The organism is Photobacterium sp. GB-210 (assembly GCF_003026075.1).
In the GTDB taxonomy this organism is placed as follows: Bacteria; Pseudomonadota; Gammaproteobacteria; order Enterobacterales; family Vibrionaceae; genus Photobacterium.
In genome coordinates, this window is record NZ_PYNU01000022.1 from 1 (window position 1) to 57671 (window position 57671).

Here is a 57671-nt window from a genome sequence, read left to right on the forward strand (position 1 = left end):
ATCAAAGAAGCAATGCCGCAACTCTTGGCATGAACCTGCTCTCGCTGCTTTGTAAGTTGCTGGGTGCCAATCGGTGCCTTAGTGGAGGCTTGAGCCGTATGCAGTGAAAGTTGCACGTACGGTTCTTCGAGGGACGGCACTCGGTAACGAGTGCCGCCTATCCGACAAAAATGAGTTAGCTCATGGATATATATAACTTCAGAGAATTGATGACATCTTCTGGTAACAACCAATAACGAAAAAACGGCTCGATGCAAAAGCAAAGAGCCGTCTTTCCGTTCCATATACTTTGGGGTTCCAAACCAAAGTATCGTCCGAGCCGTTCCACTCGGAAATCTAGTACGTCATTGTCACTTATGCGTGCAATAGCGCCATTGATTCTTTTGCAATTACCCACTCTTCATTGGTTGGGATAACCATTGCTAGTGGTGTATTTGGCTTAGTGATAATACCCTGTGCGCCAAAACGTGCAGCGGTATTACCTTCTATATCTTCTTGGTAACCAAAGATCTTCATTAAACGTAGAATTTCACTACGAATTGGCATTGCGTTTTCGCCGATACCACCAGTGAAAATGATGCCGTCTAGCTCATCAAGTGCCACCATGTATGATGCAATGTATTTTGCTACGCGGTACGTAAATAGCTCAAACGCGAGCTTAGCACCGTGGTGGTGAGGATGGCTTTCATCTTCCATTGCTTCAATAATGCCGCGACAGTCGCTTGTAAAGCCAGAAACACCAAGGAAACCAGAATTCGTAACGAGTTCTTTCTCTAGGCGCTCTTTACTCCAGCCTTTCTTTAATAAGTACTCAAGTATACTTGGGTCGATATCACCACAGCGTGTCCCCATCATTAAGCCGGCAAGTGGCGTGAAGCCCATTGATGTATCAATACTTTCACCGTTTTTAACCACACATACTGATGCGCCGTTACCTAGGTGAACAGAAATAAAGCTTGATGCGTCAACTGGCTTATTCACGACTTTCGCTGCTTCACGCGTTACAAAGTAGTGGCTTGTGCCGTGGAAGCCGTAACGACGGATGTTGTACTCTTTGCTAACTTCTTGAGAAATTGCGTAAGTATATGCTTTTTCAGGCATTGTTTGGTGGAATGCAGTATCGAAAATTGCATACTGAGACAATGTAGGGAATGCTTTGCTTGCTGCACGCATACCAATAACGTGTGCATGGTTATGTAGTGGTGCTAGATCGCTTAGCGACTCAATATCAGCGATAACTTTTTCATCAATCTTAACAGTATGATCAAATAAGTTACCACCTTGAACAACACGGTGACCCACAGCGACGATATTTTCTTTTAGACCAAGTTCGTCGACTAAATCGACAATACGATCAATCGCTTGTTGATGGTGATGATCTAAACCATCAAGCTTGTATTCGTGCTTTTCACCATTGACTTTCCAGCTAACCACTGCTTCAGGGAGGCCGAAGCACTCACCAAGGCCGCTTAACGTAGCTTCACCGTTGACAGTATCAATTAAAGCAAATTTAAGTGAAGAACTACCAGAATTGATTACAAGAACTAAAGAATTGCTCATGGTTATCTCATCAATATTTTTAAGGGCAAATTTCGGATATCACTATCCACCTTGAAGCTAGCTCACTGAAAATGTCGAAAAAGGTATCTGTCAACAAGCTGGCTCAACCATCTTACTCAATTTAATTTGAATATCTCAACTTTTGTTTTAAAAAAAACTTAAAAATTGAATTTTTACTGGTTCAGATCAATTTTTTAACTAAAAATCGATTTTTAAAGCATAAAAATTCATCTGAATTTCAAATTTAGTTGATCATTTACCGTAGAGTTAACCATAAAATACACATTTTCAGCATTGAATAATTGTAAATCAATGTAATTTTTTCAAATTAGACTGAAACTAATAACAAAAAGGCATATATAGAAAGGAAGCACATCAAAAAAGGAATGCTTTTATAAAGTAACTAAAAATAAGTTTTAAACTTACAATATTATTTTATGTTATCTAAATAATATTGATAGAGTTCATCGACCTGCGTACTACACATCAACGGCATTGCTGCTTTTAATGCAGATTTTGGCCAGTTCCACCACTGCATCTCTAGCAATAAAGCGATCTGTTGCTCTGTAAATCGTTTTTTAACACATCGCGATGGGTTACCCACCATAACAGAATAGGGTTCAACATCTTTTGTTACAACGGCACGAGTACCAATCACGGCACCATCAGCTATTTTTACGCCAGGTAAAATAACGCATTCAGCCCCGAACCAAACATCGTTACCAACAACCGTATCGCCCGCTCGTTGGATCCCAGTTTTGACGCCATCGCCAAATTCTTGGAAATCAAATGGGAATGTCGAGATCCAATCATGTCGGTGGCCTTGATTACCCGACAACATAAACACGACTCCTGTGGCAATAGAGCAATAACGGCCAATAATTAATTGATCAACATCACCAAAAATACCTGACTGCCAAGCTTCAATCGTGGATTTATCACCCAGTAGATAATGAACACATTGATCTTCAAAATGGTGCTGATGGTAGTAGCCAGAATAATAACTGTAATCTCCAACTTTAATATTAGGATTAGTGATATAACGGTTAATTTCATACCCTCCTAACCAAGAGGGAAAAATAGAGGATTCCATATCAAACCTTCTTTGTGTTTATTGGTGTAAAAAGCGTATTATTAATGTTGTATTAACCTTTTTGGATATAACCACAATGATTGCTCAACTCTATAACGCTTATTTAGGTGAACTTTATGGCATTGTTTTTTTTAAGACCTTTGCTGAAAAGTATAGTGACGATAGCCATAACAACAAATGGCAAACATTAATAAAGGTTGAGGAACTCACGGCGCAATGTTTAAAGGATGGACTGGAAACGTTAGGACACCCTTGCCCTGATTACGATCAAGATATGGAGAATAAAGGTCTTGCCGATGCTAATAAATGGCTTGCATTACCTTGGCAAGAGTTAGTCGATACCATGGTGCCATGGGTTGCTCCCTATCAGCAGCGCTACCAACAACAGGCTGATGAAGCCACAGAGCATCGCTATTTATTTACGTTAGTCGCTGATCATGAAAATGCGATTTATGATTATTTGCTGGCAGAACAACGAGGGGATAACAGCGCCCTTGATATATTGACAACATTTATTAATAAATACGCCTAATGATTTTATTAGAGCAAGATTCACCTTCCTCCTTGCTCTAATAACCTACTGATAATTAACAAATTCATTTTAATTCACATACTTTTTTCACAGCCAGATAACCAGACCCTTTCATTCCCCTGACATTTGAACGATGTTTTTAATTAACAATGAATAAAACACATTCAGTTGCTGAATACTCGCGATTAAACGAGGCTATTGTTTAACAAGGATTAGATTTTGAAAAGAAAGTACTCTTACTTTCTCTACTTACTGCAACATCATTCGTTGGCTGTAAATCATTACCTATTCGATCCAATGCAAACATGGCAAACCCTGCAGCAACGTATTGTGTTGATCATGGCGGTCAATGCTTAGACATGGACGGTTGTTCAACACACTAATTGATTGTCCAATTGCTCTATTATTAATATCGGAAGGTTAATGATGAAAAAATTACTACTTGTTGTTGGTTTACTGCTTTCAGGCTCTGTTTTTGCGTTTGGTAATCCAGCATCCGATTTCTGTGTACAACATGGTGGTCATGTTGAAATTCGTACTCCAATGGGTGGCGATGGTGAAAAAGGTTACTGTGTCTTTAACGACGGTAGCTCATGTGAAGAATACGCCTTTATGAAAGGCCAATGTAAACCTTCAGGTAAAACGCATAAACAAAAATTAGTCGACCACTGTGTTAAAAAAGGTGGATTTGCAACCGGTGATGTATGTAAATTTGCTAAATGGAATACAACATGTGATCTAGAAGACTTCTACAATCACAAATGTAACCGTAAAAAAGGTAATCGCGTTTACTAAGTAATTAATCTCTTCCCCCTGATTAATCACTTTTAAACAATGCAGCTTAGCAAATGTTAAGCTGTATTTTTTATCTTCAAGCTTTTCCTCTTATTTCCCCTTTCCTTATAACCGTACATTAGCCATTAATCATATATATTTATCGTCAATGAAGCATTTACTATCCGTCACCATTAAATAACCGGCAACCTTACTGAGAGTTATTTTTTGTCATTTCGCTGACATTCGAACAGTGTTTTAAATGCACAATACGCTCAAATCATTCATCACGTGAATGGATATAAAACGAAGCCATCGTTTACATAAGGATTAGATTATGAAAAAGACATTATTGCTACTTTCTCTTATTGCTTCAGCCTCATTGGTTGGTTGTAAAACACTACCTACTCAACCAACTGCAAACATGGCAAATCCAGCAGCAACATACTGTGTTGAACATGGTGGCAATTATCAAATCACAACGAATGAAGATGGTAGCCAAGCTGGCGTCTGTCATTTCAAGAACGGTAGCCAATGTGATGGATGGGAATATCTACGCGGTGAGTGTAAACCCGCTGCTGACAAACCAATTTTGTACTAATTTCAGTCATTATTAAAAAGAGAAAATTAACATGAAAAAGTTTTTATTACTGATTGGACTATTAATTTCAACGGCCGCTTGTGCTGGCGGTCCGCACGGAAATCCTGCTTCTATCTATTGTGAACACCATGGTGGTCAATCCGTTATTGTTGATGGCCAAGGTTACTGCCGCCTACCTAGCGGTCAAATGTGTGATGAGTGGGCTTACAAAGAAGGTAAATGTTCACAGCATGCACAAGACAAGAAACAAAAATGGGTGAACTATTGTGTAAAACACAAAGGGACTGCTATTGGTAATAAGTGCCACTTTAATAAACAAGGTACGCAATGTAGCTTGAAATCCTTTTATAATGGCTCTTGTAAAAAACACCACCATAAACACCCGAAAGTATATTAGTCCTCTGAATCATAATATTAAATAAAAACAGCTCAACAGTGGTTGAGCTGTTTTCGTTTTACTTCTTTGTTTCATCGCTAGTTATCGATGTTGTTTGAAGCATCATATCTGACGATGATCCCCATGATGTCGTCCAATCATCCACTTTCATTGCTGGCTTTTCGTTTGAATTATCCGTTTCTATCGCGTTAGCGTCTGTCATCGATATTGCTATCTCTTCTTTTATTGATGTTTCATGATCATCACTCATGTCATCGTGAGTCTCGCCCAATGATTCAATATCAGCAAGGGTTGGACGATACCCTTTTCGGCCATAGCAATTATCTAATAAAGTAATAATCGAATGAGGAGTAACAGGCTGTTTCTTTAGAATTTTATAGATTTCCTTCGCAATATTTTGAACATTGAGGATCGATTCAATACCAATGAGAGGCGCGGCTTCATCTCTTGCTACTCTTGCTTTTTTATAACCGCCAGCATATGCCATTGAAAACCAAATATAAGCAATCGCGGCATTATTTGCACATGCGCCTAAATACATTTTACCTGCAAGATATTGTGCTTCTGGATGATCATGTTCCGCTGCGCGCTCTAACCAGTATTTGACACGATCCACATCCTTTTCAACCCCCAATCCAACTTTATAACAAAATGCTGTTTTCATTAATCCATCAAGATCATTGTGTTTCGCCGCTTGTATCCGCCAATAAAAGGCTTGTTGAGGTAAGTAATGATCGGTTTCTTCAGCAACATACCAATCAGAAAGAAACAGTGCAGCAGGAAGAAACTCTTCAGTTGCTGCTTGCTGAATATAATCGATACCCAAAGTAGGATCAGCCTCTACCCCTTTGCCTTGGATCAGTAACAAGCCAAAATGAAACAGTGATTCAGGTGATTTTTGCTTTACATCAATAAACGCTTGCCAGTAATTGGCTTTTAGCATTGCTTGTTGATCCAAGGGATCTCGACGATACAAACGTGCCAAAGCATATTGCGCCATTTCATTATCTTGCGCTGCCGCTTTTTCGTACCACTCAATTGCCGCAACAGGATTCGTCACCTCACATTCTTTTGCTAAAGATAATTGACTCGGTATATGCCCTGTACTGGCTTTAAAAATTTTTTCTTCTCGTTCCGCCTTTTTGGCCTTCTCTAATACTTGTTTATATTTAATGTCTTTCAGTATTTGCTGCTGCTTTTCTTGCTGCTGCATATTTCTGGTAGCAAAGTAACGTGAAATTAACCAGCCTAAAACGATAATAGGAATAATAAACAGCCAAGTAACATCAAACATAATCACTAACTCAAGTCGCGGACGCATAGGAGTGATTATCGGCTAAGACACAATAAACTAAAGTCACTGTCTATAACCATTAGACCTTGATCATTGTTCCAGTATTTTCATTGCCAATATTGCGATTTAAACGACTATTCAATTATTTTATTACTCTATACACCACTAAACCTGACTCACCACCTACGAGCACGCCCTTTAAAGACAAAAGAATAATCTTAGGAGCACGTCAGGCTTTACCTCCACGGATCACCTAATAGGTCCTTGTCTGAATTTATTCTTTCTTGACTTAAGATCGCGGGAATTACAAGTGTTCCATGTCGGAATATTCCATGATCATGCTTCCATACCTCTCGACGCTCACTGAATTCATATTCATAAAATAGGTATTAAAAAGTCGCTGATTTCCTTTATTTTTGTCTGATTTACTCACAGGATCATCCTTGATCATCTTTCCAGTCCATTTGACACTGACCGTTAATTCAGCTCACATGATCATCGTTCCGTTATAAAAACAAAGAGTTAATTCATCTATGGTATGAAAGAATCTGTTGTGTATATTGTTCTTATCAAGCAGGTAGGGTAATCATTAACGAAATAAAACAATAGGGGCACTGATATGAACGAATTAAAACATATTCAACACTTTATTGCCGAGCACCATCTACTGACATTATGCGCTAGTTTTAACGATAATATTTGGAGTGCTAACTGCTACTATGTTTTCGATAGTGACCATATGATGCTGTATATCATGACTTCTCCAGAGACACGTCATGGAAACCTAATGCTAAAAAACCACCGTATTGCAGGTACTATCGCACCTGAACCTAGTGACGTTAGTGATATTCAAGGTATACAGTTTTCTGGTCAGATTAATTTGATCGATTCAAGCAATGAACAACAAGCATTAGCGTTATATTATGCAAAATTTCCGATAGCGAAAAATCTGCCATCTTCAATCTGGCAAATAGCATTAAATGAAATAAAAATGACAGATAATCGTATCAAATTTGGTTTTAAACTTAACTGGCAGAGACATCAGCTTTAAATGTGTCATAACGTTAGAAGATAGTTAGGAGAGTTAGAATTTTGTCAATAGGTGATTTCCCCCCTATTTTGTTAATAGAAGCTTAGTTATAGTTATGCTTGTTCGTTATTTAAGGTGATTTCACCTAGAAAACGAGCATTATCCAAAAGGATAAATCAGCGAAAACGATAATGTACCTCACTTCGTTTTTCTGATTATCTCTTCTACACGTCGTACAGAATTATGCTCCTAGAGCCAATTCTTGTTTTGCCGGCCATATTGGCCGGCTTTTTTTATATTTTTGTCTAATATATAAGCATCTTATTACCTATATATTTACAAATACGATAAAGTGACTAGAATGTTTTCGCTGACTGTATTTTTAGGCAATATATGAATAATAAAAACGCCTCATTTTCACCCGAAATTTTTGATCAGTTACCTGGCTGCTGGGGTTGCAAAGATATCAATTCAACATTTGTTTATGTAAATCCTGAGTATGGAAGAATGGTTGGATTTGATAATCATTTAGATTGTATAGGTAAAACGGATTATCAAATGCCTATAACATCGACAGATTACGCAGATAAATATGTTGAACAAGATCAAATTGTAATAGAAACAGAGAGAACAATTCGTGTGCTTGATATTCATCCTTATCATGATGGTAAGTGGCGCGCTCACCTTTTTACTAAAACACCATGGCGTGATCATAATAATCAAGTAATAGGGACTATTTTTTCAGGTATTGAGTTAACAGACACAGCTGTATTAGAAGTTGGACATTGGTTGTGCCGTGCTATAGGGATAACTCAACAGCAAAAAAATTCTTCTATGTTAAGAATCAACATCAAAAAGGAAGACATTGGATTAAATACTCGAGAATCTGAAGTATTATTTCTTCTATTGCATGGGAAGAAACCGCAATATATCGCGAATACATTAGGTGTTTCTGTCAAAACAATTGAGAATTATGTTTTGCGCTTACGAGAGAAGTTTAATGCCAATTCTAAAGGTGAGCTTTTAGATTTGGCATTAGAATTAGGTTATGGTTCAAACATTCCAGAAAGTATGTTGAAAACACAGTTGTCTATTGTTTTAAAAGATTAAATACTCCATACAATAAAAGAGTAGTTATCTGCTCTTTATTGTTATGGTGCTAATCGATCAATTGTCCATTCTTCATTATTATCGTGATATAAAAAACGATCATGTAAACGATGTTCGCCACCTTGCCAAAATTCAATCGAATTGAATTTAACGCGAAAGCCTCCCCAAAAGGTAGGTACAGGTACCTCTCCTGCTAGAAATTTTTGTTTCAATTCAAAATATTTCCCTTCCAATGCTTGTCTTGCTGTTAAGCGTTGGCTTTGTTTACTCGCCCATGCTGCAACTTGGCTTTCTTTTGGACGAGAAGAAAAATAGCTTAGCACTTCACGCTTTGATAACGCTTCAACATGTCCGGTAATATGTACTTGTCTTTCCAACATATGCCATGGGAAATGCAAGCTGATTTTATTATTAATGGCTAGTTGCTGAGCTTTACGACTACCAAGGTTGGTATAAAATACAAAGCCATGCTCATCAAAGTGTTTTAGTAAAACAATACGTTGAAAAGGTTGTCCAGAAGCATCGACGGTAGCAACCGTCATTGCAGTGGGATCAGGTAACTGTGCTTCTACTGCTTGCTTTAACCATCGTTCAAATAAGACGAGTGGATCACTCGGTAAATCATCTCGTCGTAGACCTCCTTTGGCATACTCCCTGCGAATATCGGACAACTCCATCTTTATCTCCATAAAGTATAAATAATTTATTCTCTACAATATTGTGACTTCCTTTTGGAAGCAAACACTATTTTCTTATGAATATTAGTCTTGTTTGCAAAAACAAATAGACACATCTATCGAATTTCAACAATAAATAACAAAGAGTACAGTTGCAAGATGCGACTTTTGATAAATTAGACTAATACAAAATCAATGATTTAGTCAGCATAAGATATCTCTCTTTTACTGTTTATGTTGGGCTAGTACTCTACTTTGGTGCTCAGACTATGACACTCTTTAAACGACAAATAATAAGTATTACAACACTCATGTGTTCTATACTTGGCATTTCTGCAGGTACGCAGTTGTATACTGGCTATCATGTAATTAGTGATCAGCATATAGCGACAGCTCATGAAGATATAAATCGTGCGCTTACTACATTACCGGATAAATTATCAATTATTGACAGTTTAATAATTTCACGACAGCAAGAAGAACAACTTGTTGATACGCTAAATTATTTATTTCCTGCACAACAATATAACCACGCATCGTTGTTACTTGCCGATTCAACACCTTTGATACGAATAGATAATAACCGTGATATCACTAATGTTCCACAATGGTTTCAATCTTTAATTAAGATCCCAGAACATATTGAAAAAAGAATAATAAATAATGACAATTTTGATGTCGGTATCCTAGCCCTGAGCGCGTCATCCCGCTGGGCATATACAAAATATTGGCAGTTATTTAGTAACACCCTTATTTCACATTTATTACTCATGCTTCTTGGTGGCTGCGCGATTTACTTTATTAGTAAAAAGCATTTCACATCGTTACGCACGCTAACCAACCGTGCGTATAACATAGATAATCTCAATCAAGCACCTTTAGCATTGCCTGATGAATCAGATATTAAAACAATAGTAAGAGCTTTTAATAAGCTTAGTTATCAATTAGATGTCAACTTTAAGAGTCAAGCAAACGAAGCCGTAAAACTGCGAGAACAAGCTTATCTTGATCCTATCTCTGGTTTAGGCAATCGAAGTTTCTTTATCCATCAAATTAGCTCTTGGTTGGATGAATCACATAAAGGTGGATTAGCACTAATCCAAACAACGCTAATCAGTGATTATTATGAGCAGGAAGGCTATCAAGCGGGTGATAAACTGATAAAGCAAATCGCAGCACGTTTGAATGATGTCATTAATTATAATTACACCACGATAGCACGCTTATCTCGTGATGAATTCGCCATTCTTATTCCTAACCTATCTTCTGAAAAGTTAGAATTGCTTGGAAAAATGGTGCTTAAAATATTTGATGATATCGTTAATAATTCAAATTTAGTTAGCCCATCAACCACAGATATTGGATTGGTTTATAACGAAGCGCAAATTACGCCAAGCCAATTATTAACCCAATTAGATAACGCATTAACACAAGCAAAGCTTACTCCTCATAAATCCATTGCTTTAATAAAAGATCCTAATAGCCATAACAGCTTAGGAAAACAACAGTGGAAACAATTACTGGAGCAAGCGATAAATGAAGATTTATTTCAATATAAATTTCAGCCTGCAACATTAGAAAATAAAAGTGTTTACCATTATGAGGTTTTCACCGCGATACAAAAAGATAAGAACTTTTATTCAGCTGGTCAGTTTTTAGGTGCTATAGAAGATTTGAAGATCGGCAGTTGGTTTGATCGACATGTCATCGTAACCATAGTTAACCGACTTAATGCCGATAGAACAATAGGTCCATTTGCAATAAACATCACTAACAGCAGTATTGGCGATCCGAGTTTTACTCGCTGGTTAGATAAACTATTGAGTAATAATACGCAGATAGCCTCTCGACTATTTTTTGAATTACAAGAAATCAGTTGTATCAGAAACACTGATGCGACAAGCCTGTTGTGCAGTATTATAAAACGCTACCACTTTGGCGTGGGAATAGATAACTATGGACGTCATTTTCAATCATTAAATTACTTAAAAGAAATTAATCCTGATTACGTCAAGATCGACTACGCATATACTTATCAATTAAATGACCAAACAAAATCAAATGTATTATCTTCCATATGTCGAACCGCACATAGTTTAGATATTAAGGCTATTGCAACTCGCGTTGAAACAGAAACACAGTTAGAACGGTTATCTGATTTATTCGTAAGTGGTTATCAAGGCTTTATTACTGAAAAATACACACAGTTAGAATCGGCGTAGGTCATTTACACTGTAAATATTATTTCCCCCGAAAACCAGTACCTTTGTACTGGTTTTTTTTAATTTCTATTTATTATCTAACTGATTCAACTTATAGGATGCAAATGGTTATCACAGCTTTTAATTTCAAGAAAGCAAGGTGAAGGTTCTACCTTATTTTAATCACTCTAATCACGGTTTGAATTGGACAACGGCAAATAGGTGCACTTTCAATTCCCAACCTATCAATGCTTTAATTGTTACCCCTTCTTTTATCGTCTTATCGATTTTCACAATATAATTCATTCTCGAAAAATAATACGAGTTAGAACTGGTTCTTCATTTACAGTGTAAATATAGCACTTCAACTTTAGCATCTAGCATCTAGCATCTAGCATCTAGCATCTAGCATCTAGCATCTAGCATCTAGCATCTAGAAAATATTAATAAACAATTAACCATCATTCATTATATTTACAGTGTAAATACTCGTCAGCAATTTAAATATTTACACTGTAAATTATATATACATTAGATTGCATATATAATTTACAGTAAGGACATACGTTATCACCCAACCTTTCAATTAAATAAGTGAGTACCAGCTACCTCTTCCAAACGCCACAAATTAATATAAAAATATTTTTCGACGGAAGAAATAAAAAGCACCATTCTACGGTAAAAATAAAATATACAAGGCAAGTTCTGTAGAGGCGCTTAGAAGTAAGAAGTAAGAAGTAAGAAGTAAGAAGTAAGAAGTAAGAAGTAAGAAGTAAGAAGTAAGAAAAGAATAAACGGGTAATTTACAGTGTAAAGTGAATATCCAATTTACACTGTAAATAAAAGAGAGAAACAATTTACACTGTAAACAGTACTCCCAAAATCGAAGCCATCACTAGATAAGATTCTCGCTGACAAATTGGCGAAGAATGCTTTCTGCTTGTTTTCGTCCAGTATATTTGAACGTAGAGATAACATCAGTCCAAGCTTGGCGCTGCATCACTTTTGCGATTACAAAAAACAATTCTTCATTTCGAGTACAATCATCACTTAGTAAATAAGATGATAACCTTGTTTCAATACTTGCAACCACATAATCATAGCCTAACGCCCCCAAACAAAAGCCTTTAAGTTGAGACTGAATAAAGGGTTCAGGAAGTTGATAATCAATTGATTGAGTCTTCCCATTTCTATATAAACGAAGAAATAATTCAGGTGCTAGTTGTTGGAACTGTTCTACTCTTTGAGCGCAAAAACTCGCAGAAAATAAAAGAGCAGCATCATTGAACCAAGAATCATAGCAGTAAGGATTGAATACCTTAACGCAGAGTAATGAATGAAGCCCACTGGCCGCATCTCTATTTATGCCTAAACGAATAGGAGTAAAACCTGCGTTATGCCAAAAATTTACTAGTTCATCAGAAGCACCAAAACTTGTACCAATATAGTCAACGCCGCACGACAAAGCGTACTTCTCAGCACGAGATAATAACTGATGACCGATCCCCTGACGATGAAGTGCCGGTAAAACAGCAATACGTAATATTCGATAACAAGACTGTTTCGCTGCCGCTTTTAAACCTAGGTGTGCTGCGATAGATTGCGCTAATAAATGCCCTTTGATTCTTCGCTGTCCAAGCATAACCGCTTGCGCTAAATCCTCATCAAACGCGCCTTCTTTGACGAGCAAACAACAACCAATCACGTGTTGTTCCGTACGGGCGACGAGTAGGTGTTGGCTAGCATCATCAAGAAGTTGTTGAACATCATTGGGAGAGGTTTGGTAGTGGGCATGAATTAATAAACCAACTATTTGAGACAATAAATTTTTATTGGCAACAAGCTCTGACTTAGTAACGCGTTCATAAGAAATGGTCGCATCAGATAATGTCTCTATTGTTGAGTACTCTGCATTAAGCAGTAATGCATTGAAAACCCACTGCTCTAACGGATCGTTGACTTGCCAACGAATAGGTTGCTCAATATGAAGCGCTTTCCACTGCGGCATTTTTTTATTGAGGGCTTGCTTAAATTTAATTTCAAAACCACGCCCTGTCCCTTCATAACCATGAATCGTCGTGGCAAAGACTAACCGATTATGTCGATTTAATAACGCGATCAAGGTATCACCAGGAATCGCTGCAGCTTCATCGACAAGAATAAAATCAAAATTATCTGCAACATCACAAATAACATCTTGCGCAATAAAATGTAGCTCACTCCCTTGGCATAATAAGCGATGAGGGTGAGTGGTATCAGCGTCAACCAAGCGTTGCTGGGCATGCGAAAAAACGGTAGATGCACAAGAAAAAGAAGGAGACGTCACCGCAATTTTCATTTTACGCGTTAGCATTAATTCAGCAGCAGCAATACCTAACGATGACGATTTACCTCGCCCTCTATCAGCCGATAAAACTAACGGGCGCTTCCTATGACCAACAGCAACTTTGATAATGGCATCTACCGCAAGCTCTTGTTGTTGCGATAAGCAAAACCGAGGAGCACTAGAGATAAAATCAACACTATTAGGTGACTGGTGAATCCAAGGTTTAAATATCGGAATAGGCGTATCTTGGCATAACGTAATCACATCAGGATCTGCACACAATAATGATAGCCGCTTCATAAATGGAGAAATATTAGCATCGCTTTTCCATCCAAGAGGTAAGAGTAATAACATTACCCCGCCCCCTTTTATTGTGCCGGACAACGCACCAATAACATTCGCATCAATACCGTGATGAGCGTTAATTGCAATACAATCTGTTTCTTGTCCCAACCACTTTTTCGCTGTTTTAAAAGGACAATGAAGCATAGAGTCAGGCGCATTATCACCCGCCCAAAGCATCGCTGAATAGTGTTCAGAAAATACTTGCGTGATCTGAGTTGACCAGCAAAGATCACCTTCAACAATAACAAGTCGACGGCAATTAGCTGCAAGAGAGTCCCCATGAAGCTTAGAAATAAACGTAGGAAGAAGTGATAACATACAATAACCTGAACAACATGATTGCTGAGATCATAACATGTGAAACAAAATTGAGATGAAAAAAAACCACGCTAGAGTGCGTGGTTTTAATAAGAATTGATTATTTCAGATAATCATTTAAATAATCAAGAATGTCACTGACTTGGCGATCGCTCATTTTTTTCAAACGTAACTGTAACTTATCACCATCGCGGGTATAACTTACTTTACCTTTAATAAGCTCTTGAGAACTTGGTTTTTCAACAACAGCTTTTGGCTGAAGTGCATCACCCATCTCTTCAAGTTTAACCGTCACTTCGCGAGTAATACGGCTGATCCCTTGTGCTTTGATTGTTTTCCAAAGTGCCGTATTTTCTGCACTTAGCTCTTCAATCATCTTTTTCTGTTGTTCAGCGTCTAAGCCAAAAAACACACGGTGAAGTTTAACTATCGTAGGACGGCCAAGTTCGCCAACGCTAGGATAAGCCATCAGCAATTCCATCGGTAAACTTGCCGCTTTTAAAGCGCCACTCACCAGGGCTTCACTGCATTGTAAATAACGCGCTAACTCTTTTTGATCCGCAACTTTTCCACTATCAAGGAGATGTTGCATCTCTTTACCACGCTCAAATAAACTTAACGGTTTATGAGCGTTAGCGACGTCAGATAAAAATTTAGCGTGTTCAGTATTAATGCCTTTAGCAACATAAATTAAGAAATCTTTATGAGCTAAAATACAAGACATTCGACGGCGGCTACCGTCTAAAACTTCAATACGACCATCATCTAACCAACGACCAACAGCGGGATATTGCTGTCCACGATCTTTCAATGTCGATAATATATCAGCGAGTGCATGCTCATTTAAAAATGCTTGTTCACGTGCATTCTCAGCAAAAACAGTGGTTTTAGTACTGACATCATCTGCATTAATTTTGATTAATTCAAACGCAACTGTTTCTTCACCCGCTACCGCTAATTCTATTACAGCAGCTTTATCGCGCGCAGCTGTTTGTGCTTCTGTTACATTAGTCGCGCGACGTTTGTCCGCTTTACCGAACAGACGAGCATTAAGATCAGTTGTTTTAATAGCCATCTGTTAGTTACTCCTCGTTAAGATTTGCCCAGTGGCTATGCATAACGCGTTCTAGTTCTAAACCAACGCGTTGAATAGCCTCTTGGGCGGTTGAAAGGGTCTTTTTACCCCCTTCAAACTCTGCTGCCGTTAAATCAAATACCGTACTATAGGTATCAGCACAAGTTTCAAATGCACGGCTACGTGGCACTGTTGCCATCATAACTTGATCACGAAGCAGGTAATTCATTTCAGTTAACACAGAAACTTGCTTCTTATTATCGTCTTCAAACATTGTCGGCATTAAACGAATAAATTCTAAACCATGCCAATCTTCAGGGAACATCTCGTAAACAGTCGGTAAATGCTGGAAAAAGTTAACAGTAGATGCCCAGTCAAGACGTTTTGCAGCACAAGGAATGATTAACGCATTAGATGCATACATTGCATTCCATACCAGTGGGTCAATGTGAGGACCCGTATCAATCATAATAATGTCGAACTCATCTGCAATTGGATCAATGACTTTTTCTTTGAGTAAACGAACAATATCAAGGTCTTGATTTACTGCAAGATCTTGCCATGCATCAGCATTAAACATCGCATCTTCAGGGAAGGCCGCTATCGTTTTAAGGTTAGGATATTGGGTTGGCATAACCACATTATCTTTTAAGAAATCTTTATCCATTTCAACGCCATCAGGTACGTTATCAAGCATAACGTCAACAGCGGAATAAATCGTTTCTTGTTTTCCCACACTTATAAGAGGGTTTAAAAACAGACGTAATGAACCCTGTGGATCAAGGTCGATAAGACAAATACGATAGCGTTTATCTAAATCTAATGCTAAACAAGCAGCGATATGAACCGCTGTCATTGATTTACCCGTACCACCTTTCTGATTCTGAACATTAACAACCCAAGGTTTACGGCCAGCTCCTTCTCTCTCATGAAAAGCCGGTTTTTTTGCAGCTTTCATCAGCTTATGGGCTTCTTCTAATGTAATAGAGTAGTGATTAGCATTATTTTTCGTAAATTGATGACCATCAGCCTCCATACGAGAAATTGCATCATCAAGTTTACGTCTTGTTAACCCTGAGCGTGTTTCCATTAAAGCCTTAGACATCGGAGGGAATAGCTCCTCACGACGCTCTTCTAAAACAATCTCAATTCGGTCCGCTTGTACTTGTTTTGTTTGCTCTGCAATGTTGAGCAAATTTTGGATCGTCTGTTCCCTATTCATTATCACTCTTCGCCATGATGATAGACTGAGCAATATTGTACAACAAACACAGAACATAACAATAAAAAGCTGAACAATCAGTGTGATATTAATCTAAAGTCAAAAAGCTTTATGTTTGATAAAAGCAGATATGAGATAAATATTTGAACATTTTATGACGTTAACTATGTGATTAACTACTCGAAATAAGAGACAGATTTAAAGTGTTACAACGTCACAACTTTACAATGTAAATTGATTTTAGCTAGCTATTTACAGAAGCATGAGAAAAACAAGCTAAGTTACGGGAGATGTTATTTCAATTTCAGATACAGCTAAAATTAGACAAATAACGATAAGATCTAACACTATGATGAAATTGAATAATTTCATAGCTATTTCATTAAAAAAATTATGAAATAGCAAATAAAGCCAGATCTCATCACCTAAAAGTCGAAATAGAGCGAACAAAATCTTGATCATTGTTCCGAGAAAATAGCTGCGATCACGAAACGATGATCAAGTGCTCTAACGGCAATATAAATCAGAACTTCAATCGATTATAAGATCAAATTTTCAGGAAAAATGATCAAGGTAAAAGGGAGGCGCTAGCGCCTTACAACAATAGTTACGGAAGCATGATCGAAAGGTGATAAGTTACGGTGAATGTAGGTTCAATAAGGGTTTAGCACACAAAACCTCCCTTAGAAGGTGTCCAAAAGGTCAATATTGAATAAATAGTACAGATATTTGAAATGCAGATTCATTTACTTGATCATTTTTCCTAATATTAAACGACAAAATAGGCACTTCTTTAGCAACATAACGAATCAATGTAATATGGATTAATCGTTATGGTCGCGGTAATTACTTTTTATCCGACTTTTAAAAGTGAATAGAATTTAAACAAAATGGTTCGAACGGCACTTACATGATCATTGTTCCGACTAAAAACGCCTTAATAAATGACTTTTACAGCGTGGAATTAAAGATCAATCAATACAGATAAAGGATTACTGTGGATAACCCTGTGAATAAGCATTGAATCTATTATGATCATGCTTTCAATTGAATGTTGATCATCGTTTCAGAATCCAGATGATCATGCTTCCTATGTTATGATGATCATGTTTTCAATCAACTGTTGATCACACTTCCGATAAAACCATGATCATTGTTCCGTAACGTCACTATTTTATCTTCTTTTAAAACAAAATGTTACATTGTAAAATAGAACCAGATCATTAGATCAGTTAATCAAATAGATCAGAATTAATCATAAAGATCAGTATTAAAAATCTTTAAATAAAAAACTTTATTTATTGATCTTTTTCTATTAATCTTTGCGGAAAGATGATGAATCTACGGCCAATGACAAATGAAACAACCTCGTAATAGTGAAAATGCCCCAATTGAAAAAATATTGATCGAAGCCCCTAGATCGCACAAAGATGGTCATTTATTTTTGATCCATTCAAATCTTGTCGATTGGCTTCCGCAATATCAACATTTCAAAGGGGTCACCAAAAGTATTATTGAATTGCTCAATATTATTTCGCTACGTGGTTTATCAAGCAAAGATGGTTATGTATCAACAACTGAACTTGTTGAAGCAACGGAAGGTCAATTAACGCGAGCGGCAATTCAGCAACGTTTACGTGCAGCTGTGAGTGTTGGTTTATTTAATCAGCAGCCTGTAAGGTTCGAAGAAGGCTTAGCCGGTAAAACCATGCTGCATCACTTCATCAATCCATCTTTGCTGATCTCTCAATTGGGCACGGGGAGTTTACAATCAGACCAATTTAAAGAAAAAGAAAAACAAAAACGTTCAAAAGCATTAGCACAAAATCATGTTAATCGACGCTTACTGACAGAACATGGTTTAGGCACCCCACCTAGTATGCCTGATGAAGCTGATCAAATTGTGGTTTCACCAACCAGCTGGGCAGGGATCATTGATCAAGCGTTAGCGCCACCGAGAACTAAAAAAAGTTATCAAAAATCAATGGTTGCGATCAGTGGTACGAAAGCGATCATTGAGACACGATCATCAAAGTCGATCATGACGGTGGATGATCTCATGACACTGTTTGCGTTGTTTACCCTAACGGTTCAGTACCATGATCACCATATCGCTGATTATGAAATTCAAGCGCGATCGATGGTAAATAAGACGCCAGTCTATATCACTGATATTTTGGCTCTACGAGGCAAAAAAGACAGTGGCCCGGCACGCGATTCTATTCGAGAAAGTATTGATCGTATTGAATTTACTGATTTTCAATTACACGAACTCACTGGTCGTTGGCTAAGTGAAAATATGCCTGAAGGGTTTAAGAGTGATCGTTTTCGTTTTATTGCTAGAACGATCACGGCTTCAGAAGAAGCGCCTCAAGAAGGGGAAGATGGTGAGATCAGGATCAAACCTAATTTGTATATTTTGGTGTGGGAACCGTCATTTTTTGATGAACTATTAACACGCGATTATTTTTTCTTGTTTCCACCTGAAATTTTACGTCAGCATACGCTTGTGTTTCAGTTGTATACTTTTTTCCGTAGTCGCATGTCTCGTCGTGTCAATGACTCTATGCTTTTAAGTGATTTAAATCAAAAGCTTGCTAGAAATATTGAATGGCGACGTTTTTCTTCTGATCTTATTCGAGAATTGAAAAAATTAGCTGAAGGAAAAGTAACAGAAACGATATTTGCGGTGAATTTATGGGGATACCATTTAACGATCAGTGCTGAAGAGCCTGATAAACGTTACACAGATTATCGTATTGATATTAAATGTGATGCTGATGAAGTGATCCGATATTCACGTGCTAAAACGACCAATGAAGGTAAGCGTACGATGGCACCAACAATGCCAAACCCGTTACGTAATGAGATCATGCCAAAGCAAGAATTAGAACAATTATCCGCCATTATTGATGGTGAGTTTGAACCGATTCAGCGAAAGGCACCGCGTCCGAAAGGCCGATTAGGGCGTCGTATTAAGTTGCGTAAGCATCTTGTTGAGATTAATGCAGATGAATTAACGATTGTGTTATCTAAATATACCTCACCAGAAGCGCTCCAGCGAAGCATAACGGCTTTATCTGCAATGACTGGTCATCCATCATCAGTTATTACTGAAGAGTGCCACGGATACTTAGAGAAGCTAGATTGGTTATATGTTTCTGGTCAAAAAGTCAGTTATGAAACTTTAAGTCGTACCGTTGAGTTATATAACAGTCGCCAAGACGAACGTCATTTATCGATTGAACGTTTAATTTCAGGCTTAGCTGTTAGACGAAAAGTCTGTCAACTTGTCCATGAAGGCCATATTAATGAGCAGGTTTTAAAAGCACTTGATGATGTCGCCAAAGGCATTTAAAGCTGTTGCGTTAGAAAGAAAAAGAGCGTTTTGTACGCTCTTTTTTCATTTTATTAACGGAATATTTAGTATTTAGTGTATTTTATTAAGCGATTCGTAGTTTTAGTGAATATTTTAACGATGAGAGGAACTCGTTGGTTAAAATATTTTCATTGTGATAGCGCTAAATGATTGGGAACTTCATGGTGTTGAAAAAGCATAGAATAATAAAAACCGTATTATTTATGGCACTCAGTGTACAGTCTCTTACAGTGTATGCGAGTGTAGATGAACGTCCCAAACTGAATCGAGAACGGATTGGACTTGTTCTTAGCGGTGGTGGTGCAAAAGGAGCTGCTCACATCGGCGTACTGGAAGTACTAGAAGAAAACCGCATTCCTGTTGATATCGTAACCGGTACCAGTATGGGCGCTTATGTTGGCGGTATGTACGCCATGGGGTTAAGTGCTAAAGAAGTAAAACGTCGTACCTTTGGTGTTAAATGGGAAGAAGGTTACCTCGATCGTGCTAGTCGTAACGATCTTACGTTACGTAGAAAGCAGCAAAGTGATAGATATCAATTACATACTGATATTGGTCTCGACCTGAATGGTGAATTTAAATCGCGTTCAGGCGCATTTCAAGGTCAAGGATTTGCTAAAATTCTACGAGATGTGACTGATAACCTTCCTGCTTTAAAATCTTTTGATCAGCTCGCAATCCCGTATCGAAGTGTAGCTACCGATATTGCTAAAGTGAAACCTGTTATATTAAGTTCAGGTCATTTAGCGACAGCAATGCAAGCATCAATGACAGTACCAGGGGCGTTAAAGCCGGTTCACTTAAATGGGAAACTATTGGTTGATGGTGGTGTTGTTAACAATATGCCTGTTAATGTGGCCAAAGTGCTTGGTGCTGATGCCATTATTGCGGTTGATTTACGTGATAATTTAATGCCAAGTAAAGATCTTGATAGTGCGTTAAATATCGTTGCTCAATTAACGACTTATATGACCAATGCGAGTGCTGATCTGCAAAAAAGTCTCATGGCCGAAGGTGATGTATATCTCCAGCCTGATGTGTCATTTATGACTGCCGCTGATTTTGATCAAATGAAAAAAGCATATTTAGCGGGAAGGAAAGTGGCAACGGCTTCGCTACCAAAATTACTTCGTTATCAATTATCAGATCACGATTATCAAGCTTATATTAAACAAAAACAAAATCGTCGAAGCCAATTAACCGCAGCTTCTGCTTATTACATTGATAAGATAAAAATAAAGAATAATACCCGTTTACCTGAAAAAACCTTATTGTCTCAGTTGGATTTAAAAACTGGTCGAGTAATTTCTAATGAAGAATTAGAGCAAGCAGTTAAACGACTACAAAGTGAAGATGTTTATGGTCGAATTACTTACCAAATTAAGCAAGAAAACGGCGAAAACGTGCTTGATATGGATATTAATGAAAAATCATGGGGACCGGGGTATTTAAACTTTACTTTGGCGTTCGAAGATGATTTTGTCAATCGTTCAAACTTCTCTTTTGGTGCTCAATATCTATATACCGATCTCACTGATAAAGGGGGAGAGTGGCTAACAGAGTTCTCATTAGGTAGTTGGAAAAATATCAATACTGAATTTTATTTCCCACTCGATTATAAACAGCAATTTTTTACAGAAATTGGTGCTGGTGCAAGTAACGAGGTAAGGAAATTCAATCGTCCTACTATTAATTATGTCGATGGGAATAGTGATGATCGGTTTAATATCGAAACTGAATATCGACATGTTAATGGTTATGCTGCTATTGGTTGGAATTTAAAATCATCAGCAGAAGCAGTTCTTGGATACAGTGTTCAAAAAGGCTCTATCACGGTCCTTTCAAAACGAGATAAAGAGAATTATTTCGTGCACGGCCCTTATATAAACTTAATTTATGATGACTTAGATAGTTTCTATTTTCCGTCAAAAGGTTTATATGCGAATGCAACCACGGGTTATAACCAAACAACCAGTGAGTATAAAGATAAGGGTGAAGTAAATGGCAATACCACTTTTTATAACTTATCGATTAAAAAACCGTTTACTTATGATCGACATACCTTGGTGTTAAATGCGAAAACGGCTGGATCTGATTCAGACGAAATATTACCGATATTTGTTCAGGCGTTAGGTGGCTTATTTAATTTATCTGGTTATCACCGTTACGAGTTAAATGGCCGTTACAGTGCATTTACTAGCATTGTCTATCGTTATCGTGTCATGGATAATAACTTTGGCGCATTTAAATTACCTGTTTATGTGGGAGGGTCTTTAGAGCATGGGGGAGTTTGGGCTAAATCTTCAGAAATGTCTTGGGGCTCAGCTGTGACTGCAGGCAGTGTTTATGTTGCTGTTGACTCTATTATAGGTCCTGTTTACTTGAGTTATGGTCAAGCAGAAGACGGCAATAACTCGTTCTACCTTTCTCTTGGCTCTTCGTGGTAATCAATAAAGCAAGGTTAAGTAAATTTACTTAACCTTGCTTATTTTAATTTTGAATATGTTGTGTATTTACATTGTTATGACAAATATATCTACGTATATGGCAAAATAATTACCGATATAACCTTTGTCTTATCGTACTAAGGATTAATTATTTAAGAAGGATCTTGAATTATAATCACTTTTGTATTGTATATTACGTTTGCGAGCATCTTGCTCGCTTTTTTTTTAACTAATATTTTATTTAATTACTTGTTATATTTATCCTATTTTTAATATTTCAATGGTACTTATTTATTAAGTATTTTCTTTCTTTTAAACAAGACAAATAAAAAATAAACCGTTTCTATAATCACAAAGTTAATTTGTATTCGCAAAGTAAACTGAGATAAATAGAGGCTTGCTCATGAAAATTATCCGAGTGTTTATATGGCTCGCAATGCTAATAAGTATTGTGAGTTGTAATGGTAGCAGTGAAGATACAGTAGCACCCAGTAGTGATAGTAAAACTGTAGTCATTGATTTTACTCCTGAATTCACTGCATTTCGTATGGCTATCCCCTCCACAAAAAATGAACAAATAGGAAAAAATACTTCATCACCAATCTTATTAGTGGGGACTTTACAAGCAACGAATACAGCTACGAATGCTGTCGATGAGTTCGATTGGAAAGCGTATCTACATCTTGATACGTTTAAAGTGGAATCGGAAACAACGGTTGGCTTAACACCGGGTAATTATGATCTTATGCTTGATATTGAGCATGATGGACAAAAATATCATGGTGAAGCGAACACCAATATTGTCGATGGTAATTCCCCTATTGCGATGAATTTAACCCCTGTATTAGGCAAACTTGATATTGACGTTTCTGTTAATCCTGAAATGGCTAAACTCTTTTTTAAAGTCGATCCTAACGAATTAAATTTATTAGGTTTAGGAACCCCTATTGTTGGTATTGGGCTTGATAATAATCAAGAAATGAAGTTTTTAATCAACAAAAATTCAGCGCAATCTGATCTTTTTTTTAATATCCAATATGGTAGCTATTTCGTTGATATTAATTTCTACAATGACACTGAAAAAGTGGGACATTTAGATATACCAAACCAAGTATTAAATATTGATCAAAATACTGCTATTGCGAATTATGATGTGGTTCCATTGATGGGGGTCAGCGTCATTACATTTAATGAGCAAGGAGAGACTACAGATATCACGGTTAAAATTCCTAACTCGATTATTACCCATGTTCAGCAATTATCAGATCTTAATACTGAGCTTAAGCTATTAGATCCTAACAATATGATAGTGTTTGATGATCAAGTGATATTTACCCAAGATCCAAATACACCTGATAGTTACATCGCAACGCTACCGATGAATTTGAATTTTGCTCAAACACAGATCCATGGTTTGTTTTTAACATTAAAATTTTTCGATACCGCGGATAATCCGACTGTTGCATTTGCAAGTTGTACTTCAGAGAGTTTTCATTTAGAGCACAATGATAAAACCTTAGGCTGTCAGGTGACGTTTAACGATACAACGATTGATGTTGTAACGGCACTTAATGCCCATTTTGTGGTGAATGTTTATGATGTCAACGGTAACCCTGTTAAAGATGCTCAAATCTTTATTGATGATGCAGCAACTCCTATTGGTGTAACTGGGGAAGATCCGTCGACCAGTGATGGTGCGCTGGTATTCAATACATCTATAGGTGAACACGATATTAAGGCTAAAGCGATTGGTTATGTCGCTGAAAAAGTCGTTAATGCTGCACCTCTAAGCATCAATAATGTTGATTTATATTTAATGATCCCTGAATCACCACCAGCAGATGCTGTTGAATCAAGAAACTATGATACGCGGGTATCTTTAACTGAAAATATCAATATTTTACCCAGTACAGAGCAAATAAACCTTGCTAATGACATGATGGTAAGAATACCGCCGGTGAAAATTGATTATGAAAAACGCACAGGTGTAGCGCGTGTTCTTTATAATCAGACAGGCTATTTGACTGATGCTGATCTAAGTAAAACCACAGAGCAAGTGGTGATGGATTTTCTTGAAGATAATCGACGATTATTACATTTATCACCTACCGATATTGCCAATGTAGAGCAACAAGTTTATGAAACTGCAGCGACAGGTGCGAAGCGTTTTTACTTACAACAAAAAATCCATGGGCGTGATGTCTTTAATGCTTTGCTACAAGTAAATGTGAATCGTGATGGTCGTATCTTAAGTGTGAATAACACCTTCTCACCACATATTGATCAAGTGATTTTGAGTAAGCAACCACCCACCATAACGATTAAGCAAGCGATCATTAATGCGGCTGAAAAAGTAGGGATCAAGGTTCGCCACCAGCCAACCATTGAAAATGAAGATCTTGGCGCAGATGATCAAGCAACAAAAGTTAATGCCGCCAGTGCTTCAAGAGAGCCGATTGACGCTAAATTAGTTTACATGCCAGTCAAAAATGATGAACTACGTTTGGCATGGTCTTTCTTACTCTTTACTCATGATCAACGTCATGTCTATCAAATGTTGGTTGATGCCAATAGTGGTGAACTTCTCGCTTACTTTGATCAGGTTGATGAGCACAGCTATGAAGTGTTTCAATATCCTGTTGAATCACCGAATCATGCAACACCTGTTAACGCTCGACAAATTGAAGTTAATCCGGCGGCAAGTCCCGGTTCACCATGGGGATGGCATGATATAAATGCCACCATTGGCAATGAATATACCATCATGCGAGGTAACAATGTTCATGCGTATAATGATTCAAATAATTCAGGTTCACCAACAGGAGTCGAGCCTGATTGTTTGGCGGGTATAAGTTGTGTCTTCCCACTGGATTTTACTCTACCACCACAAGACAACAGCGATGCGGCTGTAGCAAACTTATTCCACTGGAATAACATTATTCACGATATCACCTATTTATATGGCTTTGATCAAGCTTCAGGGAATTTCCAAGTCAATCAATATGGAGCACCCGGTGCTGGTGGCGATGATGTTAAAGCCGAAGCGCAAGATGGCGGGGGAATGAATAATGCTAACTTCTGGACGCCTGCTGATGGTACACGCCCTCGAATGCAAATGTACCTATGGTCATATACCACTCCACAGCGTGACGGTGATTTTGATAATGCGATTATTGTCCATGAGTATGCTCACGGTATTTCCAATCGTTTAGTCGGTGGCCCTGCCAATGTAAATTGTTTAAGTAATTACCAACGACCATCAGAAGGGATCAGTGATCTTTATGCCTTAATGATGACTCAACCAGCTGGGCTCACAGGGGCCGATCCTCGTGCGATGGGGACCTATGTATTAGGTCAACCAACCTCGGGGGCTGGTATACGTCCGCAACGTTACAGTACTGATTCAACGATAAATAATTATACTTATGAAAGTATTACCTCAGGTATGTCAGTACCTCATGGGGTCGGCTCTGTATGGGCACAAGCGGCATGGGAAGTGTACTGGGCATTGGTTGATGAACATGGTTTTGATATTAACTTGTATAATTCATTAGGGGGAAGCGGTAACCAACGTGCCATGTTGTATTTCACCGAAGGGTTGAAAAATACCATTTGTTCACCAAGCTTTATTGATACACGCGACGGTATTATCCAAGCTGCTATCGATAACTATTCGGGTGAAGATGTGTGCTTAATCTGGCGTACGTTTGCAGGCTTTGGACTTGGTGTTGATGCAATATCACCAAGTAGTAATAGTTTAAATGTTACTAATGGCTTTGGTATTCCAAGCTCATGTGACGAGACCGCTGATGTGTGGGTTGAAGATACCCATTATGATTACTTTGGTCCTGCACCTGATACGGGCAATGAGCCTGATGCCAATATGGTTGGTAAATCGATGTGGCGCAGTAAAGCGATTTGGAACCGTGTGGTTGCAGGTAGCCCTGGTCCGCATCAAAATCCAGAGTTTGGCCAGAAAAATGAAATTTACGTTAATGTGAAAAACCGTGGTGCAGCAACGGCCTTTAATACCACTGTTGAAGTGTATTGGGCACATGCATCTACTGGATTAACGTGGCCTGCGGATTGGACATTGCTGGGTACTGATACCATCGGCACTCTACCCGTGGGGGCTGATGTAGAAGCGACAGTTGCTTGGGAACCACCAACAACGGGACATTATTGTTTAGTGGCACGATTAATTAACCCACAAGATCCAATGAGCTTCCCTGAAACAGCGAGCATTAACTATAACACCCGTCAGAACAATAATATTGCATGGCGGAATATGAATGTGGTTGATTTATTGATTAATCAGCAGCAAAAAATATCGTTTATTGCTAGAGGGATCGAGACGAATAATCAACAGATTGTTTTGCAAATAGGTCATGATGAACAGCAACGCTTCTTAGTTGATGGTGGTAAATTAGCGATTAATTTGCTTGAGTTTACAGGCGTTGATGAATGGCAAGAGATCACTCAATTACCCTTTATTATTCGTAATTTACAAACCCCAACAGGTAATGCTAATGAAGCAAATGTGCAATTACGCTTTAGCGCCGATCCTATGCCTATTACAGACAAAGAAAGTGCACTTTACCATCTTGATGTGATGCAGTTAGGTACAACGGCTGCGGGTAATAATCAAGAAATTGGTGGTGTATCGTATGAAATTATTACGCGTACTCACTTAACTGATACGGATAACGATCAGAAACCTGATATCCAAGATGATGATGATGATGATGATCAAGTCCCTGATGAGTTAGATGCTTATCCACTCGATGAATTACGTCATTAATTGTTAATAAGTGACACATTTAAGCCTCGCTATTTAGCGGGGCTTTCTTTTGTTGGTTAAATCGTATGTTTACTCTTAGCGTCTATAATGACTCTTAAATTATCAAATACCTGTATCAAAACATGTCTAATGACGAGTAGATGGTAATTAACTGTAACAGTGAATAAATAGCGAAAAGGGAGTGCTTGCTGCGTCAATCGTATCTTAATACTATCGCGAAAATTCAAGTTACTGACAACGTGTGATGGCATTTTTTAAATTAAAAATTACGCATGGACTTTCTCATTACCCTGATATTATTACCACAACGCGGGATCCACAGCGCGCTTTACAATTTTTAAAGTACGATGTATCACCGTATTCGCGTGGTTTTACTAAAATCGTGATCGTGGATAACAAGCAATATGTGAAAAATTTAGCGAATAATGCCACTGCTGAATTTCAATCTGATTATATCCACGATGGTGAATGCAGTGTATTTACTCTACTGAGTAGTAAAATTCTATTTGCTCGTTGGAATCGTAAGTAATTTAATATCAGTAATATGGATGCGAGCAGTAACAATATAGACAATTATATTTTCGGTGGCATCGCCTCATCACCTAAGCGCTGACGATATTGATCGGGTGTACTGCCTGATTGCTTTTTAAACGCAGTAATAAAGGGAGATGCCTGATGATAGCCCAGTGTTAATGCAATCTCTTTTACTGATAAACCACTACGCAGTAAATGTAGTGAGTAGATAAACTTTCGTCGTTGTCTCCATTCGGTAAAGTTCATCCCAAGTTTATCTTTGAAGTGACGGGCAAGGGTACGCTCTGTCGTATGAAGCATTTTTGCCCATTCCGCTAAACTGCGATTATTGGTTGGGTTTTTTTCAAGTTCAATCAATATTGTTTGTAGGAGCTTATCATCACTTGTTGGTAAGTATTGATGGTGTTCTTTACTCATTAATACCTGATCAAACAACACTTTCACTAAGCGTTTATCTTGCGGGGTTTCAGGGCTAACAATCCGGCGCTCGCGTAAATCACTCACCATGGCTTGCATTAATGGGCTGACTTCCAATAAACAGGCATAATTCGGCAACGCATTAGCGAGTGGCTTGGTAATGTTCATTGAACAATAATTTAAACTACGACGAATATAACTTTGATGCTCCATTGCTGGTGGTACCCATAATGCAAACTGGGGAGGGGCAAGAAAGTGTTTACTCTCCGCTTTTAATTCAATGATCCCTCCACTGATTAGTTGCAATTGTCCCCACGGATGAGCATGTTTCATTGTTCCTGTATTTGGCAGAAAAATCGTATGACCAAAAAAGATATCACCGGGTGGATTATTATCATCAAATAAAGGTTGGTATACGTTTTTCATTGAACTTTAGCTGTCATATGATGTGATAAGAATAGTATACGCAGGTTTTAGGTTATTGATCTACTTTGATAACTTATGGGTACCAGTCGATACCGCAAGTTTGTAGTGCTTTAAGGTAATCATGGGCTAAAGGGTAGCGGCCTACAGTTAATCCATGCAATGGAGTTTGAAATATTCGATATTCTAAAAACTCACCTGTTAGCATTTGATTAAATAAAGATTTAGCAGCATCACCTGTGGCAACGGTATAAGGCGATCTTGAAGCCAACGCTTTTGCCGTTACAGTGCTAAAACTGTGTTGTAATTCATCACGCTGATGCATGTTCATATGACTTAAGTAATGATCGTATCCTATTAGAATATGAGGTGTAATATCCATTTGTTGTTGAAGGTAATAGGGCATATCACGTTGCTTGATTAGCCAACGATAATGACTATCTACCTGTAATTGGATATCGCCAACGGGCAAGGGGTTTTGATCTGGGCTGTGCATGCCGACTCTTACCTGATCATGAACCATATCAACAATAGGATAATAGCTGCTATCTGTTTGCATTGGAGAGATTGCGCGTACACGACAAACAGGCTCACCTGTGAGTTCATCAATAACCGTGATGGCTTGCCATTGAGCGGGATAGAGCGCAACACAGCCCGAACAAAAAAAGATAACAGCAATAAGTATTATATAGAATGGCATATAACATCCTTGTGTATCTCAGTAACGCTTAAAAAGCGCGATAACTGATTTTAGTATATGCAAGCTTTACACATTGTGTTTAATCCCTTGCGAGAAGATAAGATATGTAAAGCGCGGTATTGCTTGAAAAATAAACGTCGAAATGGATTACAAATGGCGATATTGTTACCTTTATTAACACTCTGATTATTTGTTAATCGAGTGGTGTTTTTTCTTAAAATTAGGCTTTACAGATTTTAAATCTATCGGTAATATTCGCCGCACTTACGGAGAGATGGCTGAGTGGTTGAAAGCACCGGTCTTGAAAACCGGCATACGTTTATAGCGTATCTAGGGTTCAAATCCCTATCTCTCCGCCATATTCTAGAGATTCGATTTATCGGGTTTCATAAAGAATTGGAGCGGTAGTTCAGTTGGTTAGAATACCGGCCTGTCACGCCGGGGGTCGCGGGTTCGAGTCCCGTCCGCTCCGCCAACATTTAGATTTAACGGTTACGTTAAATAGACGAAATTATAGTGCCGACTTAGCTCAGTAGGTAGAGCAACTGACTTGTAATCAGTAGGTCACCAGTTCGACTCCGGTAGTCGGCACCATTAAATTTCGGTGGGGTTCCCGAGTGGCCAAAGGGAGCAGATTGTAAATCTGCCGGCACTGCCTTCGAAGGTTCGAATCCTTCCCCCACCACCATTACAATTCCTCCTTAGTTCAGTCGGTAGAACGGCGGACTGTTAATCCGTATGTCGCTGGTTCAAGTCCAGCAGGAGGAGCCAAATAAAAAAGCCCGCAAGCAATTGCGGGTTTTTTTACATCTTAAATTTGGAAAATCATTGCTTAGTAGCTTAGTAGCTTAGTAGCTTAGTAGCTGCTTGGTTATTGGTATCTTTCCTCTCGACCTACCTTACCATTTCTCCCTTAGTTCACTTGGTGATTACCTCTTATCTCTTGTGATCGTTAACCGCAAATTTGGTTATCTACTATGATTCTTTTGAGGTTAGGTGTTGCTATTAAATGATCTATTTTTAGCTTTAATTGTATTATTTATTGAAGATTAAGTGATCATAACCATCTAATAACTATCATATTTGCAAAAAATATTATCAAAATGTGCGTTTGTTAATCGAGTGAGCGTTTTTTCTTAAAAATAGGCTTTACAGGTTTTACATCTATCGGTAATATTCGCCGCACTTACGGAGAGATGGCTGAGTGGTTGAAAGCACCGGTCTTGAAAACCGGCATACGTTTATAGCGTATCTAGGGTTCAAATCCCTATCTCTCCGCCATATTCTAGAGATTCGATTTATCGGGTTTCATAAAGAATTGGAGCGGTAGTTCAGTTGGTTAGAATACCGGCCTGTCACGCCGGGGGTCGCGGGTTCGAGTCCCGTCCGCTCCGCCAACATTTAGATTTAACGGTTACGTTAAATAGACGAAATTTTAGTGCCGACTTAGCTCAGTAGGTAGAGCAACTGACTTGTAATCAGTAGGTCACCAGTTCGACTCCGGTAGTCGGCACCATTAAATTTCGGTGGGGTTCCCGAGTGGCCAAAGGGAGCAGATTGTAAATCTGCCGGCACTGCCTTCGAAGGTTCGAATCCTTCCCCCACCACCATTATAATTCCTCCTTAGTTCAGTCGGTAGAACGGCGGACTGTTAATCCGTATGTCGCTGGTTCAAGTCCAGCAGGAGGAGCCAAATAAAAAAGCCCGCAAGTAATTGCGGGCTTTTTTACATTTGAAATCTAGGCTTTTGTTAACAACTCATTGGGTGATAAAGGTCTATTAACTATTCTTAACTCACTGACGTAACCATACAAAGGATTATGCAATTTACTGTTAGAACACGATGATCCCACAATCCAAGCGGCATCTTCTTTGATTTTCTTATCAACTGATATGTAATCCAGTATTAAAAACGGTATAAACTAAAGGGAAAAATGTACGTTGTTGATCGGTACTTACAGATAGTGTGAGCTTAATTATTTCGCTGTATGTTTTTCTCTATTAACACCATAGAATAGGTTTCTCTCATCTCTTAACGGATGAAGCAGTTAACACAAAATGGTATTATTAACGGCTGTTTTGCCTGTGACACTTGGATAACTAATGAATTTTGACCGTATTGTGTGTTTCGATCTCGAAATGTGTTGTTGGAATGATGGCCGCACATCTAGAACCGGTGAAATCATCGAAATTGGTGTGGCAGAGCTTGATCTCAACACCGGAAAAATTGTTCGTCGGGCACAACATTATGTGCGTCCTACAAAAGATGAAATCTCGCCGTTTTGTACTGAACTAACGGGCATCAAACCTGAGGTCGTTGAAAAAAATGGCAAGCCGCTTTCTGTGATATTAAAATCGATCGAACAAAAGTTTGGTGGTCGACATAAGATCTATGCAGCGTGGGGACATGATGATCGTATTTTGAAAAAGGAATGTTTAGCTAAAGAGCTAAAAGTCCCTTTTCGTGAATATTTAAATCTTGCCACTTTATTTAAATTACAGCGTCATGTGACGAATAAACGATTAGGTCAACGTGCCGCAATGGAAATTGCTGGTGTTGAATGGGAAGGGCGTCAGCATTCGGGTTATGTCGATGCGTATAACCTTGCGCGTTTAGCGGCAACCATGTTCTGCGAAAAAGACACAGATTCAACACAGGAATAGTGTTACTTCCAATCGATTTGTTTAGTAAAGCCGACTGATAGAGTCGGCTTTTTATGTGTATGATGTAATTCGTGCGATGAAAATGCTGTTGTTTATATTTTGTGATTCGGTGCCAATACTTGAGGAGATAGTTGGATAACTAAAATATTAATATTAGTTTGTAGCAAGGGATTAAGTGTTTAAACAGCAAAATATAATGCGTTATGTATACTGACAAAAGCCGCTCATTAAAAGGTCACTTTTATGTCACAGAATACGTTTATTTTGCATTCCGCTTATCCTCCATCAGGCGATCAACCTGAAGCTTTAGCGCGATTAATCGGTAATATTCAAGACGGTGTTACACACCAAACACTGCAAGGGGTTACCGGATCTGGGAAAACTTTCACGATGGCAAATATGATCCATCGTCTTCAGCGTCCTACCTTAATATTGGCCCATAACAAGACGCTTGCCGCACAACTTTATAGTGAAATGAAACGTTTCTTTCCTGAAAATGCTGTCGAGTATTTTGTCTCTTATTACGATTACTACCAACCTGAAGTGTATATTCCTGGTAGTGATCGCTTTATTCGTAAAGATTCTGCAGTGAATCAACAATTGGAACGATTACGTTTATCGACCACCAAATCGTTGATAGAACGTAAAGACGTGATTGTCGTGGCATCGGTATCTGCTATTTATGGCTTAGGCGATCCAGCTCAATATCGCGCGGTACAAATTCCGTTATCAGTGGGTATGACCATCGAAAGGGAAGACTTTATTCAACGTCTTGTCGCGCTGCAATATAGCCGTTGTGAGCGAACGATTGAACGAGCAACTTTCCGTGTCCATGGTGAAATATTTGATATCTATCCAGCAGATTCAGAATCAAAAGCAATACGTGTGGTGATGTTTGATGACACCATTGAGCAACTACAATGGCTTGACCCTATTACAGGGAAAGTGTTGGGCGACATTGAGCATTATTTTGTTTCTCCAAAAACCTTGTATGCCGCTTCAAAAGACAAGTTACTGAAAGCCAGCATTGAAATTCAAAAAGAATTAGAAATGCGTGTCGCTGAATTAAATAATGAAAATCGTATTGTGGAAGCGGCAAGGCTGTATGAGCGCACGACACATGATATAGAAATGATGCAGCAGCTTGGATATTGTTCAGGATTAGAAAACTACTCATGTTATTTAAACGATCGCGATCCTAGCTTGCCACCGACGACATTATTAGATTATTTACCGGAAGATGGCTTACTGTTTATTGATGAATCCCATGTGATGATCCCGCAGATTTCTGCAATGTATCGCAGTGATGTGAGTCGTAAAGAGACATTAATTGATTATGGCTTTCGGTTGCCATCAGCGAAGAACAATCGACCTTTAATGTTTAAAGAATTTGAGCAAATAAAACCACAAACCGTATTTGTATCAGCTACCCCCGGTGAGTACGAACTCAAAAAATCTCAGCAGCATGTTATAGAACAAATCATTCGCCCGACAGGCTTGCTTGATCCTATTGTTGAAGTGCGTCCTTTAGCGACTCAAACCGACGATCTATTAAAAGAAATATCAGAGCGTACGCAAAAAGATGAACGCGTATTGGTGACGACATTAACGAAAAAAAGTGCAGAGGCATTGTATGAGTTAATGGTAGAGCAAGGTATTAAGGTCAGTTATATTCATTCAGAAGTAAAAACCGAGCAACGGGTTGAAATTATAGATGATTTACGTGCAGGTAAATTTGATGTGCTTATTGGGATAAACCTGTTACGAGAAGGATTAGATATTCCAGAGGCCTCATTGGTCGCAGTGTTAAATGCCGATCATGCGGGATTTTTGCGTTCAACACAGGCGCTGATTCAAATCATTGGTCGTGCAGCTCGTAACGCAAACGGTAAAGCGATTTTATATGCTGATAAAATGACGCCTGCAATGCAGCAAGCGATGAATGAATCACAACAACGCCGAGAGCGTCAGGTGGAATATAATAAAGCGCATAATATTACACCAGCCTCCTCTCAACGTAAAAAAGCAAGGATAGATAATAATGAGCCCGCACAACATAGTGTTGAGTTCTGCTCTAATCTATCAGAGTTATGCCAGCAAATTACGACAACAGAAAAAGAACTATTGGTGGCTTGTGATACGAATGATGAAATACACGTTGGTATTTTTAGAGAAAAGCTCAATGAGTTATATCGTCAGTTCATATTTATGTAAAAAGGATACTAATTGACATCTAATTAAGGTCGTAATGACTCGGCCTTAATTACTCACAATCAACCTAACTATATTCATCTGTTATATTCTTATTGAATAAGATAAGTATGACTTTAATTAAAAGTAAGGAACAAAACTGAATTATTGCAATATATTTTTATTAACAAGATAAGTGAATTTTATTGTAAATTTATCTCATTGATGAATTTACGTTTTATTTGTGTTGTTTGGTGGTTTTGTTTTTGTGTTGTGATTGTAATTACATTAAGTTTTGATATACTCCGCCCGATTTTTATAGAAAATAAACGGTATAAAAATTCTAAAGTTGAATAGATAAAAGCAGTCATCATTTTGGTGAATACCCCTCCAGCTATATTGGCCTTTTTACAACGTCGCGCGCGAATAACAGCTATGTATATTTTATATGGTGAGAAAGAGCGTATGTTCATTCTTAATATAAAAGATCTTAGTTTTATCAGTCATCGTGCTGGAAAATCATATGCTACGATAGAAAATAGAATTTAAGTGTATTCATTTTATAAGAATGAATCTGGGGCGTAATTGCTTCCTTTAGTTTGTTATAAAGAGTTGTTATGGTGCTATACAACGCAATAAATATGGCTTTAAATGGGATCGTTCTTATATGAACATTAAATACATGAAGCTTTATACATTGATCGTGTGCTCTACGTTCTTTTTCATTATCTTTGCATGCGGTACTTATCTACTTTATCAACACGATATTGATACAAAAATTCACAATGAGCATGAAATACAACGGAAAACCTTTTATTCAGTTGTTGATAGTAAAGATACACTAGTTCCTATGTTTTCGAAGATGACGATTCCGACTTTAGCTGAGCAGAGGGAGTTAAAGCGTTATGTCTCCGATCATAAAGATGTTAGCAGTATATCTGTGATTTATAATGATTATTATGTATACAGTACATTTGGAAATCGCCTGTATTCAATGAAGATGAAGGCAGTAAAAGGTTTTAATATTAAGGTAAAAAGCTTACTAACGCATAAGCCAACCTTGTCTTATACGTTGCAAGTTGGAGCGAATACTTACTTAAAAATATATTTTAAACCGCTTCGTTTTAATGTTATCGATAGTATTGGTAGAGGCTATATTACCGTTTTTGATAATATTGAAATTGGTGAAGGTAATCAGTTAGTTAAGCATGATTTGTTAAATCATCGCGATGAGTACTATTTTCATCTCGACGACGCTGATTTTTTTGTTGATGTTGATCCGGCACTCGCTCTAAAACAATTTATTGAAACTAAATATGTTTACTTGTTAATGCTCTTATTGGGCTGCATGGTAAGTAGTTATACATCGGCCGCTTACTGCAAAAAAATCTGGGTACGAGTTTGTATCAAACGCAATATTATTCGTCCATACCTTCAACCCATTGTTAATAAGGAAGGCGATATTATTGGGGCTGAAGTCTTAGCTCGTTGGATTACTAAAAAAGGTCAGGTTTTACCGCCTTATTTATTTATACCCTATATAGAGAGTCAACACTTAACATCCTTGTTAACCTGCTCTTTGATGACACAGGTTTATCAAAGTCAGTTAATGGTTTTGAGTAAACAACTAAAATTGAGTTTTAATTTGACGGAACGTTGTTTGTTTGACGAAAGTATTTATAAAGCGAGTTTATTATTGGCGCCTAAGTTTGAACTGGTGCTTGAGTTTACGGAATCAGCACCATTTTCGAATGTTCATGTGAAAGCGCGTATGGAAAAATTTCATCAAAATGGCATGTTCTTTGCGCTTGACGATTATGGTACAGGGTACTCTTCACCGTATTATTTGACGGATTATAATTTTGATTATTTAAAAATAGATCGTTGTTTTATTGAGCAAATTGAACATAATCCTAAATCGATTTATGTTGTTGAATCTTTAGTGCTATTAGCCCAAAAACTGGAGCTTTCTGTCATCTCTGAAGGCGTTGAAACAGAAAAACAAAAACAGATGTTAGATCAATGGGGAATTAAGCAATATCAAGGGTTTTACTTTTATAAGCCGATGTCAATAGAAAGCTTTATGGATATATATAGTTCTCACTAATATAGCATCTTAGTGAGAACCCTGACTCTTCTTGTACTCTGTGGAAGAAGAGTTTTTTTAGCTCTGTCATTTTATAAGGTTAATCGTAAGTGAGTATTTGCTAACTCTAGTCTTTAACTACCTGGGTAGTTTTGCCGCGTTCTTTATAATCTTGTTGTTTTGCAAAAGTAGCGAGTTGTTGAAATTGAGCGGGTTGCCAGACCATATTGTTTGTGAGCTCAGGAGCGAGCGCGTTAAACGTTTCTTCATTGCCTACATTATGTAAATACAACTCCGCCCACATACCATTATTATCACCGTTGCTCAGTTCGGTAGATAAAGAAAGAGGAACTCCGTTTTTTACCCCATTAGGGTAGAGAGTTAATCCCAGTTGATAATCACGTTTTAACACCACCCACTTTTGTGGCAAACGTGTATTGTGATCCCACCACTGACCATTTAACTGCTGTATGTTGCGTTTGGTTTCTTCTGCTGAAACACTGCCTAATTGCTGTAATTGATCGTTAAAAGCATCAGTCATGGCTTGAGAAAAATCTGACGGAGAAAGATCGGGTTGCTGCTCTAGCACTTGTTTAGCTGTGATAGCACCTAACATGTTGGAATAGAGATCTTCAGGTGAAAAAGCAGAGACATATTCAGGAAAGCCAATAATTGATTCATAGCCAAACCACTGTGCGATTTCATGCCATTGTGCTAATCGAAAAGCTAATAGAGCCGCAAGCTCGAGACTCAGTGATTGTTTCTCTTTATTTGTAAGTAGTTGCTTATTCTCTTGTAACCGAATGTGGCGCGCCCGTAATTCCGTGGGTAAGATTATTCGATAATGGGATCCAAGATGCTGGCGAATTTGTTGATATAAATAATAAGTGAAATCTGCCGTATCTCGGACGTGAGCTGTATCGATAAATCCCCCCTTACTCGTAAAGATTAAGCCATTAGATTCACCGCCTAATCCGAATAAGCTTGAAATAACGCTTTGCGATCCATCGTTGTAGCTATGTTTACCGAGCATTGGTATATCGACAATATTCTCTACTGAGAAAAAAGGAATGGGCATACCTAATAATTCGGTTTTTAAATCTTGACCAAAGGCACAGCATGGACGTACGCCAATAGGCGCATCCAATGCTTTACTGTATGGGCTGACGAATAAAGCACAAAGGCTGAATGCTGCGATCAAAGGTGCGTGTATTTTCATTAAAAAGCTTCATTGATGTGAAAATAAAAACCGGAACTGTCTTTACCAATGGCGTAATCGACACGCACATTTATTCGGGGCTTAAAGGCAAAGCGATAGCCGACACCTAAACTAGGTAATAGCTTACTTGAAAGTAACTGCTCACTTTTATTGGCGATATTACCTCCGCCAAACCAGGTCACCATACCATGACGATGGTTAAAACGATGACGCCATTCTATTTGTCCAGACAGTAAATAACGATCACGGTATTGCCCTGTATAGTAACCACGCATACGTTTATCGTTACCCATTTCCGCATAGCCATACCAAGGAATATCACCATCAACCCGTTGCCTGTAGACATCCCAAGCAATAATGTTATTGCTATCAAGTTGAACATATTGACGGTAGTTCATGGTCAGGCGTGTGTAATTTTGATCAGAGCCTAATGTGGTTTTGTAATCAACCCATTCCGCGAACCACAATTGACCACGGTATGGGTTGGGTTCAAAATCTCGGCTGTCATATTCCAACGCAATGCTTATACCACTGCTTTGTTGATTTGAAAGTTTGTGCTCACCAACATCGTTAGTCTTTGCTAAGGTTTGTTGTGAATAATGTTGATAATCCCAGCCAACACTGACGTATTGATGAGGTAAAAACTGGTATGACACCTTTGGCGCAAGTTTGATGATCTGGCCGTTATACTCACGTTTATTGTTGTCGTTTTGTGCGGCAGCTTTTCCTACTCCCCAGTAATGTTGGGGGGAATGGCTGATCCATGCATCACCGATCAAGCGCAGTTTGTCTTGATTTAAGTAACTGCGATTTTCAACCCCTAATCCATAAGAGCCAGTTGAGGATAGATAGGATTTAATCGCTAATGTTGAATACGGTGTACTGGGTGTCCAGCCTGTCGGTGAGTAAAGCCCAACCGCAGCCATTCCAAATCCGACCCCTTGTTCAGGGTTAGCAAAAGGCCCCGGCAATACTCCCCAATCAATACCTTCTGAAGTATCAATCGTTTCACTAGCGCCGAGTTTTTCCAGTAGTTGATCTACCCAACCTGATTGTGTTGTATCAGCACAGGCTAAGTGAGAAAAACTACAAATAATCAATAATGGGGAAAGTTGCCAAGGTTTCATTGCTGATCTCTGACTTAAAAACGAAAATCAATGGATGTAAATAAGCTGGAGCGATCGCCAAAGCCGGCTTCTGCCAATAAATACAGACTTGGATTGAGCTGATATTGCATCCCGAGGATTGGGTTCCATGGTGTCGACAGTTGTTGCTCGATATGGAAACTGCCATTTTTAACCCAAGGTTGTAATCCTGAAGGAAGATTGAGATCGGTGAGTTTGCCAGATAGCGATTGCTCAACATTTTGATACATCGCACCGGCCCAAACTCGTAGTGGTACACCTTGTTGATAAAAGTCGTAACCTACACGAGGGCTGATCACCCATGCAGAAATACTGCCGTCGATGACGGTTAGCTCTGTTTCGGTATAGCTGATATCAACTAAGCCAAAGAATCGCTTATAGCCACCGGCAAGCACTACACCACCACCATATAAGTAGCCATCAAGATCAAGCTTGAAGTTATCAATGCGGCCTTTGAGGTGACGGTCTGGGCGGTTTGGGAATAAAGGCTTAATAGCAACATCATAGTTCACTGCAGTTTCCGATTTACCCGTCATCTTGCCACCTAAGACATAGAGGTTCAGAAACGGAAATAGCCACATATCCGCCCGTAGGGTGAGCACTTCACTGGTTTGTTTGCCTTGCTCTGCTTGCATATCGATGTTGCGCACAAAAGAAGGTAGGTTAAGGCCATTAAAGCCAATGCTAGTTACATCAATGCCTTGCTCTAATGCCATGTAACTCAAATTAAAGCCAATCGGTTTGGGTAATTCGTAACCTAAAGCTTGAGCTTCTTCTTTCCAAAGAGGGAGAGTAAAAGATTGAGCATATGTATAAGTGGATGAGGAAAACGCTAGGCTACTAAGGAAAAGTGAATGCGCTAATCGCATGTGTGTAATGCCAGTTAAATTCTATAATGGCGCGCATTTTAAGTTGACATTTGATTTAAGCATACTTAATGATTTATCTATAATGTAAGTATATGTTACATAACTATACCCAACTGATTTCAAGTTACCGAATTCAGAACATTGTTACAGTCCCTAGTTCAAAGAAAGCAAAGAAGTGTAATCGTTTTCTATTTCCAAATTGCATATACCTTTATGTTTATAGCGCTATTTTATTTGCCGTTTTCTGCTCGCTTGTGGAGGAAATCACAGAATTAACGATAAGTATTTCTTTTCTTTGGTGGTTTTTTATTTCTTATTAATTGATAAATTACTGATTTATATGCGGTTAATAAGAAAAATATGACATAGATCTGCTATTAATTTCCTTTTCCGCTTTGAAATGGAAATCAATCATCTACACATTAGCTCAACGTATCAATATTATGACCATATTCAATAAGTGGTGACACTTATATTACTAAGGAGAGATAAAGTGTCTGGAAATAAGTTTTCGGTTGATTACAGCATTTATGAGTTGGAATGCGAAGAAACCTATAAAAAAGCAATTTCACTTTTAAAAGAAAATAATATTTTTCCTGATGCTATTCAGCAACAAATGTTATTTACACATTTAAAAGCAATGGTCATTCGCTCTTATACAAAAGAGTCATTACCAGAAATTGAAGTCGATATGTTTGAAGATATTTCCCCACTATCTCATCAATTATCAGCAGATGTGGTTTCTTGGTTCCCTACCTTAGCGTACGAAGAAACCTATTTATTATCAGTCCACTTTGAAGTGGCAAAAGAAAACGAATTAACGTGTGAATTAGGAGTGTAATTATGACAACTATTAAAGTAGTAATTGGTGATCGTTTAGGTAAAGGTCAAAAAGTAGGTTTGGGTGTTGAAGCTGCAGGCGGCGCTGTAACGGTGATCCCTGGTATGGCAGCAGATATGAAGCTAGGTGATGTGATGCACCAAGAGCAAGCTGATTTTGGTATTTCATTCTGTGGTAGTGGTGGTGCTGGGGCAATTACTGCCCAAACCAAATATGGTTACAAAGCACGTTACGGTATGCGTTCTGTTGAAGAAGGTGTAACAGCTATCAATGAAGGTTGTAACGTTTTAGGCTTTGGCTTTATGGATAAAGAAGAGCTTGGTCAAAAGTTAGTTGAAGCCTTTATTAAAAAGCATCACGGTTAATATGAAAAAATCTATTACTACGACGGTTGAAGTCAGTGGTAAAGGAAATACAAAACAATCAGCTTTTAGTTCTGCACTAAATAATGTTCAAAAAACAATTCTAAAAGAAACTAATAACGTTATTTTACGAATTGAACCTGTGGATGTTGAAATAATAAGTGCAGAACATAAACAAACTACTGAGAAGTTTATGTTCTTTTTCTTACCACGAGAAAAATCTATTTATTCCATCACTATTAATGTCACTGTAAATATTACATTAATAGAAACTGATGAATTAAATTTCAAACAAATCTAATTATTAGCTACGAACATTATTTGTGTCTACATATAAAGGTATATAAATGTTCTTCATTATTTTAATAAAGTCACTAATTATTGGTGCATTAGTGGGTGTTGGCGTGGGTGTCGGCGCTGCTCGTATGTATCACGCTCCAACTATTCAAGGTATGGGGGCATTCCGTACTTTAGGGGAATTAAACTCGTGTGAAGGGGATCCTGCTTCTCACTTCTCTTTCGGTTTAGGCTTTTTCTTCAATGCTTGGGCATCATCAGTCGCTGCTGGTGCATTTACCCAAGACGTTGACCACCGTATTTTACCGAACTGGGGCGCAGCGGCATTGATGGTAAAAAATCGTGATGTCACCCAAACCTTACATGATCCGAAGAAGATGGGTATTGCCTGCGGCATCATCGGTATGATTGTCGTGGCATTTCTTAACTCAACCGCATCAGCGGTACCTGAAAGCTTACAAATTACAGCGGTAAAAGTGCTGGTTCCGGCAGCAAACATGCTGGTTAACGTGGCGATGCCGGTGATCTTCTGGTTAGCAGCGATTGAAGCAGGTAAGCGTTCTGGTTTTTGGGCAACTATTTTCGGTGGTTTGGCACAAATGATCATGGGTAACGCCGTGCCTGGTTTAGTACTTGGTATCTTGATTGGTAAAGGTGTGGAAGATAGCGGTTGGAATAAAGTAACGAAAAGTATGTTGTTTGCCGTTATCGCTCTGTTTGTTCTAAGTGGCTTCTTCCGTGGCTTTGATATTGCGGTATTAGAATCCTTTAGCCTAACTGTTCCTGATTGGCTGCATTACATCCACGGAAGTATCAGCGGTAAATAACCGAGCCGGAGTTGAAGAAAATGGACGATAAATTAAAGAATGATTTTTGGTACGCTGACTGGTCTTTCCCATTCTTTGTTGGCTTGCTGTCATCAGGTGTTTTTGCTGGTACACACATGTATTACCTCTACGGTATCGGTGCTTTTAACGAGGTGGCTTTCGTCGCCATGTTAAGAGCGGGTATGGATACCGGTGTTTACGGTGCAGTAGCGGCGTTTGGTGCAAGTTTCCTTTTTGCTCGCATCATTGAAGGTTCCTTGGTGGGTATCTTAGATATCGGTGGTGCTATTCAAACTGGTATTGGTTTAGGTGTACCAGCACTGTTATTAGGCGCAGGTATTGTATATCCACTCGAAAACTTTGCTGCCTCATTGGTTGTGGGTTTCTTCCTTGGTGTCGCTATTGGTTATGTGATCATCCTAGCGCGAAAGTACACCATCAACCAAAGTAACTCGACTTACGGTGCCGATGTCATGATGGGCGCAGGTAACTCTTCGGGTCGCTTCTTAGGTCCTCTGATTGTGTTATCAGCAATTGCAGCATCACTACCAATCGGTATTGGCTCTTTAATTGGTGCGCTTGCTTTCTATCAATGGAATAAACCTATTACAGGTGGTGCGATTATCGGTGCAATGGTGTTTGGTTCACTGTTCCCTGTTGCTATCAGTTAATCCTTGAAAGGTTGTGCTCTGCATGTTGGGTGCAGAGCACAATAAAGGCAAAGCAATGTATGACGTATTAATTAAGCAAGGCAAGTTAGTGAGTGGCGAAGTGGTGGATGTTGCGGTTCTGAACGGCAAGATTGCAGCACTGGGTCAACTGGATGTAACAGCAAAAAAGGTGGTGGATTTAGCGGGTGATTTTTATATCAGCGCGGGGTGGATTGATGGTCATACCCATTGCTACTCCAAATCACCGATTTATAACGATGAACCAGACTTAGTCGGGGTTGAGACTGGCGTTACCACTGTGATTGATGCTGGTAGCGTAGGTGCCGATGATGTGGGTGATTTCTATCACTGTTGTCAGCAAGTAAAAACCAATGTTTACAGTATCTTAAATATTTCTCGAATTGGTTTGCTGCGACAAAACGAATTAGCCGATATGGCAGACATTGATGGTGAGTTAGTGAAACAAGCCGTCAATCAGTATCCCGATTTTATCGTTGGGATCAAAGCCCGAATGAGTGGCAGTGTGGTGGAAGCCAATGGTTTAAAACCGTTGATAAAAGCTAAAGAGATCCAACGTAATCAGTGCCCATTACCTTTGATGGTACACATTGGTAATAACCCACCTAATTTAGATGACGTAGCGGATTTATTAGGTGAAGGGGACATCATTACCCATTGCTATAACGGCAAACCGAATCGCATTTTAACTGCAGAAGGTGAGTTAAAACCGTCGATGCAACGTGCTCTTGAGCGTGGTGTGAAACTCGATGTGGGACACGGTGGTGCAAGCTTTAGTTTTGCAGTGGCAGAGCAAGCGATTAAACAAGGTATTTATCCTGACATGATTAGCTCTGACATTTATTGCAAGAATCGTATTCATGGCCCGGTGCGTAGTCTCGCTCACATTATGGATAAGTTTTTAGCGATTGGTTTACCGCTACAACAAGTGATTGATTGCGTCACAGTAAACGCTGCCAAGTTACTTAAGTTAGAAAATAAAGGGCAGTTAGAAGTAGGTAAAGATGCGGATTTAACGTTTTTCCATTTAAACACTGAAACTGTTGAGCTGGTGGATTCTGATAATGATCAGCGCAGTGGCAAGACGAGCTTAAAACCTGCCGCAGCCATGGTTGCTGGCAAGATCATGACGACAAATTACGGAGTAGGATTCGATGTCTTCAATTCATGAAAAATACCAATTAAAAGAAGTCATTAATGCGTCAGGTCGTATGACTATTTTAGGTGTTTCGACACCAACAGAAACCGTGATGGATGCGGTGCGTGATGGTCTTGGCCAGTATTTTGAAATGAAAGATCTGGTGGTGAAAACCGGTGCTTATATTGCCAAGTTGCTAAATGTAGAAGATGCGATTGTGGTTTCTTGTGCCTCGGCGGGTATCGCTCAATCAGTGGCTGCGGTGATTGTGAAAGACGATCCGTATTTACTCGAAAATTTACACGCTCACGCTCATAACGTGGCGTCAGAAATTGTGATGCCAAAAGGCCACAACGTTAACTTTGGTGCACCAGTCGGCACCATGGTGACATTAGGTGGTGGCACACTAAAAGAAGCGGGCTATGCCAATGAGTGTTCGCCTGCTCAGTTAGCCGCCATGATCACCCCGCAAACAGCAGCGATTTTATACATCAAATCCCATCACTGTGTACAAAAGAGCATTTTATCCGTAGCAGAAGCGGCAGCCGTTGCCAAACAGCATGACTTACCTTTGATTGTGGATGCTGCAGCTGAAGAAGATCTGCAGTGTTACTACAACATGGGTGCTGATCTGGTTATTTACAGTGGTGCAAAAGCCATTGAAGGGCCAACCAGTGGTTTAGTGGTTGGACGTAGCCAATATATTGCATGGGTGCGTAAGCAGTCATTAGGTATTGGTCGTGCAATGAAAGTTGGTAAAGAAGGCATTTTAGGTTTAACCCACGCCATTACCGAGTACCTGCAAACTGAAAAAGAAACTGGTCAGCAAATGGTGGCCAAAATGGAACACTTTGTGGCGCAACTCAAGACCCTTAATGGCATTGATTGCCGTGTGGTTTGGGACAGCGCAGGACGCGACATTGCACGTGCAGAAATCTGTTTTGATGAAACGGTATTAGCAATGACAACACCTGAGATTGTGGCACGACTTCAGGGTGGTGATCCTGCGATTTATTGTCGTGGCTACAAAGCTAATGATGGGATCATTGAAATAGATGTACGCAGTGTCACAAGCGCACAACTTGACGTTATTTATCAGAATATTAAAGCATTATTTTAAATTTTTAAGAGAACACCACTATGTCATTGAAAGCAAAATTCTACAAAAACCGCGTATGTTTAAACGTGTTGGCTGGCTCTATTGATAACGCAGCAGAAATCTATGATGCCGCAGAAGGTCATGTCTTAGTTGGCGTACTATCTAAGAACTACCCTGATGTACAAACAGCGGTTGAAGAGATGAAAAAATACAGCGATAAGATCAATAACGCTGTTTCTGTTGGCCTTGGCGCTGGCGATCCAAACCAATCGATGATGGTTTCGCTGATCTCTCAGCATATTCAGCCACAACACATTAATCAGGTATTTACTGGCGTGGCAACCAGTCGTGCATTAGTCGGTCAAGATCAAAGTATTGTTAACGGCTTAATTTCACCAACAGGCACTGTGGGCATGGTGAAGATCTCAACCGGCCCTTTAAGCTCGTGCAATAAAGAAGCGATCGTTCCTGTGGAATCAGCGATTGCGATGCTGAAAGACATGGGTGGTAGCTCGGTGAAATACTTCCCAATGGGAGGGTTAGAAACCCGTGAAGAATTCGCCTATGTCGCTAAAGCGTGTGCTGAGCAAGATTTCTGGTTAGAGCCGACAGGCGGGATTGATTTAGAAAACTTTGAAGAAATCATGCAAATTGCGCTAGAGGCCGGTGTAACTAAAATCATTCCACATATTTATAGCTCAATCATTGATAAAGAAACGGGTAATACTCGCCCTCAAGATGTGCGTGTTTTACTTGATATGACCAAGAATTTGTTAAAATAACGTAATCTGATTTAACGGACCGGAAACGGTCCGTTAATATTTATAAGTCTATGAAATATTGTGAAACAGTTAATATTTAGAAACCAATGTGAATATGACCCAGGTCTTATGACGCATTGTTTTCAAATGTTAGCCTCCGTATATAAACGGACATCATTTAACGGATTATTCAATGATTCAATTCCCTTATCCTCGTCTTAATTTAATTTTTGATGCACTGCTGATGCAGACACTGCCGCAGCAAGAGTTGGCACAACGTTTTGATGTTTCTACCAGAACGATTCGTACTGACATTTCAGCATTAAATGATACCTTAGCGCACTACGGTGCTCAGTTGTTATTACGTCGAGGTGAAGGGTATTACATTGATATTTATGATCAGCAACGTTACAGCAATATCACTCAGCAAACCCAACAAATGAAGCAGTCACCACGTAGTGTTAAAGATCGGGTGACATATTTGATGTTGCGTTTATTGAACCAGCAAGATGGCTGTAAATTGGATGATTTGGCTAATCAGTGGTTTGTCAGCCGTACCTGTTTACAGGCTGATATGACCGAAGTACGTGAGTTGTTTCAGTCATACCATTTAGAGATAGACAGCAAGCCCCATTATGGGCTGTTAGTGTTTGGCAAAGAGTCATCCATACGTGCTTGTATTGCCCATATCTTGTACCAATTTAAGGCGTCAGATCCTACATTTATCAATTTATGTGAGCTATTTTACTCTGAGTGTGATTTTGCACAATTAGAGCAGCCACTGTTAACGGCAATGCAGCAGAATAGTATTAATTTGACCGATGAAGGTCTGCATCAGTTAATGGTTTACTGTGGCGTGGCGATCAGCCGTTTAAAGCGTGGTTTGGGTTGCGATCAAACCACATGTGCTAACGTGCCAAATAATGCACTATCAGCAGCCAAAGAAATCGCAGCCTTAATGGCGAGCGAAACTCAAACCATTATCGAACCTTGTGAACTAAATCATCTCGCGATTCAAATTGCTGCCCGTCGCGTTACTGGGATCAAGCATTGGCATGTTGATGATCGTAATGACAATGATGCTGATGCTTTTATTGATCATTTACTTCATTTTATTAACGATCACTTTAATTACAACTTGCTCAATGATCTGCAGCTAAAACATGACTTACTGGCTCATGTTCATCCAATGTTACTGCGTGTTGAGCATCAAATAACGATACCCAATCCATTAGCTGATCATATTAAACGTTATTATCCGCTTGCTTATGATATGACTGTGGGTGCTGTATCTAGTTGGGACGGACGACAAATCCCAGATGGTGAAATTAGTTTTTTAGTGATGCATGTTGGTGTTGGAATAGAGCGTAATTATGTGCAAAAAAAAGAACAGCAGCCGATAGTACTGCTAGTATGTAACTCTGGTACATCGGTGATCCGAATGTTGGAATCTCAATTGCTTAAAGCTATCCCACAGTTAGTGATCCATAAAATGCACTCGATACGTGAATACGATGCATTACATGAAGTTACTGAAGACTTTGTGGTTTCAACAGAAAAGCTGGTGGTAAAAAATAAGCCAACCATGGTGTTTTCACCGATTGCTAGCTCTTTTCAATTAGAGCAATTGAATAAACTGGTGCATGAGAATAGTAACCATATTAATGCGTTAGGTAAGTTCTTTCAGCCAAGTTTATTCACTCGAATTGAAACGCCTATGACGCAACATCAACTTTTTGCGCAATTGTCTACAGAGCTAGAAGCAAAAGGGATTGTGCCAAGCCATTTTCACCCATCGGTTATTGAGCGAGAAAATATTACTTCGACCATGTTAGGTGACGGTATTGCGATCCCGCATTCTCTCGGTCTATGTGCTAAGCAAAGTGCAGTCTATACCGTCCTTTCGCCACAAGGGATTGAATGGGGAGAAGGAAAACGTGCCTATGTCATTTTCCTATTAGCGATCAACAAAGATGATTATGAAGAAGCCATGGGGCTTTACGATCTCTTTGTCACTTTAATGAAGAGTAAGGCGGTCGAACATTTGTTGGCATGTTATTCATTTGAGCACTTTACCCATGTTGCCAATGAGTGTTGGAATAACTGCAAGAAAGATTGGTAATTTATCAGCTGTAAGTGGTCGATATAATAGAAGGAACTAATGTGATTATTCGTGTAATGGAACACGCTGATTTAGAGCAAGCAGCAAAGGTGCATCAACAGGCGTTTGTACGTCAGCAACGCTCCTATGAGTGGATCGAATGTAACTTTAATGCCGCCCCGCGCTTTTTAAATTTTGTCGCTGAGCTTAATAGTGAAGTGGTGGGGTATATCGTTTGGGGGCAAAAAAGCGGTTTTCGTCCTGAAGTGATTTTAGAGTTAGAGCAACTTGCAGTGTTGCCAAGCCATCATAACCAAGGGATAGCGACACAACTTATCACTCAATCATTACCACAAGTGAAACAGCGATTAGCGGAACAAGACAGTAAATTAAAACATATTTTGGTCAATACTCGTGCTGATAACTATGCGCAACAGATCTATCAGAAGCTATTAGGCGCCGAGGTGGAAATGACGATCAAATCGCTCTATTCTGCTGATGAAGTGTTTATGATCGCCCGAAACGTTTGCTCGGATTAATACCGTTTTTTAGTTTATCTCTGCGCCGTATTTGGCCTCACCTTTAAACAAGATAGCTGTTAAACTGGCTATCTTGTTTTGTTTTAGGCTTTATTATCAGTAAAGACGTTTTATCGGTGAGAAAGCAAATGTCGTATCAGTTAGAAGAGTTAGATCTGAATTTAATACGGTTATTAAAAGCGGTGGTGGAACATCGCAGTATTAAATTAGCAGCCATGCAGTTAGGGATCTCACAGCCAAGTGCCAGTCGTGGCGTAGTGAGGCTTAAACAGTTCTTTAATGATCCGCTGTTTGTGCGCAAAGCCCACGGAGTAGAACCATCACCCCTTGCGATTCGTCTCGCTGATGAATTTGATAATATCTTAGCGCCTATAGAAAAAGTGTTACTGGAGTTCTCTGAATTTAAACCAGAAACCTACCAAGGCTCGATTTCTCTTGTGGTTGATCCCTATTTGATGGATGAGCATGGTCAACACCTACTATCTTGCTGCCACAAGGCGTTTCCAAAGGCGTCATTGGTGTTTTCTAATTGGGATAGCATCAGCCAAGATGACATGCTGGAAGGGAAAGTCGATTACTGCATTTTGGATCAAGAAACGGACATTGCGAAAGATATCTACATGCAGCCGTTATTTAAGGAAAAGCGAGTGATCTTGGCGAAAAAAGATCACCCAAGTTTACGGCTCGATAGTAATGATTGGGCATCGATAGCACCATTGTCATTGGTCTCGCTGCCAGCGCCTGCCGCTTATAAACCTTTGTGTACCGTTGAATCTGAATATCAACGCATGGGTTATGAGCCAAAAGTGTTACTCAAAACCTTTAATTTACGGGTCGCTTGCCAAATGCTGTTGGAAACCAACGCAATCATGTTTGCTAGCGAAAGTACTGCCGATTTAATGCCGGAATTACATGCCTATCCGATGCCTGTGGTGAACCGTAATTTCAGCCATTTTGTGGTCTCAGGTGGTTATCTTCAAACCCATCGTAATTATCCGCTCTACCAACATTTACATCAGGTGATACAGGCCGCATTCGGTTAAATTCTCTGATCATTTCTGCGCTATTTACCCTTTTAGAGATATTCAAATTTGAATATCTCAATTACCTATTGCGCTTTTGTGCGCTGCGGTAGTCTTGCGAGTAGATGCATTAACTTTATGTATTTTCACTACGAGAATGCGTGAAATTTGATGCTATCTACCTAAAAAATTAGCACAGTGGAGTCAATCATGTGGTTAGCACGAATATTTTTATTATTAGCCATTGCCGCAGAAGTGGCTGGTACCAGTACCATGAGCCTTATTTCCAGTGAAGGTGGAAATTGGGGGTACTGGGTGATGTATAGCTTAATTTGTATTTCATATTTTTTCTTGTCGTTGGCAGCAAAAAAGATCGCTATTGGTGTTGCCTATGCGGTTTGGGAAGGGCTAGGTATTGCGCTTATTACAATGGTTTCGGTGTTTGTGCTTGATGCGCAATTAAATACGCAAGAGCTGATTGGTTTAGCGATGGCAACTGTCGGGATCGTATTAGTGACACTTGGTGAAAGTCACAGCGATAAACCAAGTCATTCGCCCACAAGCGTGTCGGCATAACAACAGGAGGCAATGAAATGAGTCAATTTTTTACACTATCATTTGGTTTTGTTGTCCTTGCTGCGTTTGTCGATATTTTAGCGAACATGGCATTAACCCGATCAAATGGCTTTAGTCATAAACGTTGGGGTATTACTGCGATCGTCTTAGTCATGTTGGCATTTACCCTGCTAGCGCAAGCGGTCAAAGAGATCGATTTAGCGGTGGCGTATGCGTCATGGGGAGCTATCGGTATTTTAGGTACCGCGATTGGTGGCTCGCTGCTGTTTAAGCAAAAACTTAAGCCTATCGGTTGGGTGGGGATTGCTGTGATGATCTCCGCTGTGATTGTTATGAAAACAGCGTAATTACGTATTTTAAAGCCCAATGTGATGTTGAATCCATTGGGCTTTTTGTTGCCTTTTTTCTGCGGTGAATATTGGGAGAAAAAATTAATAGCGAGGATTCAACATGTTCTGCTCTAAAGGCTGAAATAGTCTTGCTTTTTTGTTGATTAATATGTCTGACAAAAGATTTATTATGTCCGATTAGAGATATATGTATCTTAAAAGACGTGACAGAATAGCCTCGTTAATGATTCAGATATAGGTATCTGGACTAGAAAAATCTGAGAAAGGCAGACAATGTTCTATCTATTACCCTTAATTACCGTTGCAATATGGGCAGGGAACGCCATTGTCAACAAGATGGCATTCAGTGTCATCGATCCCGGTGCGATATCGTTTTATCGTTGGTTCTTCGCATTAGTCATGTTAACTCCTTTTGTTGCTAAATCTGTTTGGCGTGATCGTGCGGTGATTAAACCTTATCTAGCGAAATTAGCATTCCTTGGTTTGTTAGGTATGGTGCTAAACCAATCATTAGGCTATTTTGCTGCGGCAACCACAACGGCGACTAACATCGCTTTGATTATTTCACTTGTGCCGTTGATCAGTATGTTTTTAAGTGTACCGATCCTTGGTCAGCGATTATCGCCATTTGCATTAATTGGTGCAGTGTTATCGCTTAGTGGTTTGGTATTAATGCTAAGCCATGGCGATGTGAAAAGCTTGATCTCACAGGGTATCAAGCAAGGCGATATGTTGATGTTGATTGCAGCAGCGGTTTATGCGCTTTACTGTGTGTTGTTAAAACGCTGGAAAATGCCGTTCTCGACGTGGAAATCTGTGTACGTTCAGTGTTTATTTGCGGTCATTATGTTAACGCCATTGCTACTAAGTAGCGATCGTATGGCAATTACAGCATCTGCAGTCCCTTTGATTGCTTATGCTGCATTGCTTGCGTCAGTGATTGCACCTTGGTTATGGATGTTATCAATTGAACGTTTAGGTGCCGATCGTACCGCGATGTTCATGAACCTATTGCCAATTATGGCGGCAGGTATTGCGAGCGTGATGCTCAACGAGCAACTAGAGTCTTACCATTATATTGGTGGCATCATGGTATTAACGGGTGTTGCGCTGGCTCAGAAACGCATTAAAGCGAAGAAAGCAAAAGTGGCAATGACACCTGCTTAAGCACGACATTGATATAAAACGCCGTTGTATTGAAGCTTATTTAAGCTGCGTACAACGGCGTTTTTTGTGTCAGATATTTAGCTGCTAGCTATTAAAGGAAAGCTAATAGCGGCGAGATGCAGAGCAAAATACCGGTGAGGATGATCAAGTAGGTTGCAGTGCCTTTATATTTGTTCAATGATGGTACTTTGTATACCAAGTAGGCTGGGATCAAGCAGCCAACAATGCCGAAGATTGGTGAACAAATAGAAGTGAACGATAAGATCGGTAGATTCAATGCCACTGCCGCCCATGCGATCAGAATAATAAATACCGTCGTTAGTTTATTTACTAACTCAGTATTGATGTCGTGGTGAGCATACTTACGTTCAAGCATGTTCATTGCCAGCCCTTTACACGCCTCTTTAAACGCCAAGAACACCCCAAAGAACGACGTCACGACCGCAAAGATGTTGATCACGATACCGACGATTGTTGCCCAACTGCCTGGGAAGTAATGTGCAATCATCGCAAGGGCAGAGATATTTTCTTGCATCGCATGTTGTGCTTCAGACTGGCTGATCGCAAAGGTGAACGAGATGGCAAAGAAAAAGACCACCACAAACAAAATACTAAAGGCTATTTTCATCGCACGTGATGCTTTATAACGTGCCACTTCAATCGATTTTTCATGTGAGCGGTACGAAATCACCATTGGGCTCAACGATTGAATAAATAAAATCGAGGTTAAGGTAAAAGGTAGGGTGATGATTGCATCTTTAAGCATCTTGTCCCCGTCGCCAACAGCGGTAATATTGCTAAAATTCCATTGTGGGATCAGCAGTACGCCCATCACCGCGACTAAGGTGATCACCGTTACTGCCATAACCCCTGAGATCTTAAACAGGAACTTTTCACTTTTTGAGCCGATATAGCTCAGTAAGCAGATTAATGCTAAGCCATAGAAAATATTATGGTTTAAATGAGATTCAGTAACGCCAAAAGTATATAGGTACGAGGCACTGTCATTAGTGATGGCGAGAGAGTAAACCAATACCCAAATCACCAGCATGATGAAATATAAAATGCCTAATGCGATGCCCCAGTTTTTACCTAAGTAGCCGCTGATCACGCCTGGATAATCGGTACATTTCTTTGATTCAGCAAGAGTATTGATAAAGAGTTTCTGAAACAAATACATGGCAGGGTAGCCAATGACAGAAGACAGTAAAAAGACCCATAATCCCATAACGCCAACTTGTACTGGGAGAAAAACAATCCCAGCGCCAATGGCCATACCGATGCTCATGACAATCCAACCGACATCAACACTGTCGAATTTTGTTGCAGCCTTCCATTGTTGAAGTGTCATGTTTGCCTGTTGGTATAGGGGGACACTGGTGTTTGAAAGGGCGGTTTCTGTAGTAGGTTTCATTATATATTCCAGCTTATTATCATTGTTATGCTGACAGCGAATAGCTGGATTATGGATCTAGTCGTATAGTTACTAAATAACTAAAAGTTATAACATATAAGCTATGGAAGTATAAAAGATGCAATTAGGTGCTTTTAATGATTGTTTTACTTTTAGCGATGGCAGAAGAGGACAGAATGCTCTTTTAAAGAGGAAAAAAGAAAAGGCATTTAAGCGATTAAAAATAGGAAACCAGAGCAAAATAGCTCTGGTTTAGTCTTGTCGATTATTTATTAATCACATGTGTTAGAACATTATTTGTTAATCATAATATCAAGGATCTGAACATCAGTATGGGTCATAGCGCCATTTGCTAATGCAGATAAATTACGAATAGTCGTATCGACATCATCAGCGACAATGCCTTCATTGCCCGTTACTCGAATACCATCTAATGCCATTAAGGCAGACTTAACAGCAGATCCGGCAGCAGAAGAGACTTTCATCGCACAGCTGGCTTTTGCGCCGTCACAAATAATACCGGTGATATCTCCGATCATACTGCAAATCGCTGCACTGATTTGCTCCACATTTCCGCCCAATAACCATGTAATACCAGATACCGCCCCCATTGACGCAGTTGTTGCGCCGCATAATGCAGACAGCTTGTTTTGATAGCTTTTAATATAAATTGCCATTAAATGAGAAAGGATTAAGGCGCGGATCAAATGCTCATTATCAGCATTTACAAAATCGGCAACGACCACGACAGGCATGGTGGCGGCAATACCTTGGTTACCAGAGCCTGAATTACTCATCGCCGGTTTCATAGCTCCTCCCATACGCGCATCAGAAGCGGCAGCCGTGCGGAGTAATACATCGGTGAGTAGACCGCCTGATAATAAACCGCGATCAATGTTACGTTGAAATGTCGCGCCAATTTCTAATCCATATTGGCCCTTTAGCCCTTCACAAGATAATGCGTTATTGAGCTCATAAGCTTGTTCGATAAATTGAATATCAGTAATAGGCGCATTGGTCGCGAAATCAAAAATATCTTGAACGCCAGCATCACTAAAAGGTGAGTTCGATATTTCAACGACCTTTTGCTCGTTAGGTGACGCTTCGAAAACTGTAACACCATCAAGTTCAATACTGATCACTTGAGTATGGCTATCTGCGATAGTCACTGTCGCACAATGAGCTTGGTTATAAATACTTACCTTGGCATAAAGAATATTAGTGACATCAGCGACGTTAACCGTGACTTTATTGGCATCTAATAATGCTTTAGCTTGTTTAACGTTATCTGGCGTAATGTCCTTTAATACTTCTAATTTCGCTTGGCTATTGCCAGCCAGTGCACCTACAGCTGATGCAATAGCTAAACCTGCCATTCCCGTACCGGGTACCATGACGCCGATGCCATTTTTCATCAAATTAGGAGAAACACGCACATCAATATGGGTGATATTGCGTTCATGAAGTGGAAGTTGTTCCATCGCAATAGCAGCAGCAAGCGCCACAGACACAGGCTCTGTGCAGCCTAAAGCAGGAACAACATCACGTTTGATCACGTTAATAAATGCAGGCCAAAGATGGGTTTTCATAACTACTACCTTAATGTTCCAACCGGAGGAAAATAAACCGACAACGAAGAGAGGAGGCTTTATTTTTTTAATATCCTCTTTAACTTCATGGGTATTTGAATCGCTGCAAATATACGCTCGATAACGAAGAAATAAATTTCCTATTTAAATGTAAATTAAAGATAAAATAGAAAAATATTCTATTATTTTATTTATTGTTGAATGTTATGTTGTGTTTATCACATTTTTAGAGGTTATGTTTTTATCTAAATGATAAGTCCATTTAGGTAGTGGAGATAAAATGCAGAGTATTTCAACTGGAAAATTGATTTAACACTAGCGAATTGAGGCTATTTATAGGTATGATCACGTCGTCATAGAATGAAGGTTGGTGCTAGCATCAGCCTTTTATTTTGAATAGAAACGGAAACGTTTGCGTTAATTTGGCAATACATTAGATTTGCTGAAAAATATCGCTTTTTTGATCAAATAGGAATTTACCATGTCTGCTGATAGCACACATCAACGCCCTTCTCATTTAGAACCTAAGAGTAAACTAGATAGCTATTTTGAAATTACAGCTCGCGGCAGTAATGTCAAACAGGAAATAATTGCGGGTTTAACCACATTTCTAGCCATGGTGTATTCCGTGATTGTGGTGCCTAGCATGTTGGGTGCTGCGGGTTTTAATCAAGGGGCGGTTTTTATCGCAACCTGTTTAGTGGCTGCATTTGGTTCATTACTTATGGGGTTATGGGCGCGTTTACCGATGGCCATTGGTTGTGCTATTTCACTTACCGCATTTACTGCATTTAGCTTAGTACTAGGGCAAGACGTGAGTGTGCCTGTTGCCTTAGGTGCCGTATTCTTAATGGGGGTTGTCTTTACATTAATAACGGTAACGGGTGTGCGTACTTGGATCATGAAAAATATGCCCAATGGTATTGCTCATGGTACTGGGATTGGTATTGGATTATTTTTACTTTTGATTGCAGCGAATGGCGTTGGGCTAGTGATCAAAAATCCAGCTGAAGGCTTACCCGTTGCTTTTGGTGATTTCACCGCGTTTCCAGTCTTCATGTCTATTTTAGGCTTGGCGGCTATTTTAGGATTAGAAAAGCGCCGTGTTCCTGGTGGCATTTTATTAGTGATTATTGCCATTTCTATCATTGGTCTTATCTTTGATCCGAAAGTGACGTACCACGGCTTCTTTGCAATGCCGACATTTGGTCATGATGGCGAATCCTTATTAGGTACAATGGACATTATGGGTGCCCTAAACCCAGTTATTTTGCCTACAGTATTAGCACTTGTGATGACGGCAATTTTTGATGCAACAGGTACGATTCGTGCAGTAGCAGGACAGGCGAATTTACTTAACCAACGTGGTCATATTATCAATGGTGGTAAGGCATTAACGTCTGATTCTGTTAGTAGCATTTTTGCAGGCCTGGTTGGTGGTTCTCCTGCTGCGGTATACATTGAATCTGCGGCAGGTACAGCTGCTGGTGGTAAAACAGGCTTAACAGCAACTACAGTAGGTGTACTGTTCATCTTCATGTTGTTTCTTGCACCATTAAGCTACTTAGTCCCTTCCTATGCGACAGCGCCTGCACTGATGTATGTTGGCCTATTAATGCTAAGTAATGTTAGCAAGTTAGATATGGAAGATTCTGTTGATGCATTATCTGGCTTACTGTGTGCTGTTTTCATTGTTTTAACAAGTAATATTGTTACTGGTATTATGCTTGGTTTTACTGCATTAGTTATCGGTCGATTAGTTTCTGGTGAAGTGAAAAAGCTCAATATAGGTACTGTCGTTATTGCGATTGCCTTAGTTGTTTTCTATGCTGGCGGCTGGGCTATCTAGCGACTAGTTCTATAGTAAAGTATTTTTTAAGCCCACTAAAAGTGGGCTTTTTTATACATATCAACATATAACACGTTGTTTTTATTTTCCATAATGGACTATTATCAAGGATTAATTATATGCGTTCACATTCACAGGCATATTTATGAAAAAAACGATATTAACATTGCTGTTGGCGTCATGTTTTAGCTCCGCTGCAAGTGCTTGTACTGGAATTACACTTGGCACAACAGGCAATGATCATATTCAAGCTCGTACCATTGAGTGGGGTCATAGCGATTTAAATAGTAAGTTAATTGTTTCTCCTCGTAATTATAGCTATACCTCGATAATGCCAGATCAAAAGCAAGGGTTAACTTGGAAAAGTAAATATGGCTTTGCTGGGATCTCTGTTAGTGATGATCGTTTTATTGCTGAAGGTATTAACGAAAAAGGCTTAACGGCGGGTTTATTCTATTTCCGTGGTTATGGCTCACTTGCGAAATATGATCCTAACAATACCGCAAATAACATCACGGATATGGATTTTGTACGTTGGATGTTAAGTCAATATTCAACGGTTGCAGAAGTTGAAGCTGCGTTAAGTAAGATCAAGATTGTCACTGTTTACTTTGATGCTGAAGGTAACCCATCACCAACGGCGCACTGGCGTGTGTCGGATAAGCAAGGTAACAGCATCGTGATTGAGATAATGGATCACGGTAAGATAAATATTTATAAGAACACGGCTAAAGTGCTAACTAACTCGCCAGATTACAAGTGGCAGGTAACGAATTTAAATAACTATATTAACCTTCACCCGGGTATCAGTGCGCCACAAAAGATCAATGGGGTAGAAGCCCAATCGTTTGGTGTCGGCTCTAACTTTGTGGGCTTACCTGGTGATATTTCTCCACCGTCACGTTTTGTTCGCGCTGCATTCTATGTAAATAGCGCACCTGTATTAAAGACATCGCAAGAAGCAGTATCACAAGCTTTCCATATATTAAATAACTTCGATATTCCAATTGGCAGTGAGTTTAACGATAAGTCACACATCCCTGATTTACCAAGTGCGACTCAGTGGACATCTGTTATTGATCAAGGCAATGGTGAACTGTTCTATAAAACGATGCATGACAGTACTATTCGTCGTGTAGAGTTATCTAAATTAGATTTCAATGCGAAGACAGAACACAAGCAACCACTTGATAATGGTAAGTTTACTACTCAAGATGTAGTGATTAAATAACCACAAACACCTAGTCGCTATTATGAGGGCAACAGCATGTTGCCCTTTTTATTGTCTTTTTTGTGTCAAAAATGAAGCTATAAACGATCATTTTTGCAATCTTGCATTTTATTCATACTTGATCGCTAATTATTCACTACTATTATTGCGTACCCCATACTATTTATGCGCGATTGTGTCATTATTTAGTATCTTTTTATAATTTATATTATTGTTTTTAATAAACTTATTATTCTTCTTTAAAGAAGGTGTTGGGTTGCGTATTTATAACTCCTAAGATAAAACCAGAAAAAGATTAAAAAAATTTGAATCTACCATTTATGCACAACTAACGTTGCATTTTTATTGTAATGACAATTAATCAAAACGAGGTAAATTAAAAAGACCAAC

The 57671-nt window shown here is 39.1% G+C and carries 47 protein-coding genes and 10 tRNA genes; 42 read left to right on the forward strand and 15 right to left on the reverse strand.

Features of this window, described 5'->3' with window-relative positions; genetic code table 11:
• From C9J38_RS22090 to C9J38_RS17930, 3 genes are all read right to left on the reverse strand, one after another.
• The coding region (locus tag C9J38_RS22090) for a M35 family metallopeptidase (protein WP_233218528.1) at window positions 1-284 on the reverse strand (284 nt) is incomplete at its 3' end.
• A 70-nt stretch (window positions 285-354) separates the two neighbouring features.
• The gene (locus C9J38_RS17925; RefSeq protein WP_107208282.1) at window positions 355-1560 is read right to left on the reverse strand and encodes an acetate/propionate family kinase; all 1206 of its coding nucleotides are present in this window, start codon (window positions 1558-1560) and stop codon (window positions 355-357) included.
• A 430-nt stretch (window positions 1561-1990) separates the two neighbouring features.
• Entirely contained in the window at window positions 1991-2653 is a 663-nt protein-coding gene (locus C9J38_RS17930; protein WP_107208283.1) for a CatB-related O-acetyltransferase, read from the reverse strand.
• A 76-nt stretch (window positions 2654-2729) separates the two neighbouring features.
• Here C9J38_RS17930 and C9J38_RS17935 point away from each other — a divergent pair, with 76 nt between their 5' ends.
• The 5 genes from C9J38_RS17935 to C9J38_RS17950 all read left to right on the forward strand — a co-directional run bounded on the left by C9J38_RS17935 (window position 2730) and on the right by C9J38_RS17950 (window position 4957).
• Complete coding sequence (locus C9J38_RS17935) at window positions 2730-3185, forward strand: hypothetical protein (protein WP_107208284.1); 456 nt, start codon at window positions 2730-2732, stop codon at window positions 3183-3185.
• A gap of 219 nt (window positions 3186-3404) precedes the next feature.
• Window positions 3405-3542, forward strand: coding sequence for a hypothetical protein (locus tag C9J38_RS21810; protein WP_158259297.1), 138 nt, complete (start codon window positions 3405-3407; stop codon window positions 3540-3542).
• Between the two features lie 66 nt (window positions 3543-3608).
• Window positions 3609-3980 (forward strand): DUF333 domain-containing protein, encoded by a 372-nt coding sequence (locus tag C9J38_RS17940; protein ID WP_233217824.1) that lies wholly within the window; start codon window positions 3609-3611, stop codon window positions 3978-3980.
• Window positions 3981-4296: 316 nt separating this feature from the next.
• The gene (locus C9J38_RS17945) at window positions 4297-4560 is read left to right on the forward strand and encodes a DUF333 domain-containing protein (protein ID WP_107208285.1); all 264 of its coding nucleotides are present in this window, start codon (window positions 4297-4299) and stop codon (window positions 4558-4560) included.
• A gap of 31 nt (window positions 4561-4591) precedes the next feature.
• Window positions 4592-4957 (forward strand): DUF333 domain-containing protein, encoded by a 366-nt coding sequence (locus C9J38_RS17950; protein ID WP_107208286.1) that lies wholly within the window; start codon window positions 4592-4594, stop codon window positions 4955-4957.
• A 58-nt stretch (window positions 4958-5015) separates the two neighbouring features.
• On the opposite strand, the gene C9J38_RS17955 is transcribed toward C9J38_RS17950, so the two are convergent.
• The gene (locus C9J38_RS17955) at window positions 5016-6278 is read right to left on the reverse strand and encodes a tetratricopeptide repeat protein (protein ID WP_107208287.1); all 1263 of its coding nucleotides are present in this window, start codon (window positions 6276-6278) and stop codon (window positions 5016-5018) included.
• Between the two features lie 592 nt (window positions 6279-6870).
• Here C9J38_RS17955 and C9J38_RS17960 point away from each other — a divergent pair.
• Together C9J38_RS17960 and C9J38_RS17965 are read left to right on the forward strand one after the other, a co-directional pair.
• Window positions 6871-7302 carry a YhbP family protein gene (locus C9J38_RS17960; RefSeq protein ID WP_107208288.1) on the forward strand — a complete coding sequence of 144 codons (432 nt, stop codon included), beginning with the start codon at window positions 6871-6873 and terminating at the stop codon, window positions 7300-7302.
• 372 nt (window positions 7303-7674) lie between these two features.
• Window positions 7675-8391 (forward strand): PAS domain-containing protein, encoded by a 717-nt coding sequence (locus C9J38_RS17965; protein WP_107208289.1) that lies wholly within the window; start codon window positions 7675-7677, stop codon window positions 8389-8391.
• A gap of 41 nt (window positions 8392-8432) precedes the next feature.
• On the opposite strand, the gene pdxH is transcribed toward C9J38_RS17965, so the two are convergent.
• On the reverse strand, window positions 8433-9068 hold the full coding sequence (gene pdxH, locus C9J38_RS17970; RefSeq protein WP_107208290.1) for a pyridoxamine 5'-phosphate oxidase: 636 nt from the start codon (window positions 9066-9068) through the stop codon (window positions 8433-8435).
• A gap of 269 nt (window positions 9069-9337) precedes the next feature.
• Here pdxH and C9J38_RS17975 point away from each other — a divergent pair, with 269 nt between their 5' ends.
• A complete protein-coding gene (locus C9J38_RS17975; protein ID WP_233217825.1) occupies window positions 9338-11290 on the forward strand; it encodes an EAL domain-containing protein in 1953 nt (650 codons plus the stop codon).
• 874 nt (window positions 11291-12164) lie between these two features.
• Here the strand turns inward: C9J38_RS17975 and C9J38_RS17980 are convergent.
• The 3 genes from C9J38_RS17980 to C9J38_RS17990 all read right to left on the reverse strand — a co-directional run bounded on the left by C9J38_RS17980 (window position 12165) and on the right by C9J38_RS17990 (window position 16555).
• The gene (locus tag C9J38_RS17980; RefSeq protein WP_107208291.1) at window positions 12165-14258 is read right to left on the reverse strand and encodes a tRNA(Met) cytidine acetyltransferase TmcA; all 2094 of its coding nucleotides are present in this window, start codon (window positions 14256-14258) and stop codon (window positions 12165-12167) included.
• A gap of 100 nt (window positions 14259-14358) precedes the next feature.
• Complete coding sequence (locus C9J38_RS17985; protein ID WP_045085007.1) at window positions 14359-15333, reverse strand: ParB/RepB/Spo0J family partition protein; 975 nt, start codon at window positions 15331-15333, stop codon at window positions 14359-14361.
• A gap of 7 nt (window positions 15334-15340) precedes the next feature.
• A complete protein-coding gene (locus C9J38_RS17990; protein ID WP_045085008.1) occupies window positions 15341-16555 on the reverse strand; it encodes an AAA family ATPase in 1215 nt (404 codons plus the stop codon).
• A gap of 1357 nt (window positions 16556-17912) precedes the next feature.
• On the opposite strand from C9J38_RS17990, the gene C9J38_RS18000 reads away from it, so the two are divergent.
• From C9J38_RS18000 to C9J38_RS18015, 4 genes are all read left to right on the forward strand, one after another.
• Window positions 17913-19913, forward strand: a complete 2001-nt coding sequence (locus C9J38_RS18000; RefSeq protein ID WP_107208293.1) for a replication initiator protein RctB domain-containing protein — start codon at window positions 17913-17915, stop codon at window positions 19911-19913.
• A gap of 167 nt (window positions 19914-20080) precedes the next feature.
• Window positions 20081-22381: a patatin-like phospholipase family protein gene (locus C9J38_RS18005; RefSeq protein ID WP_107208294.1), complete on the forward strand. Its 2301-nt coding sequence runs from the start codon at window positions 20081-20083 to the stop codon at window positions 22379-22381.
• A gap of 403 nt (window positions 22382-22784) precedes the next feature.
• A complete protein-coding gene (locus C9J38_RS18010; protein WP_107208295.1) occupies window positions 22785-27182 on the forward strand; it encodes a M36 family metallopeptidase in 4398 nt (1465 codons plus the stop codon).
• Window positions 27183-27426: 244 nt separating this feature from the next.
• On the forward strand, window positions 27427-27711 hold the full coding sequence (locus tag C9J38_RS18015; RefSeq protein ID WP_105061657.1) for a hypothetical protein: 285 nt from the start codon (window positions 27427-27429) through the stop codon (window positions 27709-27711).
• A gap of 44 nt (window positions 27712-27755) precedes the next feature.
• Here the strand turns inward: C9J38_RS18015 and C9J38_RS18020 are convergent, their stop codons facing one another.
• Together C9J38_RS18020 and C9J38_RS18025 are read right to left on the reverse strand one after the other, a co-directional pair.
• Window positions 27756-28559: a helix-turn-helix transcriptional regulator gene (locus tag C9J38_RS18020; RefSeq protein ID WP_105061658.1), complete on the reverse strand. Its 804-nt coding sequence runs from the start codon at window positions 28557-28559 to the stop codon at window positions 27756-27758.
• Between the two features lie 73 nt (window positions 28560-28632).
• Entirely contained in the window at window positions 28633-29256 is a 624-nt protein-coding gene (locus C9J38_RS18025) for a hypothetical protein (protein ID WP_107208296.1), read from the reverse strand.
• A 268-nt stretch (window positions 29257-29524) separates the two neighbouring features.
• Between C9J38_RS18025 and C9J38_RS18030 the strand changes: the two genes are divergently transcribed.
• The 13 genes from C9J38_RS18030 (at window position 29525) to C9J38_RS18090 (ending at window position 36217) form a co-directional block, all read left to right on the forward strand.
• A tRNA-Ser gene (locus C9J38_RS18030) sits at window positions 29525-29615 on the forward strand.
• A gap of 39 nt (window positions 29616-29654) precedes the next feature.
• Window positions 29655-29731, forward strand: a tRNA-Asp gene (locus C9J38_RS18035).
• Window positions 29732-29774: 43 nt separating this feature from the next.
• A tRNA-Thr gene (locus tag C9J38_RS18040) sits at window positions 29775-29850 on the forward strand.
• Window positions 29851-29859: 9 nt separating this feature from the next.
• Window positions 29860-29944: transfer RNA gene (locus C9J38_RS18045), tRNA-Tyr, on the forward strand.
• A 7-nt stretch (window positions 29945-29951) separates the two neighbouring features.
• Window positions 29952-30027 (forward strand) — tRNA-Asn (locus C9J38_RS18050).
• A gap of 419 nt (window positions 30028-30446) precedes the next feature.
• Window positions 30447-30537, forward strand: a tRNA-Ser gene (locus tag C9J38_RS18055).
• A 39-nt stretch (window positions 30538-30576) separates the two neighbouring features.
• Window positions 30577-30653, forward strand: a tRNA-Asp gene (locus C9J38_RS18060).
• Window positions 30654-30696: 43 nt separating this feature from the next.
• Window positions 30697-30772, forward strand: a tRNA-Thr gene (locus C9J38_RS18065).
• Between the two features lie 9 nt (window positions 30773-30781).
• Window positions 30782-30866, forward strand: a tRNA-Tyr gene (locus C9J38_RS18070).
• A gap of 7 nt (window positions 30867-30873) precedes the next feature.
• Window positions 30874-30949 (forward strand) — tRNA-Asn (locus C9J38_RS18075).
• A 410-nt stretch (window positions 30950-31359) separates the two neighbouring features.
• Window positions 31360-31920 carry a 3'-5' exonuclease gene (locus tag C9J38_RS18080; protein ID WP_107208297.1) on the forward strand — a complete coding sequence of 187 codons (561 nt, stop codon included), beginning with the start codon at window positions 31360-31362 and terminating at the stop codon, window positions 31918-31920.
• A gap of 243 nt (window positions 31921-32163) precedes the next feature.
• The gene (gene uvrB / locus C9J38_RS18085) at window positions 32164-34134 is read left to right on the forward strand and encodes an excinuclease ABC subunit UvrB (RefSeq protein WP_107208298.1); all 1971 of its coding nucleotides are present in this window, start codon (window positions 32164-32166) and stop codon (window positions 34132-34134) included.
• A gap of 643 nt (window positions 34135-34777) precedes the next feature.
• The gene (locus C9J38_RS18090) at window positions 34778-36217 is read left to right on the forward strand and encodes an EAL domain-containing protein (protein WP_107208299.1); all 1440 of its coding nucleotides are present in this window, start codon (window positions 34778-34780) and stop codon (window positions 36215-36217) included.
• A 106-nt stretch (window positions 36218-36323) separates the two neighbouring features.
• Here the strand turns inward: C9J38_RS18090 and C9J38_RS18095 are convergent, their stop codons facing one another.
• The 3 genes from C9J38_RS18095 to C9J38_RS18105 are packed head-to-tail and all read right to left on the reverse strand — an operon-like array spanning window position 36324 to window position 39429.
• Window positions 36324-37415 carry a DUF4056 domain-containing protein gene (locus C9J38_RS18095; protein ID WP_107208300.1) on the reverse strand — a complete coding sequence of 364 codons (1092 nt, stop codon included), beginning with the start codon at window positions 37413-37415 and terminating at the stop codon, window positions 36324-36326.
• A complete protein-coding gene (locus tag C9J38_RS18100) occupies window positions 37415-38542 on the reverse strand; it encodes a BamA/TamA family outer membrane protein (protein ID WP_107208301.1) in 1128 nt (375 codons plus the stop codon). The genes C9J38_RS18095 and C9J38_RS18100 overlap by 1 nt, the downstream gene beginning before the upstream one ends.
• A gap of 14 nt (window positions 38543-38556) precedes the next feature.
• Window positions 38557-39429, reverse strand: coding sequence for a hypothetical protein (locus C9J38_RS18105; protein ID WP_107208302.1), 873 nt, complete (start codon window positions 39427-39429; stop codon window positions 38557-38559).
• Window positions 39430-39922: 493 nt separating this feature from the next.
• Between C9J38_RS18105 and C9J38_RS18110 the strand changes: the two genes are divergently transcribed.
• From C9J38_RS18110 to C9J38_RS18175, 14 genes are all read left to right on the forward strand, one after another.
• Complete coding sequence (locus C9J38_RS18110) at window positions 39923-40270, forward strand: transcriptional regulator (RefSeq protein WP_107208303.1); 348 nt, start codon at window positions 39923-39925, stop codon at window positions 40268-40270.
• Window positions 40271-40272: 2 nt separating this feature from the next.
• Window positions 40273-40635, forward strand: a complete 363-nt coding sequence (locus tag C9J38_RS18115; RefSeq protein ID WP_060989724.1) for a glycine-rich SFCGS family protein — start codon at window positions 40273-40275, stop codon at window positions 40633-40635.
• Between the two features lies 1 nt (window position 40636).
• Complete coding sequence (locus tag C9J38_RS18120) at window positions 40637-40933, forward strand: DUF4312 family protein (protein WP_107208304.1); 297 nt, start codon at window positions 40637-40639, stop codon at window positions 40931-40933.
• Window positions 40934-40979: 46 nt separating this feature from the next.
• A complete protein-coding gene (locus tag C9J38_RS18125; RefSeq protein ID WP_060989726.1) occupies window positions 40980-41756 on the forward strand; it encodes a DUF4311 domain-containing protein in 777 nt (258 codons plus the stop codon).
• A 20-nt stretch (window positions 41757-41776) separates the two neighbouring features.
• A complete protein-coding gene (locus C9J38_RS18130; RefSeq protein WP_107208305.1) occupies window positions 41777-42427 on the forward strand; it encodes a DUF4310 family protein in 651 nt (216 codons plus the stop codon).
• A gap of 55 nt (window positions 42428-42482) precedes the next feature.
• Window positions 42483-43616, forward strand: coding sequence for an amidohydrolase/deacetylase family metallohydrolase (locus C9J38_RS18135; RefSeq protein WP_107208326.1), 1134 nt, complete (start codon window positions 42483-42485; stop codon window positions 43614-43616).
• Window positions 43600-44703: a DgaE family pyridoxal phosphate-dependent ammonia lyase gene (locus C9J38_RS18140; protein WP_107208306.1), complete on the forward strand. Its 1104-nt coding sequence runs from the start codon at window positions 43600-43602 to the stop codon at window positions 44701-44703. The genes C9J38_RS18135 and C9J38_RS18140 overlap by 17 nt, the downstream gene beginning before the upstream one ends.
• A gap of 20 nt (window positions 44704-44723) precedes the next feature.
• The gene (locus C9J38_RS18145) at window positions 44724-45464 is read left to right on the forward strand and encodes a KDGP aldolase family protein (protein WP_107208307.1); all 741 of its coding nucleotides are present in this window, start codon (window positions 44724-44726) and stop codon (window positions 45462-45464) included.
• A 172-nt stretch (window positions 45465-45636) separates the two neighbouring features.
• Window positions 45637-47565, forward strand: coding sequence for a transcription antiterminator (locus C9J38_RS18150; RefSeq protein WP_107208308.1), 1929 nt, complete (start codon window positions 45637-45639; stop codon window positions 47563-47565).
• A gap of 56 nt (window positions 47566-47621) precedes the next feature.
• Complete coding sequence (locus tag C9J38_RS18155; RefSeq protein ID WP_107208327.1) at window positions 47622-48083, forward strand: GNAT family N-acetyltransferase; 462 nt, start codon at window positions 47622-47624, stop codon at window positions 48081-48083.
• 128 nt (window positions 48084-48211) lie between these two features.
• Window positions 48212-49126 (forward strand): LysR family transcriptional regulator, encoded by a 915-nt coding sequence (locus C9J38_RS18160; protein ID WP_107208309.1) that lies wholly within the window; start codon window positions 48212-48214, stop codon window positions 49124-49126.
• 189 nt (window positions 49127-49315) lie between these two features.
• Window positions 49316-49681, forward strand: a complete 366-nt coding sequence (locus C9J38_RS18165; RefSeq protein ID WP_107208310.1) for an SMR family transporter — start codon at window positions 49316-49318, stop codon at window positions 49679-49681.
• A gap of 17 nt (window positions 49682-49698) precedes the next feature.
• Window positions 49699-50028, forward strand: a complete 330-nt coding sequence (locus C9J38_RS18170; RefSeq protein ID WP_107208311.1) for an SMR family transporter — start codon at window positions 49699-49701, stop codon at window positions 50026-50028.
• Between the two features lie 276 nt (window positions 50029-50304).
• Window positions 50305-51198 (forward strand): DMT family transporter, encoded by an 894-nt coding sequence (locus C9J38_RS18175; RefSeq protein ID WP_107208312.1) that lies wholly within the window; start codon window positions 50305-50307, stop codon window positions 51196-51198.
• A 91-nt stretch (window positions 51199-51289) separates the two neighbouring features.
• Here the strand turns inward: C9J38_RS18175 and C9J38_RS18180 are convergent, their stop codons facing one another.
• A complete protein-coding gene (locus C9J38_RS18180) occupies window positions 51290-52612 on the reverse strand; it encodes an amino acid permease (RefSeq protein WP_158259522.1) in 1323 nt (440 codons plus the stop codon).
• Window positions 52613-52730: 118 nt separating this feature from the next.
• On the opposite strand from C9J38_RS18180, the gene C9J38_RS21815 reads away from it, so the two are divergent.
• Entirely contained in the window at window positions 52731-52868 is a 138-nt protein-coding gene (locus C9J38_RS21815) for a hypothetical protein (RefSeq protein WP_158259523.1), read from the forward strand.
• 37 nt (window positions 52869-52905) lie between these two features.
• On the opposite strand, the gene C9J38_RS18185 is transcribed toward C9J38_RS21815, so the two are convergent.
• A complete protein-coding gene (locus tag C9J38_RS18185) occupies window positions 52906-54201 on the reverse strand; it encodes a serine dehydratase subunit alpha family protein (protein ID WP_107208313.1) in 1296 nt (431 codons plus the stop codon).
• Between the two features lie 481 nt (window positions 54202-54682).
• Between C9J38_RS18185 and C9J38_RS18190 the strand changes: the two genes are divergently transcribed.
• Together C9J38_RS18190 and C9J38_RS18195 are read left to right on the forward strand one after the other, a co-directional pair.
• A complete protein-coding gene (locus tag C9J38_RS18190; protein WP_107208314.1) occupies window positions 54683-56050 on the forward strand; it encodes an NCS2 family permease in 1368 nt (455 codons plus the stop codon).
• A gap of 145 nt (window positions 56051-56195) precedes the next feature.
• Window positions 56196-57281, forward strand: a complete 1086-nt coding sequence (locus tag C9J38_RS18195) for a linear amide C-N hydrolase (RefSeq protein ID WP_107208315.1) — start codon at window positions 56196-56198, stop codon at window positions 57279-57281.
• Window positions 57282-57671: the final 390 nt, after the last annotated feature.

Coding starts and splice junctions, on each gene's coding strand:
- C9J38_RS17925 (WP_107208282.1), bottom strand. CDS start 1,560: ATGAGCAATTCTTTAGTTCTTGTAATCAATTCTGGTAGTTCTTCACTT.
- C9J38_RS17930 (WP_107208283.1), bottom strand. CDS start 2,653: ATGGAATCCTCTATTTTTCCCTCTTGGTTAGGAGGGTATGAAATTAAC.
- C9J38_RS17935 (WP_107208284.1), top strand. CDS start 2,730: ATGATTGCTCAACTCTATAACGCTTATTTAGGTGAACTTTATGGCATT.
- C9J38_RS17940 (WP_233217824.1), top strand. CDS start 3,609: ATGATGAAAAAATTACTACTTGTTGTTGGTTTACTGCTTTCAGGCTCT.
- C9J38_RS17945 (WP_107208285.1), top strand. CDS start 4,297: ATGAAAAAGACATTATTGCTACTTTCTCTTATTGCTTCAGCCTCATTG.
- C9J38_RS17950 (WP_107208286.1), top strand. CDS start 4,592: ATGAAAAAGTTTTTATTACTGATTGGACTATTAATTTCAACGGCCGCT.
- C9J38_RS17955 (WP_107208287.1), bottom strand. CDS start 6,278: ATGCGTCCGCGACTTGAGTTAGTGATTATGTTTGATGTTACTTGGCTG.
- C9J38_RS17960 (WP_107208288.1), top strand. CDS start 6,871: ATGAACGAATTAAAACATATTCAACACTTTATTGCCGAGCACCATCTA.
- C9J38_RS17965 (WP_107208289.1), top strand. CDS start 7,675: ATGAATAATAAAAACGCCTCATTTTCACCCGAAATTTTTGATCAGTTA.
- pdxH (WP_107208290.1), bottom strand. CDS start 9,068: ATGGAGTTGTCCGATATTCGCAGGGAGTATGCCAAAGGAGGTCTACGA.
- C9J38_RS17975 (WP_233217825.1), top strand. CDS start 9,338: ATGACACTCTTTAAACGACAAATAATAAGTATTACAACACTCATGTGT.
- C9J38_RS17980 (WP_107208291.1), bottom strand. CDS start 14,258: ATGTTATCACTTCTTCCTACGTTTATTTCTAAGCTTCATGGGGACTCT.
- C9J38_RS17985 (WP_045085007.1), bottom strand. CDS start 15,333: ATGGCTATTAAAACAACTGATCTTAATGCTCGTCTGTTCGGTAAAGCG.
- C9J38_RS17990 (WP_045085008.1), bottom strand. CDS start 16,555: ATGAATAGGGAACAGACGATCCAAAATTTGCTCAACATTGCAGAGCAA.
- C9J38_RS18000 (WP_107208293.1), top strand. CDS start 17,913: ATGAAACAACCTCGTAATAGTGAAAATGCCCCAATTGAAAAAATATTG.
- C9J38_RS18005 (WP_107208294.1), top strand. CDS start 20,081: ATGATTGGGAACTTCATGGTGTTGAAAAAGCATAGAATAATAAAAACC.
- C9J38_RS18010 (WP_107208295.1), top strand. CDS start 22,785: ATGAAAATTATCCGAGTGTTTATATGGCTCGCAATGCTAATAAGTATT.
- C9J38_RS18015 (WP_105061657.1), top strand. CDS start 27,427: ATGGCATTTTTTAAATTAAAAATTACGCATGGACTTTCTCATTACCCT.
- C9J38_RS18020 (WP_105061658.1), bottom strand. CDS start 28,559: ATGAAAAACGTATACCAACCTTTATTTGATGATAATAATCCACCCGGT.
- C9J38_RS18025 (WP_107208296.1), bottom strand. CDS start 29,256: ATGCCATTCTATATAATACTTATTGCTGTTATCTTTTTTTGTTCGGGC.
- C9J38_RS18080 (WP_107208297.1), top strand. CDS start 31,360: ATGAATTTTGACCGTATTGTGTGTTTCGATCTCGAAATGTGTTGTTGG.
- uvrB (WP_107208298.1), top strand. CDS start 32,164: ATGTCACAGAATACGTTTATTTTGCATTCCGCTTATCCTCCATCAGGC.
- C9J38_RS18090 (WP_107208299.1), top strand. CDS start 34,778: ATGAACATTAAATACATGAAGCTTTATACATTGATCGTGTGCTCTACG.
- C9J38_RS18095 (WP_107208300.1), bottom strand. CDS start 37,415: ATGAAAATACACGCACCTTTGATCGCAGCATTCAGCCTTTGTGCTTTA.
- C9J38_RS18100 (WP_107208301.1), bottom strand. CDS start 38,542: ATGAAACCTTGGCAACTTTCCCCATTATTGATTATTTGTAGTTTTTCT.
- C9J38_RS18105 (WP_107208302.1), bottom strand. CDS start 39,429: ATGCGATTAGCGCATTCACTTTTCCTTAGTAGCCTAGCGTTTTCCTCA.
- C9J38_RS18115 (WP_060989724.1), top strand. CDS start 40,273: ATGACAACTATTAAAGTAGTAATTGGTGATCGTTTAGGTAAAGGTCAA.
- C9J38_RS18120 (WP_107208304.1), top strand. CDS start 40,637: ATGAAAAAATCTATTACTACGACGGTTGAAGTCAGTGGTAAAGGAAAT.
- C9J38_RS18125 (WP_060989726.1), top strand. CDS start 40,980: ATGTTCTTCATTATTTTAATAAAGTCACTAATTATTGGTGCATTAGTG.
- C9J38_RS18130 (WP_107208305.1), top strand. CDS start 41,777: ATGGACGATAAATTAAAGAATGATTTTTGGTACGCTGACTGGTCTTTC.
- C9J38_RS18135 (WP_107208326.1), top strand. CDS start 42,483: ATGTATGACGTATTAATTAAGCAAGGCAAGTTAGTGAGTGGCGAAGTG.
- C9J38_RS18140 (WP_107208306.1), top strand. CDS start 43,600: ATGTCTTCAATTCATGAAAAATACCAATTAAAAGAAGTCATTAATGCG.
- C9J38_RS18145 (WP_107208307.1), top strand. CDS start 44,724: ATGTCATTGAAAGCAAAATTCTACAAAAACCGCGTATGTTTAAACGTG.
- C9J38_RS18150 (WP_107208308.1), top strand. CDS start 45,637: ATGATTCAATTCCCTTATCCTCGTCTTAATTTAATTTTTGATGCACTG.
- C9J38_RS18155 (WP_107208327.1), top strand. CDS start 47,622: ATGGAACACGCTGATTTAGAGCAAGCAGCAAAGGTGCATCAACAGGCG.
- C9J38_RS18160 (WP_107208309.1), top strand. CDS start 48,212: ATGTCGTATCAGTTAGAAGAGTTAGATCTGAATTTAATACGGTTATTA.
- C9J38_RS18165 (WP_107208310.1), top strand. CDS start 49,316: ATGTGGTTAGCACGAATATTTTTATTATTAGCCATTGCCGCAGAAGTG.
- C9J38_RS18170 (WP_107208311.1), top strand. CDS start 49,699: ATGAGTCAATTTTTTACACTATCATTTGGTTTTGTTGTCCTTGCTGCG.
- C9J38_RS18175 (WP_107208312.1), top strand. CDS start 50,305: ATGTTCTATCTATTACCCTTAATTACCGTTGCAATATGGGCAGGGAAC.
- C9J38_RS18180 (WP_158259522.1), bottom strand. CDS start 52,612: ATGAAACCTACTACAGAAACCGCCCTTTCAAACACCAGTGTCCCCCTA.
- C9J38_RS21815 (WP_158259523.1), top strand. CDS start 52,731: ATGCAATTAGGTGCTTTTAATGATTGTTTTACTTTTAGCGATGGCAGA.
- C9J38_RS18185 (WP_107208313.1), bottom strand. CDS start 54,201: ATGAAAACCCATCTTTGGCCTGCATTTATTAACGTGATCAAACGTGAT.
- C9J38_RS18190 (WP_107208314.1), top strand. CDS start 54,683: ATGTCTGCTGATAGCACACATCAACGCCCTTCTCATTTAGAACCTAAG.
- C9J38_RS18195 (WP_107208315.1), top strand. CDS start 56,196: ATGAAAAAAACGATATTAACATTGCTGTTGGCGTCATGTTTTAGCTCC.